Source organism: Moraxella bovis, from assembly GCF_002014975.1.
GTDB lineage: Bacteria > Pseudomonadota > Gammaproteobacteria > Pseudomonadales > Moraxellaceae > Moraxella > Moraxella bovis.
In genome coordinates this window covers 1-57,332 of the sequence record NZ_MUXV01000033.1, presented here as the reverse complement: position 1 = coordinate 57,332, position 57,332 = coordinate 1, and the positions used below count along the sequence as shown (strand labels likewise).

The 57,332-nt window shown below is 41.3% G+C and carries 61 protein-coding genes, 1 tRNA gene and 2 pseudogenes; 33 read left to right on the top strand and 31 right to left on the bottom strand.

All coding sequences use genetic code 11. From position 1 onward, the window contains the following. Positions 1–195: 195 nt before the first annotated feature. Together yihA and rsmI are read left to right on the top strand one after the other, a co-directional pair. Positions 196–900, top strand: a complete 705-nt coding sequence (yihA, locus tag B0182_RS08615; RefSeq protein ID WP_078274544.1) for a ribosome biogenesis GTP-binding protein YihA/YsxC — start codon at positions 196–198, stop codon at positions 898–900. An 81-nt stretch (positions 901–981) separates the two neighbouring features. Next, positions 982–1,812 (top strand): 16S rRNA (cytidine(1402)-2'-O)-methyltransferase, encoded by an 831-nt coding sequence (gene rsmI / locus B0182_RS08610; RefSeq protein WP_078274538.1) that lies wholly within the window; start codon positions 982–984, stop codon positions 1,810–1,812. 189 nt (positions 1,813–2,001) lie between these two features. Here the strand turns inward: rsmI and B0182_RS08605 are convergent, their stop codons facing one another. Then, on the bottom strand, positions 2,002–3,246 hold the full coding sequence (locus B0182_RS08605) for a DUF711 family protein (protein WP_112741746.1): 1,245 nt from the start codon (positions 3,244–3,246) through the stop codon (positions 2,002–2,004). Positions 3,247–3,391: 145 nt separating this feature from the next. Here B0182_RS08605 and B0182_RS08600 point away from each other — a divergent pair, with 145 nt between their 5' ends. Together B0182_RS08600 and B0182_RS08595 are read left to right on the top strand one after the other, a co-directional pair. After that, positions 3,392–3,838 (top strand): GatB/YqeY domain-containing protein, encoded by a 447-nt coding sequence (locus tag B0182_RS08600; protein ID WP_078274537.1) that lies wholly within the window; start codon positions 3,392–3,394, stop codon positions 3,836–3,838. Next, entirely contained in the window at positions 3,835–4,863 is a 1,029-nt protein-coding gene (locus tag B0182_RS08595) for a threonine aldolase family protein (RefSeq protein WP_078274536.1), read from the top strand. The genes B0182_RS08600 and B0182_RS08595 overlap by 4 nt, the downstream gene beginning before the upstream one ends. 126 nt (positions 4,864–4,989) lie before the next feature. On the opposite strand, the gene B0182_RS08590 is transcribed toward B0182_RS08595, so the two are convergent. Together B0182_RS08590 and B0182_RS08585 are read right to left on the bottom strand one after the other, a co-directional pair. Then, on the bottom strand, positions 4,990–6,555 hold the full coding sequence (locus B0182_RS08590) for a M48 family metalloprotease (protein ID WP_078274535.1): 1,566 nt from the start codon (positions 6,553–6,555) through the stop codon (positions 4,990–4,992). A gap of 72 nt (positions 6,556–6,627) precedes the next feature. Beyond that, positions 6,628–7,098 carry a hypothetical protein gene (locus tag B0182_RS08585; RefSeq protein ID WP_078274534.1) on the bottom strand — a complete coding sequence of 157 codons (471 nt, stop codon included), beginning with the start codon at positions 7,096–7,098 and terminating at the stop codon, positions 6,628–6,630. A gap of 166 nt (positions 7,099–7,264) precedes the next feature. Here B0182_RS08585 and B0182_RS08580 point away from each other — a divergent pair, with 166 nt between their 5' ends. After that, positions 7,265–8,767 (top strand): YihY family inner membrane protein, encoded by a 1,503-nt coding sequence (locus tag B0182_RS08580; RefSeq protein WP_078274533.1) that lies wholly within the window; start codon positions 7,265–7,267, stop codon positions 8,765–8,767. A 22-nt stretch (positions 8,768–8,789) separates the two neighbouring features. On the opposite strand, the gene B0182_RS08575 is transcribed toward B0182_RS08580, so the two are convergent. From B0182_RS08575 to trhP, 8 genes are read right to left on the bottom strand one after another with little or no spacing between them, the layout of a single operon-like run. After that, positions 8,790–9,047: a YfhL family 4Fe-4S dicluster ferredoxin gene (locus tag B0182_RS08575; RefSeq protein ID WP_078274532.1), complete on the bottom strand. Its 258-nt coding sequence runs from the start codon at positions 9,045–9,047 to the stop codon at positions 8,790–8,792. Next, positions 9,047–9,367, bottom strand: coding sequence for a DUF4298 domain-containing protein (locus B0182_RS08570; RefSeq protein ID WP_158079666.1), 321 nt, complete (start codon positions 9,365–9,367; stop codon positions 9,047–9,049). Before B0182_RS08570 ends, B0182_RS08575 begins: the two co-directional genes overlap by 1 nt. A gap of 57 nt (positions 9,368–9,424) precedes the next feature. Further along, the gene (locus B0182_RS08565) at positions 9,425–9,829 is read right to left on the bottom strand and encodes an FKBP-type peptidyl-prolyl cis-trans isomerase (RefSeq protein ID WP_078274530.1); all 405 of its coding nucleotides are present in this window, start codon (positions 9,827–9,829) and stop codon (positions 9,425–9,427) included. A 16-nt stretch (positions 9,830–9,845) separates the two neighbouring features. Next, on the bottom strand, positions 9,846–10,274 hold the full coding sequence (locus B0182_RS08560) for a type II toxin-antitoxin system VapC family toxin (RefSeq protein ID WP_078274529.1): 429 nt from the start codon (positions 10,272–10,274) through the stop codon (positions 9,846–9,848). A gap of 9 nt (positions 10,275–10,283) precedes the next feature. After that, the gene (locus B0182_RS08555; protein WP_078274528.1) at positions 10,284–10,592 is read right to left on the bottom strand and encodes a hypothetical protein; all 309 of its coding nucleotides are present in this window, start codon (positions 10,590–10,592) and stop codon (positions 10,284–10,286) included. A gap of 21 nt (positions 10,593–10,613) precedes the next feature. Beyond that, complete coding sequence (locus B0182_RS08550; RefSeq protein ID WP_078274527.1) at positions 10,614–11,144, bottom strand: hypothetical protein; 531 nt, start codon at positions 11,142–11,144, stop codon at positions 10,614–10,616. Then, positions 11,144–12,526 (bottom strand): AAA family ATPase, encoded by a 1,383-nt coding sequence (locus tag B0182_RS08545; protein ID WP_078274526.1) that lies wholly within the window; start codon positions 12,524–12,526, stop codon positions 11,144–11,146. The genes B0182_RS08550 and B0182_RS08545 overlap by 1 nt, the downstream gene beginning before the upstream one ends. A gap of 36 nt (positions 12,527–12,562) precedes the next feature. Continuing rightward, positions 12,563–13,993, bottom strand: a complete 1,431-nt coding sequence (gene trhP / locus B0182_RS08540) for a prephenate-dependent tRNA uridine(34) hydroxylase TrhP (RefSeq protein ID WP_078274525.1) — start codon at positions 13,991–13,993, stop codon at positions 12,563–12,565. Positions 13,994–14,325: 332 nt separating this feature from the next. Here trhP and B0182_RS08530 point away from each other — a divergent pair, with 332 nt between their 5' ends. Continuing rightward, positions 14,326–15,324, top strand: coding sequence for a homoserine kinase (locus tag B0182_RS08530; protein WP_078274523.1), 999 nt, complete (start codon positions 14,326–14,328; stop codon positions 15,322–15,324). A 49-nt stretch (positions 15,325–15,373) separates the two neighbouring features. Here B0182_RS08530 and B0182_RS15200 read toward each other — a convergent pair whose 3' ends face one another. From B0182_RS15200 to B0182_RS08520, 3 genes are all read right to left on the bottom strand, one after another. Then, a complete protein-coding gene (locus B0182_RS15200) occupies positions 15,374–15,505 on the bottom strand; it encodes a hypothetical protein (protein ID WP_264676517.1) in 132 nt (43 codons plus the stop codon). Between the two features lie 149 nt (positions 15,506–15,654). Beyond that, positions 15,655–16,734 carry a zinc-dependent alcohol dehydrogenase family protein gene (locus B0182_RS08525; protein WP_078274522.1) on the bottom strand — a complete coding sequence of 360 codons (1,080 nt, stop codon included), beginning with the start codon at positions 16,732–16,734 and terminating at the stop codon, positions 15,655–15,657. Between the two features lie 441 nt (positions 16,735–17,175). Next, entirely contained in the window at positions 17,176–17,823 is a 648-nt protein-coding gene (locus B0182_RS08520; RefSeq protein ID WP_078274521.1) for a UPF0149 family protein, read from the bottom strand. 147 nt (positions 17,824–17,970) lie between these two features. Here B0182_RS08520 and B0182_RS08515 point away from each other — a divergent pair, with 147 nt between their 5' ends. Together B0182_RS08515 and B0182_RS14615 are read left to right on the top strand one after the other, a co-directional pair. Beyond that, positions 17,971–18,336, top strand: coding sequence for a hypothetical protein (locus B0182_RS08515; RefSeq protein ID WP_078274520.1), 366 nt, complete (start codon positions 17,971–17,973; stop codon positions 18,334–18,336). Between the two features lie 20 nt (positions 18,337–18,356). Further along, positions 18,357–18,986 carry a cell division protein ZapA gene (locus tag B0182_RS14615; protein WP_078274519.1) on the top strand — a complete coding sequence of 210 codons (630 nt, stop codon included), beginning with the start codon at positions 18,357–18,359 and terminating at the stop codon, positions 18,984–18,986. Between the two features lie 100 nt (positions 18,987–19,086). Here the strand turns inward: B0182_RS14615 and B0182_RS08505 are convergent, their stop codons facing one another. Continuing rightward, positions 19,087–19,791 carry a YggS family pyridoxal phosphate-dependent enzyme gene (locus B0182_RS08505; protein ID WP_078274518.1) on the bottom strand — a complete coding sequence of 235 codons (705 nt, stop codon included), beginning with the start codon at positions 19,789–19,791 and terminating at the stop codon, positions 19,087–19,089. 152 nt (positions 19,792–19,943) lie between these two features. Between B0182_RS08505 and B0182_RS08500 the strand changes: the two genes are divergently transcribed. Together B0182_RS08500 and B0182_RS08495 are read left to right on the top strand one after the other, a co-directional pair. Next, positions 19,944–20,990 (top strand): type IV pilus twitching motility protein PilT, encoded by a 1,047-nt coding sequence (locus B0182_RS08500; protein WP_078274517.1) that lies wholly within the window; start codon positions 19,944–19,946, stop codon positions 20,988–20,990. Positions 20,991–20,999: 9 nt separating this feature from the next. Next, entirely contained in the window at positions 21,000–22,124 is a 1,125-nt protein-coding gene (locus tag B0182_RS08495; RefSeq protein WP_078274516.1) for a PilT/PilU family type 4a pilus ATPase, read from the top strand. A gap of 49 nt (positions 22,125–22,173) precedes the next feature. Here the strand turns inward: B0182_RS08495 and fur are convergent, their stop codons facing one another. From fur to B0182_RS08475, 4 genes are all read right to left on the bottom strand, one after another. Then, positions 22,174–22,620 (bottom strand): ferric iron uptake transcriptional regulator, encoded by a 447-nt coding sequence (fur, locus tag B0182_RS08490; RefSeq protein WP_029102984.1) that lies wholly within the window; start codon positions 22,618–22,620, stop codon positions 22,174–22,176. A gap of 207 nt (positions 22,621–22,827) precedes the next feature. After that, positions 22,828–23,715: a class II glutamine amidotransferase gene (locus B0182_RS08485; RefSeq protein WP_078274515.1), complete on the bottom strand. Its 888-nt coding sequence runs from the start codon at positions 23,713–23,715 to the stop codon at positions 22,828–22,830. A 1-nt stretch (position 23,716) separates the two neighbouring features. Further along, a complete protein-coding gene (locus B0182_RS08480) occupies positions 23,717–24,121 on the bottom strand; it encodes a hypothetical protein (protein WP_078274514.1) in 405 nt (134 codons plus the stop codon). A gap of 75 nt (positions 24,122–24,196) precedes the next feature. After that, entirely contained in the window at positions 24,197–24,475 is a 279-nt protein-coding gene (locus B0182_RS08475) for a hypothetical protein (protein ID WP_158079665.1), read from the bottom strand. A 325-nt stretch (positions 24,476–24,800) separates the two neighbouring features. On the opposite strand from B0182_RS08475, the pseudogene B0182_RS08470 reads away from it, so the two are divergent. From B0182_RS08470 to B0182_RS08405, 14 genes and pseudogenes are all read left to right on the top strand, one after another. Beyond that, positions 24,801–24,938, top strand: a pseudogene (locus tag B0182_RS08470) (helix-turn-helix domain-containing protein); the annotation flags it as partial. Between the two features lie 842 nt (positions 24,939–25,780). Further along, positions 25,781–26,176 carry a hypothetical protein gene (locus B0182_RS15195; RefSeq protein ID WP_078274511.1) on the top strand — a complete coding sequence of 132 codons (396 nt, stop codon included), beginning with the start codon at positions 25,781–25,783 and terminating at the stop codon, positions 26,174–26,176. Between the two features lie 78 nt (positions 26,177–26,254). After that, the gene (locus tag B0182_RS08460; RefSeq protein WP_078274510.1) at positions 26,255–26,533 is read left to right on the top strand and encodes a hypothetical protein; all 279 of its coding nucleotides are present in this window, start codon (positions 26,255–26,257) and stop codon (positions 26,531–26,533) included. Between the two features lie 315 nt (positions 26,534–26,848). Beyond that, positions 26,849–27,133 (top strand): sel1 repeat family protein, encoded by a 285-nt coding sequence (locus B0182_RS08455; RefSeq protein WP_078274509.1) that lies wholly within the window; start codon positions 26,849–26,851, stop codon positions 27,131–27,133. 450 nt (positions 27,134–27,583) lie between these two features. Further along, positions 27,584–27,976 (top strand): hypothetical protein, encoded by a 393-nt coding sequence (locus B0182_RS08450; RefSeq protein WP_078274508.1) that lies wholly within the window; start codon positions 27,584–27,586, stop codon positions 27,974–27,976. Positions 27,977–28,025: 49 nt separating this feature from the next. Beyond that, positions 28,026–28,427, top strand: a complete 402-nt coding sequence (locus tag B0182_RS08445; protein WP_078274507.1) for a hypothetical protein — start codon at positions 28,026–28,028, stop codon at positions 28,425–28,427. A 66-nt stretch (positions 28,428–28,493) separates the two neighbouring features. After that, positions 28,494–28,811, top strand: coding sequence for a hypothetical protein (locus B0182_RS08440; RefSeq protein ID WP_078274506.1), 318 nt, complete (start codon positions 28,494–28,496; stop codon positions 28,809–28,811). Between the two features lie 79 nt (positions 28,812–28,890). Further along, positions 28,891–30,456, top strand: coding sequence for a calcium-binding protein (locus B0182_RS08435; RefSeq protein WP_078274505.1), 1,566 nt, complete (start codon positions 28,891–28,893; stop codon positions 30,454–30,456). After that, positions 30,429–30,572, top strand: coding sequence for a hypothetical protein (locus tag B0182_RS15325; RefSeq protein WP_158079667.1), 144 nt, complete (start codon positions 30,429–30,431; stop codon positions 30,570–30,572). The genes B0182_RS08435 and B0182_RS15325 overlap by 28 nt, the downstream gene beginning before the upstream one ends. A 265-nt stretch (positions 30,573–30,837) precedes the next feature. Beyond that, positions 30,838–31,485: a hypothetical protein gene (locus B0182_RS08425; RefSeq protein WP_078274503.1), complete on the top strand. Its 648-nt coding sequence runs from the start codon at positions 30,838–30,840 to the stop codon at positions 31,483–31,485. Between the two features lie 391 nt (positions 31,486–31,876). Next, complete coding sequence (locus B0182_RS15190) at positions 31,877–32,011, top strand: hypothetical protein (protein ID WP_264675998.1); 135 nt, start codon at positions 31,877–31,879, stop codon at positions 32,009–32,011. Positions 32,012–32,425: 414 nt separating this feature from the next. Beyond that, positions 32,426–32,710, top strand: coding sequence for an SEL1-like repeat protein (locus B0182_RS08415; protein ID WP_078274501.1), 285 nt, complete (start codon positions 32,426–32,428; stop codon positions 32,708–32,710). Continuing rightward, positions 32,694–33,092, top strand: coding sequence for a hypothetical protein (locus B0182_RS08410; RefSeq protein WP_078274500.1), 399 nt, complete (start codon positions 32,694–32,696; stop codon positions 33,090–33,092). Before B0182_RS08415 ends, B0182_RS08410 begins: the two co-directional genes overlap by 17 nt. Before the next feature lie 120 nt (positions 33,093–33,212). Next, positions 33,213–36,833: a putative Ig domain-containing protein gene (locus B0182_RS08405; protein ID WP_158079664.1), complete on the top strand. Its 3,621-nt coding sequence runs from the start codon at positions 33,213–33,215 to the stop codon at positions 36,831–36,833. 275 nt (positions 36,834–37,108) lie between these two features. On the opposite strand, the gene miaB is transcribed toward B0182_RS08405, so the two are convergent. Then, a complete protein-coding gene (gene miaB / locus B0182_RS08400) occupies positions 37,109–38,611 on the bottom strand; it encodes a tRNA (N6-isopentenyl adenosine(37)-C2)-methylthiotransferase MiaB (protein WP_078274498.1) in 1,503 nt (500 codons plus the stop codon). A 298-nt stretch (positions 38,612–38,909) separates the two neighbouring features. On the opposite strand from miaB, the gene pstS reads away from it, so the two are divergent. The 9 genes from pstS (at position 38,910) to B0182_RS08355 (ending at position 48,156) form a co-directional block, all read left to right on the top strand. After that, positions 38,910–40,049, top strand: a complete 1,140-nt coding sequence (pstS, locus tag B0182_RS08395; RefSeq protein WP_078274497.1) for a phosphate ABC transporter substrate-binding protein PstS — start codon at positions 38,910–38,912, stop codon at positions 40,047–40,049. Positions 40,050–40,308: 259 nt separating this feature from the next. Continuing rightward, positions 40,309–41,280, top strand: a complete 972-nt coding sequence (pstC, locus tag B0182_RS08390; protein WP_078274496.1) for a phosphate ABC transporter permease subunit PstC — start codon at positions 40,309–40,311, stop codon at positions 41,278–41,280. A 188-nt stretch (positions 41,281–41,468) separates the two neighbouring features. Beyond that, positions 41,469–42,386: a phosphate ABC transporter permease PstA gene (gene pstA, locus B0182_RS08385; RefSeq protein ID WP_410173924.1), complete on the top strand. Its 918-nt coding sequence runs from the start codon at positions 41,469–41,471 to the stop codon at positions 42,384–42,386. A gap of 138 nt (positions 42,387–42,524) precedes the next feature. Beyond that, positions 42,525–43,400 carry a phosphate ABC transporter ATP-binding protein PstB gene (pstB, locus tag B0182_RS08380; RefSeq protein ID WP_078274495.1) on the top strand — a complete coding sequence of 292 codons (876 nt, stop codon included), beginning with the start codon at positions 42,525–42,527 and terminating at the stop codon, positions 43,398–43,400. Between the two features lie 124 nt (positions 43,401–43,524). Next, complete coding sequence (gene phoU / locus B0182_RS08375; RefSeq protein WP_078274494.1) at positions 43,525–44,196, top strand: phosphate signaling complex protein PhoU; 672 nt, start codon at positions 43,525–43,527, stop codon at positions 44,194–44,196. A gap of 109 nt (positions 44,197–44,305) precedes the next feature. Further along, the gene (gene phoB / locus B0182_RS08370; RefSeq protein ID WP_078274493.1) at positions 44,306–44,986 is read left to right on the top strand and encodes a phosphate regulon transcriptional regulator PhoB; all 681 of its coding nucleotides are present in this window, start codon (positions 44,306–44,308) and stop codon (positions 44,984–44,986) included. A gap of 54 nt (positions 44,987–45,040) precedes the next feature. Next, positions 45,041–46,267 carry an ATP-binding protein gene (locus B0182_RS08365; RefSeq protein ID WP_244893667.1) on the top strand — a complete coding sequence of 409 codons (1,227 nt, stop codon included), beginning with the start codon at positions 45,041–45,043 and terminating at the stop codon, positions 46,265–46,267. Positions 46,268–46,436: 169 nt separating this feature from the next. Then, entirely contained in the window at positions 46,437–47,924 is a 1,488-nt protein-coding gene (locus B0182_RS08360) for a Ppx/GppA phosphatase family protein (RefSeq protein WP_078274492.1), read from the top strand. Between the two features lie 156 nt (positions 47,925–48,080). Further along, a tRNA-Gly gene (locus tag B0182_RS08355) sits at positions 48,081–48,156 on the top strand. 260 nt (positions 48,157–48,416) lie between these two features. Here B0182_RS08355 and B0182_RS08350 read toward each other — a convergent pair. The 11 genes and pseudogenes from B0182_RS08350 to B0182_RS08290 form a co-directional block, all read right to left on the bottom strand. Next, positions 48,417–48,878, bottom strand: a complete 462-nt coding sequence (locus B0182_RS08350; protein WP_078274491.1) for a hypothetical protein — start codon at positions 48,876–48,878, stop codon at positions 48,417–48,419. A 111-nt stretch (positions 48,879–48,989) separates the two neighbouring features. Then, positions 48,990–49,664, bottom strand: a pseudogene (locus B0182_RS15410) (polymorphic toxin type 44 domain-containing protein). A 157-nt stretch (positions 49,665–49,821) separates the two neighbouring features. Next, the gene (locus B0182_RS08335) at positions 49,822–50,250 is read right to left on the bottom strand and encodes a hypothetical protein (RefSeq protein ID WP_078274488.1); all 429 of its coding nucleotides are present in this window, start codon (positions 50,248–50,250) and stop codon (positions 49,822–49,824) included. 23 nt (positions 50,251–50,273) lie between these two features. Beyond that, entirely contained in the window at positions 50,274–50,702 is a 429-nt protein-coding gene (locus B0182_RS08330; RefSeq protein ID WP_078274487.1) for a hypothetical protein, read from the bottom strand. A gap of 442 nt (positions 50,703–51,144) precedes the next feature. Continuing rightward, positions 51,145–51,936 (bottom strand): hypothetical protein, encoded by a 792-nt coding sequence (locus B0182_RS08320; protein ID WP_078274485.1) that lies wholly within the window; start codon positions 51,934–51,936, stop codon positions 51,145–51,147. Beyond that, complete coding sequence (locus B0182_RS08315) at positions 51,936–52,574, bottom strand: hypothetical protein (protein ID WP_078274484.1); 639 nt, start codon at positions 52,572–52,574, stop codon at positions 51,936–51,938. Before B0182_RS08315 ends, B0182_RS08320 begins: the two co-directional genes overlap by 1 nt. Positions 52,575–52,598: 24 nt before the next feature. Beyond that, complete coding sequence (locus B0182_RS08310; protein WP_078274483.1) at positions 52,599–53,240, bottom strand: hypothetical protein; 642 nt, start codon at positions 53,238–53,240, stop codon at positions 52,599–52,601. An 8-nt stretch (positions 53,241–53,248) separates the two neighbouring features. Continuing rightward, positions 53,249–54,223, bottom strand: a complete 975-nt coding sequence (gene tssG / locus B0182_RS08305; protein WP_078274482.1) for a type VI secretion system baseplate subunit TssG — start codon at positions 54,221–54,223, stop codon at positions 53,249–53,251. Between the two features lie 2 nt (positions 54,224–54,225). Next, complete coding sequence (gene tssF, locus B0182_RS08300) at positions 54,226–56,055, bottom strand: type VI secretion system baseplate subunit TssF (protein WP_078274481.1); 1,830 nt, start codon at positions 56,053–56,055, stop codon at positions 54,226–54,228. Between the two features lie 16 nt (positions 56,056–56,071). After that, positions 56,072–56,527, bottom strand: a complete 456-nt coding sequence (locus B0182_RS08295) for a type VI secretion system baseplate subunit TssE (protein WP_078274480.1) — start codon at positions 56,525–56,527, stop codon at positions 56,072–56,074. A gap of 3 nt (positions 56,528–56,530) precedes the next feature. After that, positions 56,531–57,292, bottom strand: coding sequence for a type VI secretion system accessory protein TagJ (locus B0182_RS08290; RefSeq protein WP_078274479.1), 762 nt, complete (start codon positions 57,290–57,292; stop codon positions 56,531–56,533). Positions 57,293–57,332 lie beyond the last annotated feature (40 nt).

The following is a 57,332-nucleotide window of genomic DNA, read 5'->3' as shown; positions in this document are numbered from 1 at the left end:
TTTGGGATAAATGTGAGAATGGTTGTTTCTCTTTATGCTTTTATTATGCAAGTATTATGCAAGTTTTTTGCCAAGTTGCAAGAGATATTTGGTAACTATGCCGAATGCGACTTATTTACCCTTTGGGTTTTTTATCGCTATTTTATGGCTTTCATGATACACTATTTTATCATTTTAGCAGTTATATTTGACATCATGACCACCACCGACTACCAAAAAATCATCCGCCAAACCGCCTTTTCGCTCTCCGCCCCCACCCTAAAACTCTGCCCGCCTGATACAGGCTTTGAAGTGGCGTTTGCAGGGCGGTCTAATGCAGGCAAGTCGTCCGCCATTAACACCATCACCCACCAAAAACAGCTCGCTCGTTCGTCCAAAACCCCAGGGCGAACGCAGATGATTAACTTTTTTAATGTCGGCTCGCCTGATAGTCGTATCGTGGATTTGCCGGGCTATGGTTACGCCCAAGTGCCAGAAGGGATGAAAATCAAATGGCAAAAAGAGCTTGAAAATTATTTGGTAAACCGTCAAAGTCTGACGGGGCTAATTCTACTGACCGACATTCGCCACCCGTTGAAGTATTTTGATGAGCAAATGCTCCATTGGGCAAAGGACGGCGACTTGCCCGTTCATGTGTTACTCACCAAAGCGGATAAATTAAAACGTGGGGCTCAAAAAACCGCTCTACTACAAACCAAAAAACAACTGCAAGCCTTAGACTTGCCATTTTCCATTCAGCTGTTTTCGGCATTAAATAAAGAAGGGCTTGATGAGTTGGCGGACGTATTGGGCAATTGGCTACATTTGGGCGAAACCTTAAATTTAGAAAATGCGGATTTTGATAATGAAAATTTGGCAAATGATAAATTGGATAATACAGAATTAAATAATGATAATTAAAAATTTGTGAATTATTGTAGGGGGAAATCACATTCGCCCAAATAAAATTAACACTCATTATTTAAATTAAAAAGGCAAAAAATGACAGGCATTTTATATATCGTTGCCACCCCTATTGGCAATCTAAACGACATGACGGCAAGGGCGATTGACACCCTAAAATCCGTGAACGTGATCGCCTGCGAAGACACTCGCACAAGTTCCAAATTATTAAGTTTTTTTAACATATCCACGCCCACCACCGCCTATCATGAGCATAATGCCGACACACAGACGGCACGGCTGATAGAGCGATTGCAAAGCGGTCAATCGGTTGCTCTTATCTCGGACGCTGGCACACCGCTTATCTCTGACCCTGGTTATCGACTGGTGAAGGCGTGCCATGATGAGAGCATCACCGTTGTGCCGATTGTCGGGGCGTGTGCGGTCATCGGGGCGTTGTCTGTGGCGGGTTTGCCGTCTGATAAGTTTAGTTTTGTGGGGTTTTTGCCCGCCAAACAACATGGGCGGATAGAGACTTTAAAGGCGTATCAAGCTCATACTGAGACGCTTATTTTTTATGAAGCACCGCACCGCATTACAGATTGCCTATCCGACATGGCGGACGTGTTTGGCGGTGAGCGAGAAGCCACGTTGTGCCGTGAAATTAGCAAAACCTTTGAGACGATAAAAAAATTACCGCTGGCTGATTTATTAGAATTTGTAAAAAATGACTCCAACCAACAACGTGGCGAGATTGTGCTGGTCGTGGCAGGTAATACCCAAAAAGAACAAAAGGCGGATTATGATGACTGGCTACTTGCCATTGCCAAAGAATTACCACCAAAAAAAGCAAGTGCAATCGTGGCGGATGTATTAGGCATTAAAAAAAGTGAGGTTTATGACAGATTACTCATATTAACACAAAAATAATTGGCTCTGGTTCAAAAAGTATGATACAAAGAAAACCGTTCGTGGTAAGCTTGGGAAGCCTAACGGTTTTCCTACCCGCAGGCAGGCTCAGGGCGAACGGAAAACCTAGTTTGGCATACTTTTTGGACTACTACCAAATAATTAAGACAAAATAAAACCCAATAAAAGTGATTTTTATTGGGTTTTAAATTAAGGCAATGCCATCACCGCACAATTACACAAATCATCACTATCAAATGTTGTCATTTGTCCTTGTGTGAGATTGGGCACGGGAAATAAACGCACCGTCAAAGGTTTATTGAGACGATATGCCATTGTGCCTGTATCACGCATGATATGTACGATTGTATCAAATGGCGTATTACCTTCAATTGGCACAGTATCAAGTCCAATACCACAAACGCTACTAAATGTCAGCAATCCATGAATATCAAAATCACCCCTTTGTGTGCCAATCGCCAATCCTGTATCCTCGGTAACAGCAAGCATAAGTCCGCTAAATCCCACCTGTGTAACCGCAATACTTTTAAATACTTTAGTTAATAATGCTGAAATCTCAACCGTACCAGATGCCCCAAAAAATGGCACGCCCAATAATTCATAAAGTTTTGTCATTGATGAGCAATTTTTTGATGGGGCAGCAGAAGTGTCAATGCCAATAAAACGATAATTATCCGTTAATGTGGTGTTATTGACAATGTCGTTGATTGGTAAAATATGTTGACTTAGGGCTTGGTGCATGGTTTGATATGCCAATTGCATAAAATCAGCGTGGCTTAATTGTGATTTTTCGTGTTGAATGTCATTTAAGGCAGAAACTAATAAATCAGGCGTTTCAAGTCCCACTACTAACACATTGCCTAATTCGTTACGATGATAACTGGCAGGAAAATAAGGAATGAAAGAATTGCAATTAAAATTGACAGTAAAATTAAAATTACCTTGTCCATTTGGGGTAATGTTGGCGATGTGGTTAATGGCGTGAACGCTGTTCCTGATTTTTTCATTGTCCAAAAACCCATGCTCATCAATATCAATATTCACACAAGCATTGCATAAATCGCCATAATCTTTAATCAGCTCTGGTAATAAAGCGATTTCTTTGGCGGTTTTAGCCTCACCGATGGCAAATCTTAGGCGTAAAGGATTGTCTTGATTGAGTTTATTTAAAATATTTGTCAAATCAGACAAATCTTGTTTGGCAAAATCAAAATTATCCGTATTGATGTATTCACCAAATGGGTTTGTAACCAAACGAAGGGATTGTACAATATAGCCATGCTCCATTAATTGATTGGCGACTTTCTGGCAATTGAATTTGGCGACATTTAAAATATTTTCCCAATCATTTTTATCATCAGACAAACAAATAAAAGCGGTAACCGTACGAACTTTACATAAACTTTTATCATAGATTTTTGACAACATACTCATCATTTTCTCCTAAATGATATGATAAATTTTGGGGTTTTTGATTATATAATATGAATATTTGTTTTGCAAGTTGCCAAATCATGATTAATTTTATCGCAAATCTAACCCAAATTTGCTAAAATATACCATTTAACAGGAGACACTCATGACCCTAAAAACTACCTTAACCGACACCATCAAAACCGCCATGAAAGCTAAAAACATGGAGCAAGTCAAGGTTTTGCGTAACGTGCAAGCCGTCATCAAACAAGTAGAGATTGATGGACAAACCGAGCTTGACGACAAAGATGTATTGGCGATTTTACAAAAACAAATCAAACAGCGTCAAGAGTCTTTGGGTATTTATACCGCCAATGGGCGTGATGATTTGGCACAAAAAGAGCAGTTTGAGATTGACGTCATCTCTGCCTTTTTGCCCGAGCAGTTGTCCGATGACAAGCTCATCGCCATCATCAATGAGACCATTGGCGAGCTTGGCGCGTCTGGCATGAAAGACATGGGGCGTGTGATGAACACTGTCAAAGACAAGACCGCAGGGCAAGCTGACCCTGCTGTCATCTCAGTACTTGTCAAAAAGGCATTGACCGCATGAGTACGAACGCCCAACATAATTTTGCTTTTGCCTCCGACAACTATTCAGGCGTACATCCTGCCATCATGGACGCACTTATTAGTGCCAATAACGGACATGACAAGGCATACGGTTACGATAGCCACAGCCAAGCTCTGGCAGAGCATATCAAACAAACCTTTGGCGAGCAGGCAGTTGGCTATCCTGTTTTTAACGGCACAGGGGCGAATGTTTTGGGATTGTCGGCGATATTACCACGATTTGGTGCGGTTATCTGCACCAATCACGCCCACATCAACAATGATGAAAGTATCGCTCCGCAGTATGTTGCAGGGATTAAGCTGTTGGTGATTGATAGTGATGATGGCAAGCTAGATCCCCAAAAAATCCGCCACTTTATTCGCCCATCCGAGCACCACCCACAGGCTCGTGCGGTCTATATTAGTCAAACCACTGAGCTTGGCACTTGTTATAGTCTTGATGAGCTTGCCAATATCCGCCAAGCTTGTGATGAGTTTGGGCTGTATCTCTACATTGACGGGGCAAGGCTGTCAAATGCGGCTGCCCACTTGGGTTGTCGTTTGGTGGACATTGCCCAGTTTGCTGATGTACTCTCGCTCGGTGGTACCAAAAATGGCATGATGATGGGCGAATGTTTGGTGTTTTTAAATCCCAAACTGGACAAGGATATTTTGCACTTACGCAAATCTAGCATGCAACTGGCATCAAAAATGCGGTTCATCTCAGCTCAATTTGTGGCGTGGTTTGAACAAGAACTGTGGCTGTCGCTTGCTAAACATAGTAACGACATGGCAAGCTATTTATACAGCCAAATCAAAGACTTAGACGGCGTTGTCATCACCCAAAAAGTCCAGAGCAATGCTGTATTTGCCATATTGCCACCCGATGTGGTTACAAAACTACACGATGACTTTCATTTTTATGATTGGAATGATGAAACGGGGGAGATACGTCTGATGATGAGTTTTGACACCACCAAAGAGCAAGTGGATGAGCTTGTGGAGAAGATTAAGGCGTATTTATAAGGTTAATTTATCTATCAAAAAGCATTGCTATATTGGCAATGCTTTTTTATCACCTTTAATAAATCATACTCTTTTATCAGTCCTTATTTTTAAAAACATCAATCATAACCCAAATTACAACGCAAATCAAGGCTTATAGTCCTTAGCCTGTATCATCATTACCTTGCTTTGCTCCAACATGGGTAGTAGATTTGGGTGGTAGGCTTTGGCGACTTTGGTGGCTTGGGCGTTGGATTGCAAGGCTCCGTCATATTTACCACCCCACAGCTCTACCTGCGAGCGGGCGTGTAGGGCGTGTATGGTGGCGATGTTTTTGTCCATGCGTGATTTTTCGTAGGCGTGCTGTATCCCTTGCCACGCCTGCCTATCGTGGGGTGTACGCTCGGTCAAGGGGTTTAGCAGTGCCAATGCTTTGGCAGTCTCGCCTGTACTGACATATGCGTCCGCCAAATGTAGGCGTAAATCTCGGCGTTCGGGGTATATCGCTTGGCAAGATGACAGCACCGACACGGCTTGGGCGTGGTCGTTCATCTTGGTGAGTGCATGGGCGTGGGTTAGGCAGACAAGTGGGTCAGACGGGTCAAAAGAAGCGTTGGTAAATAGGCGTAGGGCTTCATCAGTGCGTGCGTTGTCCGCCAGATACATGATAAGAGTAAGCCTTGCCCCGTCACTGCGTTTGGCGTGAATGGTCAGCTCATCCAGACCTGACTGTTTGGTCAGATAGCGAAGTCGCCATGTCAGCTTGTCAAAGAGGCGGGCTTGCTGTTCACGGGCGACCATACTTGGTACAGGATAGCCTTTGGCACGGCTTATCGATTCGCTCAGGCGTTCGGCAGTAAAGGGGTGCGACTGGATAAAGCTCGGTACAAAGGCGTTTTTGTAGGTGGTTAGAGAGAGCTGTTTATATAGGCGTTCAAAAAAGCGGGGCATGGCGGCAGCGTCATAGCCTGCCTGCACCAAAATCTGCTGACCCATTCTGTCCGCTTCTCGCTCATGCTCACGACTGTGATTGGCTGCCGTCTCTGCGGTGGCGGTTTGTGAACCTATCATGGCAGCTGCTGCCATGTCGCCACTGACCGAGCTTGCGGCTAGGGCTGCCAGTAGTCCGCCGATTTGTAGGGCGATGAGTTTTTTGTTGTTGTCTTGGCTGTGTTCGTAGTGGCGTTGGGATAAATGGGCGATTTCGTGAGCGATGACGCTTGCCACTTCATCAAGCTCGCCTGCCGATAGTATCGTGCCTGTGTTCATGCCGATGACGCCCCCTGGTACGGCAAAGGCGTTGATACTGCTGTCATTGATGATGGGCGTGGCGATGAGCGACTGGGTGCGAACTATGGCGTTCATTTGGGCAGTCATGTCATTGATGACTTGATTTGTCCATGGGTCGTCAATGAGTGGCATGGAGCTGTTGATTTGGCGTAATGACCACAGGGCGATTTGGCGATTGATGTACTGCTCGTTAAAGCGAGTGCCAGTAACGATGTTCGGAGCTAGGGGCTGTGAGCGTGGTCTGTCATGCCCTGACGTGCCAAACTGCCCCATGCTGGTGCCATGATACCCCAACTGCTCGGCGTGCCTATCATAGATGAGCGATGTGCGAGTGCTGCTCTCGGGCGGTGTGTCATGGGCAAAGGCGGTTGGGATAAGTGATAAGCCGATGAGTAGGGGTAGGTATTTTTTATAAGTTATCATGATTTTGCCTGATTATTTTCAACTATTTTCAACTATTTTCAACTATTTTCAACTATTTTCAACTATTTTCAACTATTTTCTTATTTTGTTTTTGTGCATGGGCGGTAGGCGTCTTAACAGGATAAACAATAAGACATTGATGATAAGCAGTAATAACGTCTCAAAGCCAAACCCCACGCTGATATACATGGGCGAATGCTCAAAGACATGAATAAACCAATATACGCCCACAAAGCCCAAATAAATAAGCATGACCAAACTTGCTACAATCAGCCCATAAGGGGCGTCCGCCCGCTTGATGGTGGGGGTGAGTAGTAGGGCGGGGATGAGTTTGGCAAATTGCCATATCACGCCAAACACCATGCCAGTCCCCACGCCCCCATTCATGCCCAGATTGGCACGACCTGTACTACCAAACGCTAGGCTGGCAAGCACAGGATAAATGATAAGGCAATACAACAGCCACACCACCCATGCTCGGCGAAGGGTGGACTGTATGGGAATAATGGGCTTGGGTGCTTTGTCTGATGTGGGCTTTGTCATGATAATGATGGCGTGATAAATTATCCTATTATACCCAAAATTTAGCCAAAGTTATCATTGATGTTTTTTTAAAAAATTACACAAACATAAAGCAATTTTGTGGTAATATTTGTTAAACTACGTTAAATTTTAATATTGATTTATACCGAAAACCACCCCAAAGCTCATGATTCAACTTCTTAACAAACTGCCGTTTGCCCATCATTCTTGGTTTATGTATATTCGCCTGCTGGTGCGTCACTTTTTGGATGATAACTGCACCCAAAAAGCTGCCAGCTTGACTTATACCACGCTGTTGTCGCTTGTGCCGATTCTGACGGTGATACTCGTGGTTTTTTCAAGCGTGCCTGCCTTAGAGGAAGTGCGTGGGCAGGTACAGCAAGCCATTTATAGCAATCTTATACCGTCATCGGGGGCGGCGATTTCTCAGCACATGGACAACTTTGCCGAAAAATCCAGCAATCTAGGGATTGTCGGGGTGGCGGGTGTTTTTGTGACGACCATCATGACGCTCATCACCATTGAGACGGCGTTTAACCAAATTTGGCGAGTCTCAGAACGCACAGGGGGCATGGCAAGCATTGTCCGTTATTGGACGATGATTACGGTCGCCCCCATCATTTTGGGCGTGGCATTTGGTGCGTCCAGTACCATCTCGGGGCTATCGTTTTTAAATCAGCAAGTGGCAGGCTATGGCATTGATTGGGGGATATGGGCAAAAATCATCTCATTCTTGTTCACGGTCGGTGGCTTTATCGCCATGTACTGGTTCATCCCCAAGGTTAAAGTTCCCCTAAAAAATGCCGCCATTGCAGGCGTGGTCGTGGCGATACTCTTTGAGACCTTAAAGACGGTCTTTGGGACAGTCATGACCAACTTCACCAGTTATGAAGCCATCTATGGGGCGTTCGCTGCCATTCCTGTGTTTTTGATGTGGCTGTATCTGTCGTGGAACTTGATATTGCTCGGGGTGGAGATGAGCTACACGCTTACCATCTTTGACAGCAAAGAAGTGGCGGTACGTCATCCACTGCTTAGCCTGCTTGACATGCTTAATTTGATTTATAAAAAATATCAAGTGGGCGAGACAGCAAGCGAAGCTGAACTGCGGGGCGTGCTGGGACGTAAAGAGACGCCAAAATGGAATCTGTACATCGATGAGTTGGCGACCAACGAACTCATCACTCGCACTGAAAATGATGAATACACCCTACGCACGGACTTGAACACCGTGAGCTTGTGGCAGTTTTATAAAATCATGCCTTATCCTCTGCCCATCAAAGATGAGATGAGTGCCTTAAATAAAGCGGAATATGACCCATGGTGCGTGGAGCTGTATCGTAACTTGGAGCGGATTGAGGGTATTGCCAAAGATGAGCTGGACATGAGTTTGGTAGAGCTGTTTAAGACCGCCCCGCTACGAGCCAAAGAGTCTGTGGTGCGGATGACTGCCCAAAATGCCGACCACAACAGCGACACAGACGGCTTTAATGCTGATGCCAAAACAGTGGTGGATGAGCATGGCAATAGTGTGGTCGTGCCAATGGGGGAGGCGAGTTTTACCGAGAGCAACATCACCAAAGCGGTCAGACTTGCCAAAAAAGGCTGGCATTGGTATGGTCGGGGCAAAAAAGCGGTTAAGGACGCCAAAAAGGGCATGGAGAGCTAAAACGGTAAAGGTAAAATGGGGGTCACCTCCCCCAAATCCGTTTATATTTTGCCATCAAATCGTCAGGCGATTCAGGGCGGTCGGGGTCTTTGATGATACAGTCAATCGGGCAAACTTTATCGCAAGTTGGCTCATCATAAAAACCCACGCACTCGGTGCATAGGTCGGGGTTGATGACATAGGTTTTTTGTCCTTTTTGGTCGTAGCTGATTGCATCGTTGGGGCATTCTGGCTCGCAAATGTCGCAGTTGATGCACTCGGCGGTGATTTTTAGTGCCATTATTCGCCAGCTTTGTCCAAGTGTTTCACGGCAAATCGCATAAAATCCCACAGCGTGCTGTCATGGTCGGCAATGGCATTCCAAATCGCATCTTCGCTCATCACGCTGTACTCACCATCGGTCGTCAAATCCACTGCCAAGCCGTTTTCAATCTGCTCAAAAAACTCACGATACTCGCCATCAAAATAAAAATGCTCCAATTTGCCCATCAGATCGGCACTTTTTGCCAAATCTTGTTTGGCACTTTGTAGGCGTTCGTGGACGGCAAGCCATTCTTTATAAATGGCTTGGATTTCGTTAATGCGGGTTTGAGTGGTCATAGCTGTTCCTTTTAAAAAATAATAGGCATTATCGCACATAATGTTTATGTACTAAAATTAAGGATTGATACGCAAAAGCTCAATGCGGTATTTGGCGGCTTGCCTACCGCTTTTGCCTTCTTCTTGGTAGCCTAAATGAGCGGGAATGTCAAATTCATAAGTTGCACCCACGGGCATTAAAAGCAGGCTTTCTTGCAATCCTACAAACATTTCGCTGACGTGCAAAATCACAGGCACGCCGTTTAATGTGCCTTCTAAGACTTCACCTTTGGCATTGTAGGAAGTAAAACGAATTTCTACCTCATCGTGCAAGGCGGGTTTTTTGCCATGACCATCTTGGATGATGCGATAGGTGAGTCCCGATGTGGTGCTGTGGGTGGGTGTGTGAGTAAAGGCGGTAGCGGTCAAAGGACTTTGGGCTAGAATGGCACACAGTATCAAAGCAGGGTATTTGATGTTCATAAGGTCTCCTAAGTGGTTATGCTAGAAATTCAAAAGGATTGATTAACTTAACGGGCATACCATCAAAATCTTTAACATTGCGAGTGGCAATGGTTAAATTATGGACGATGGCGGTTGAAGCGATATAAGCGTCATTGGTACTTTTGGGGCTTGGAACATTTAAACTGGCATAAATTTGAGCCACTTGTTCATCAACTGGCAAAATTCTATTGGCAAATTTTGCTAAAACCCAGTTATTTAGCCAATCTTCCAAAACATCTGCTTGCACAAAATCGTGATTATGGCGTTTTAGTAAAACCCCAAGTTTTAATTCCCCAATCACAATCGCACTTAAATAGACTTTTGAAAAATCCAAAGTGTTTGCCCAAGCCACTACATTAGCGTTGGCTTTATTTTGTTCTATTTTTCTGATTTCGGAAATCACATTGGCATCAAGTAAAATCATTATGCTTTCTCAATCATCAAATAAAGTTTCCAATTCGCTAAAATCTGGTGGTAAATCTTTAAATTCAGGAATATCAAAATCCATATCACCAATCGCCTTATATTCCATACACACATCATATAAGGTTTTTGGTTTTGTTGGTTTTTTTGGCGATAAATCAGACAATAATTCTTGTAGTTGCACAAAAGTAGAATAATCTAATTCTAAGGCAACTTTTATAATGTCATCATCAGTTTTATTTTTAACAAAAACACTATTGTCCTGCAAAGCGGTATATAACCGCCCTGCATTGATGTTGATGTTGGGATTTAAATTCATTTTAACGCCTTATTTAAAAAATTATTGAAAAAACAACTCGTACAAATCACGAGTTCCTAACGTCTCATAATCTGGCGAACATTCTGGATTCATACGATTTAATCTATTTCTGCCTTGTTCTACTTTGTTTTTAGCAAATAAAAAATATTTTTTTGTATAAATTTTTATATTTAAAGTATTTTTTACACAAATAGTAGAATAATATACTTTATTGTTTAAATCATCTCTTGTAATGTTGTTGAATTTCAAGAAATTATACCGCATCTCAACCAAAACAAATGCCTTATTGTTACCATCAGAAACTACAAATCCCATATCCATAGAGTTCTTGATATTTTTATCAGTTCGTTTTTGAGATAGCTCCCTTTCCAATGCGTCCAAATCCAAAGCGAGCCATTCATCACTAAATATGGGTGTATCATCATCAATATAGGCTTCTTTGCCACTATCGTCATCTTTACAAATTAACTCGTGAATGGATTTTATAATATAAAAATTTCCAGAAAAGTTATCTTGCAAATCATAATATGGGTAATCTTGACAATATTTCATCAATCCTCTCCATATTTTGCCAATTTGTCTAAAGAGATATTAAATGATGAAAAAATATCATCTATTTCACCCTTTAAATCTTGGTAGATAAACTGACCATTTTTGCCATCATCAGCTTTGGCTAAATAAAAATTTACACGCTCGCCGATACCTTCTTTGTTCGGAATGTAGCGTAAGGCTTGCACCATATCAGGGCTGTGGGTTGCCACAAATACTTTTGCTCCAATGTATTTATGAATTAAGGTCAATAAATGCCCAAACTCAATTACCCATTGTGGGTGTAAATGAGCTTCTGGTTCATCCAAAATCAACAAAGTTTTATCATTGATAGATTTATTTTTTAATAATAAATCCAATACTGCAAAGGCTTTTATACCTGTAGCACTATCACTTAAATCAATTTCTGCCCCTGTTGGTGTAATAAAGGTAAAACTGCTATTTAATTCATTAAACTTAATCTCTGCTTGCCCTGTCAAAATCTCACTTTTAATCAAAGTGTCAATTTCTTTTGTATTGACCTTATCGTTGTAGTATTCAGGGCGTTTTTTAAGTTTTTCATTGACATCATTCCAATGTTCGGTACCAGAGTTTTGAAAAAACATTGGCGTATCAATATAAATCACATTATCTATCCAATAAGGTTCTGATAAAAATTCGTAATCAGTTTTAAATATCGGTAGTTCATTTTCTGATATTTCTAGTAAGGTTGGCGGATATTTAGTGTGAAAAATATCCATTATTTGGGAATCTAAGTAAATTCTAGGTTTAGAGATTATATCTTTTTTATAACTATCAAAGATATAATTGGAAAAACCAATCAAAAAATCTAATATATTATATTCGGAGAAATATCCACTTTCGGTTAAATCCAATACATCTCTTTCCAAATCTGGATAATCACTAAGAGCGTCTTTGATTACATCAATAAAGATTTCCCTGTCGTTTTTACTTAATTTTTTTATTGATTGGAATTGTTTTTTTATTTTATTAAGAAATTCGATAATTTCTTGACGGTCAATATTTTTTTGATTAAATATTTCCGACCATTGAATCATTGTGGTATGAACTTCTGATATATTTTTTAATTTTATTAGCCTAATATCCATACCCTCATTGGCATCATCATCCGCAAGTTCATAGTGTATAGATTGTATGAAAAATACAATTAGCCTATTAATTATCTGCAAATTGTTTTTTAGATATGAGTCAGCCAAAACCTTAAAATCAGTTGCCCCACGATAAACCCAATACAAAAGTTTGGATAAAGTGCTTTTGCCACAGCCATTCACACCTGCGACAACAGTAATGCCGTCCAATTTAATTTCAGCTTTGCCAATGGCACGAAAATCTTCTACTTTTAATAAAACTTTACTGTTATTCATCGTGGAGTCTCTCTCATTTAAATATTAAAAAATTAATCAAGTAAAAATTGGCTCATCTACCTTTTTCATCACCAACGCAAATTTTAAGATTTCTTTATCCATGTCTTTAAAAGGATTAATGATTTGGCATACCCAACCAGAGCCTAAGGCGGAGCCTATTTCATTGCCTTTTTTATCCCACAGTTTATCAAGGGTATAAATCAAATTGCCTTGTGGGGTCATAATCTCAATTTCATCGCCCCTGCTTAATTTATTTTTGACGGTCAAAGTTAATTTCTCGTCATTAATATCCAAAACTTCCGCCACAAATTGCTGGTGGTCGGTTTTTGATGAGCCGTGTTCATAATTTTGATAATTCGAATGAATGTGCCGCCTTAAAAACCCTTCGGTATAGCCACGATTGGCAAGACCGTCCAAAGCGGTAATCAAACTTACATCAAATGGCTTGCCGTCATAAGCATCATCAATGGCACGGCGATACACTTGGGTGGTGCGTGCCACATAATAATGCGATTTGGTACGCCCTTCAATTTTGAGTGAATACACCCCCATGTTTACCAAATCAGGCACCAATTCCACTGCACGCAAATCTTTGGAATTCATAATATAAGTGCCGTGCTCGTCTTCGTACATCGCCATAAGCTCGCCTTTACGACCTTGTTCTTCAATGAGTACAACCTCATCGGACGGCTTTTCTACATAATCATCACCCATGACGACATCGCCATTTAGATTGACGTTTTTGATCTCGCCTTGACTGGGGATAAATACTTCTGGACTGGCAGGGACAATATCGCCTGTTTCGTTTTCTGTGGCTTTATAAGTATTATAACTCCATCGGCAGGCATTCGTGCAAGTGCCTTGATTGGCATCTCGTTTATTGATATAGCCTGATAACAAACAACGCCCAGAATACGCCATACACAATGCACCGTGCACAAAGACTTCAATCTCCATATCAGGCACTTCTTTGATAATCTCGTTAATTTCTTTTAAGGACAGCTCACGGCTGACAATGACACGAGACACGCCCATTTGTTTCCAAAATTTTACCGTTGCCCAGTTGACGGCATTGGCTTGCACCGATAGATGAATGTCTTGGTGCGGAAAATGCTCACGCACCATCATAATCATGCCAGCGTCCGACATAATTAAGGCATCGGGTTTCATTTCAATGACGGGGCGAATGTCTTCAATAAAGGTTTTTAATTTGGCGTTGTGGGCTTGAATATTGACCACCACATAAAACTTTTTGCCAAGCGAATGGGCGTAGGCAATGCCCTTGGCAAGGTTTTCTTCATCAAAATCATTATTACGCACTCGTAGAGAATAACGGGCTTGCCCTGCATACACCGCATCCGCCCCATAAGCAAAGGCGTATTGCATATTTTTAAAAGTGCCAGCAGGGCAGAGAAGTTCGGCTTGTTTTTGGCTTGGCTTTGTTGTGTTTAGCGTATCGGTTGTCATGGTTTGGCTCGTTTTGGCTAAATTTGTTAAACTTGTTATTATATCAAAATTCGCCCTTCAAATTCATACTAAATTTGTAAGATTAATTTGGTGAAGTTGAGACTGGCTTTTGTGAAATCAATAATAACTTCTTGCGATACTAGGCTTTGCTTTCGTCCCGAGCCATGCTTGCGGGTCGGAAAACCATTATAGGCAGGTACAGCTCACCATGAACGGTTTTCTTTAATTTTAAGTTTACAATAAGTCCAATGCTTAAAAAGTCAAAAAGTAGTCGTAAATTTTTGCAAAAAGTTTTAAAATAAAGTTTTTTATTTGACAAAAAAGGCCAACCCATGTCCGTCTATACCCACCTATCTGATGATGAATTTTTTGCGTTTTGTGGTTTGTTTGGCGTAAAATTTAAAAAAGCCATTCCAATCACCCAAGGCATCAAAAATTCCAACTGGTTTATCCAAACCGACAGCGACGTGGGCGATGAGTTTAGCTATGTATTTACCCTATTTGAAGAGCGTGTGCCTGCTGATATTATCAAAATGGCAACCGTCATGCACGCCCTAAAAGACAAATTACCAATCGCTCCACCGCTTGTCAAGCTCACCGCCAAAGGCGATGACATCGGCACCGACTGCGTCATGCGATACGAAAACAAAGCAATCCTAGTTGTGCCAAAACTCTCAGGTTCACACCCAAAAACCACCGATGAGCCAATGTGCTTTGAGATGGGCAAAGCACTTGCCACCTTGCACAATACCCTACAAACCTTAGAGCCTGCCGAAAACTATGGCGTGCCACTGTACGACTGGACAAGGGTCAAAGAGCGTGAAACCGCCTATATGCCGACCGATGAAGCTCGCCTGATGAACGACATTTGGGAGGCTTACGCCAATCTGCCCGCCGATTTGCCTAAGGGTCTGTGCCATTTGGATATGTTTACTGACAATACTTTATGGGATTTTTCGGGCGATACGGCTACACTTACGGGACTTCTTGACTTTACCGAAGTGTCGGTGGAGCATTATTTGATGGACATTGCCATTACCATTAATGATTTTTGTACCACTTGGGGCGATGCAAGAGACGGCGAGAGCGTGAATTTTAACACCGACAAAATGAGTGCCTTTATAGACGGCTATGAAAGCGTTCGCCCCTTGACGGACAACGAAAAAACCGCCCTGCCTGTCATGCTTGCCTATTCAGCCACGATTTTTTGGCTACTACGCCTAAACGTGATTTATTATAACCGTGAGCAAGGACGGACGGGCGATGACATTATGGTCAAAAATCCTGATTTGATGAAACGGTTGGCGAGTTTTCATTGGAGACGAGTGTAATGTCAGCAAAACCCAAAATATGGATCGACACGCTTTACTTAAATAACATTTACTCAAACAGCGTGGGCTTGTCATAAATAACGATGAATGTCTGCAAGTCTGGGGTATTATCGCCTAAGCGGTTGTATTTATTCGCCAAGTACAAAACAGTCAAAAGGGTTAGTAAGCTGGTTGCTGGCACTCGTTTTATGCTATTTTGGATGTAAAAATCTCAACCGTTGGGTTTGGCACAAAAGCCCAACTTGCAGGCTAACATCAACTAAAGTCTTAACCCATCCATCAAAAAACCACAAACTTTAAAGCTTGTGGTTTTTTGATGCAAGATACTAATCAATATTCAATAATCACTTTCATTGCCTTAGTCTCACTGGCGTGTTTGAACACATCGTAGGCTTTTTCGATGTCGCTAAACTTAAAGTGGTGCGTGGCAAGCTTTTCCATTGGCAATTTACTGCACTCGCACGCTTTAAGTAGCATGCCTGTGGTGTTGGCGTTGACTAGCCCTGTGGTGATTTTTAGGTTTTTAATCCAAAGTTTGTTTAGCTCAAAGCTCACAGGCTGACCGTGTACGCCCACATTGGCGATGTTACCGCCTTCTTTAACGATTTTTTGGCAAATATCCCAAGTCGCTGGATAACCAACGGCTTCCATCGCACAGTCCACGCCACGACCACCAGTGATTTCAAGCACACGGGCAACTGCATCTTCTTTATTTGGGTTGATGGTGTGGGTCGCACCCATTTCTTTTGCCATGGCTAGGCGGTTTTCATCCATGTCAATCACGATGATGGTAGATGGTGAGTACAGCTGACCTGTCAAAAGACAGCCCATACCCACAGGACCCGCCCCTACGATGGCAATGCTGTCGCCTGGTTTGACATCGCCGTATTGTACGCCGATTTCGTGGCCTGTTGGCAGTGCGTCAGACAAGAATACCGCCACATCGGTGTTTAGGTTGTCAGGCAAAATGTATAGCGAGTTGTCAGCAAATGGCGTACGCACATATTCAGCTTGCGTGCCGTCAATCATATAACCCATAATCCAACCGCCATTTTGTTGGCAATGAGAGTACAGCTGTTTTTGGCAGTTTTCGCACGAACCGCAACGGCTAATGCACGATACAATGACACGGTCGCCTTTTTTGAAGTTTTTGACGGCAGAACCGACTTCTTCAACGATACCAATGCCTTCGTGTCCTAGGATTCGCCCGTTCCACTCGCCCGTTTTTTCACGAGCAGTGGCTTCGATTTCTGGGTTTTTGCCTTTCCAAATGCCAAGGTCAGTACCACAGATGGTGGTTTTGGTCATTTTGATGATGGCATCGGTTGGGTCAATGATGGTAGGCTTTGGACGGTCTTCAAAACGAATGTCGTTTTCGCCATAGTAGGTCATTGCTTTCATGGTGGTCATGATATACTCCTGATGAACAAATGAGTGGGCTTTTATTTAATATAACAGAAAATAACGCCGATTGCTAATAAAATTTTAATGACAAATTTCCAAATTAATCCCAATAAAAAATTGATTAGCATTGATTGGCGAATTAATTGATATGTTATAATATTTTATTTTAAAAGTAGAATTAAATTTTTATAAATAAATAATTGATTTTTAATAAAAATTTTTTTATTTAAATTTTTATTTTTTGATAAGATATTTTTATGATGAATTATTTATATGATAATTATTAAGACAATAAAAAAGGGTATTACTACCCTTCTAAAAGCATTTATCAAATTTTTGCAAAGCCAATCTTTTTATCATGCTAAATTATCACAAAACAATACAAAACTGTTATTTTTTAGCAAACTCGCCTTGAATGATTTTTGCGTTAAAAATTTAAGAGAAATATCATTGCTTTTTATCCATCGCATTAAACACAGGGGGCAGCTCCTTTTGGGCTTCGTGTTCTTTTTGGATTTCGCTGGCGGTAAGACGGTCGGGGGATAAGCCTTTGATGATGGACAAATCCGTCACGTTTTTGCGTTTGCGGTTAGATAGGCTCACTGGCACCATACGGGCAAATTCAAATAAGTACAAATACTCTTCTTCATCGCCATCAAACTCATCTTCTTCATCAGGGCGGATACTGGCGATTTTGGCAAGGTCAGCCACCTGCTCACGCTCATCCGCCGTCAGAGCCACTTCTGCCACGCCAAGTCCTGTGATAAAGCCTTCCGCCCAGTCTTTTAGTGCCAAAAACCGCTCAGACAGCTCATGCTCATCATCAGGCACCAGTGGCTCATAGCCATAGGCGTCATCTTTGTCTTTTAGGGCAAAACTCACGTCTTCGCCATACTCCGCCAACAGCTCCAACGCCCTCTCATCGGGCAGGGCAAAGCTAAGCTCGGTCAATATCGCCGACCATCCTGCCACGTCCGTGGGATGACAGGCGGTCATCAAAGCACTCATGAGACCATGTAGCTCGCTGATAGAGACATCTGTCCATGTGCTAAATGCTTCTGTCCAGTCATTAAATCCCGATAAATCGTCACTCATAAGGCTCTCGCTGTTGGTTAAATTGCCCTATAAATGCCGTCATTTTGGCAAAAGTCAAGGGCGTTTTGTGTTTTTAAAATCTCATGCTACAATAACACACCAATCATCGCTAACAATCGCTTATCGCCCATTATCCTAGGAACACCCATGCTAACCCAATTACAACTCTTAGAGCAGACCATCACCGAGCTAAAAGCGCGCTATAACATCACCGCCACCGAACTTGCCAATCTCAAACACAAATTGGCACATGATGACAGCCCCCGTCAAATCAGCCAGTTACAGCTTGAAATCAGCCAAAGCAAAGATGAAAATAGCGCCTTGCACGCCCGTATCAAAGAGTTACTGTCCGCCCAAGATGAGCTGGACAAACGCCTAGATGAGCTAAGTCAAGACAACGAACGCCTAGCCAAACAAAACAAGGATCTTGCCGAGAAAAACGCCCTTGCCATCAGCCGTGCCGAAGTCATCCAAACATGGCTTAGCAAAATTGACAACCAAAATCACCAATAAAAATCAACAAGGACACACTCATGAACATTCATTCTGCCATCAAATTCGGTGCCAAAAATAACATCAAAGTCAGCCCATCGCATGAGACATTTGCCCCAAGCGAGCCGAGCAAGACCGCCGAGCAAAAAACACAACAAAACCCAAACCTAAATTCAAGCCAAAGTTCAAACCCAAGTTTAAGCTCAAACCAAAATCCAAGCCAAAACCAAAACAACCAAAACACAGAAAATCCAGCCTTTGCCAAATCTACCACGTCCACGCCTGCTCTAAAAGCAAGCGACAGCACGCTTGACAATATTGGCAACACCACACCCAAAGCCCTGACCAAACCTGCCGATAAGGCGGATAAGCCGAGCTTTAAGGCGGTTGATTTGAGCATTGCAGGGTCGTCGCACCGCATTACCTGCCCTGTCGATGAAGTGGCACAGTTGGAGCAAGCAGGAGCATACATCAATGACAAAATCCGTGAGCTTCGCCGTGCCGTCAAAGGAAAAAACCCCAGTAACGAAGAGCTGTTGGTACTGACTTGCTTGGAGCTGTACGACCAATGCCAAACCCTAAAAAACGACCGCAAAAATCAACTGCTAGACAGCGAACGTGCCAAAGCCCTGATTGAGAAAATTACCAAAGACGCCCGTTCGGTGTTGTAAAATCCTTATAAAGTGATATTAAAAAATGGCGTGTTAAAACGCCATTTTATTTTTTATAAATTTAAAAACCTTTTAAAGACTTTTTAAATAACCTTTTAAATCAACCATAATCCCGCTCGCCAAATATCGCCGTCCCCACTCGCAGCATGGTTGAGCCGTGGGCGACCGCCTGCTCCATGTCGCCACTCATGCCCATGGATAGCGTATCAAAGTCGGGCAGGTTAAAACGCCCTTTGATGTCATCGAATATCGCTTTGGTACGGACAAATGCGTCCGTACCGTCTTTGCTTGGGATAATCATCAGCCCACGCAAGGTCAGCTTTGGCAAGCCCATCACGGTTTGTACCAACCCATCCAACTCATCAATGCGACAGCCTGATTTACTCGCTTCATCGTCGATGTTGATTTGGATAAGCACGTTTAGGGGCGGGTGGTCATCTGGACGTTGGTCGTTTAGCCGTTCGGCGATGATGGCTCGCTCCACCGTCTGCACCCAGTCAAAATGCATCGCGATGTCACGGGTCTTGTTCCGCTGAATATGCCCGATGTAGTGCCATGTTATCGGCAGATGTGCCAGTTCGCTCATTTTTATCAAGGCTTCTTGTAAGTAATTTTCACCAAATTGGCTTTGTCCTGCCTGATACAGCGTGGCAATGTCTGATGATGGCTTGGTTTTTGAGACGGCAAGTAGCACCGCTTTGGGGTTGGCTTGGTAGGTGTCATTGATGGCGTCTAAGCGTTCTTTGACTGCCGTATGCCGTTCGATGAGTGCGTTGGATGATGGATGGTGGGGAGCTTGTGTCATGGTTTTTCCTTAAATCTTTGTATTTTAGCAGAAAATCCCCACAAATGGCATAAACTGATTGTAATATCTGACGGGACGTGCTTTAATGGCAACGCAAAATATTGTATAATAAGCCCATAATTTATCTGGTTTATTCATTTTAAGGCAATCCCATGTCAGCTCCTAGTATTGAAGACCTACTGCGTTTTGTGGTAAAAAATAAAGCGTCCGACTTGCACTTATCGGCAGGACTACCGCCCATGATTCGTGTGGACGGTGAAGTGGTGCGTATCAACACCCCCGAGATGGATCACTCTACTGTGCATAAGCTCATTTATGACATCATGAATGATAAACAACGTGCCGACTACGAAGAGTTTTTAGAAACTGACTTCTCGTTTGAAATCCCAGGTCTGGCTCGTTTTCGTGTGAACGCCTTTAACCAAAACCGTGGTGCTGGTGCGGTATTTCGTACCATTCCATCCAAGGTTCTGACCATGGAAGATTTGGGCATGGGTCCTGTCTTTAAAAAGGTCTCCGACTTTAAACGTGGTGTGGTACTGGTTACAGGTCCGACAGGTTCGGGTAAATCGACCACGCTCGCTGCGATGATTAACTACATTAATGAGACCCGTAAAGAGCATATCCTAACCATCGAAGACCCCATCGAGTTTGTCCACGAGTCCAAAAAATCGCTCGTCAACCAACGTGAAGTACACCGTGATACCCTAGGCTTTGATGCTGCCTTGCGTTCGGCACTGCGTGAAGACCCTGACATCATTTTGGTCGGTGAGATGCGTGACTTAGAGACCATCCGTCTTGCCCTAACCGCTGCCGAGACAGGGCACTTGGTGTTTGGGACACTCCACACCAACTCTGCTGCCAAGACCATTGACCGTGTGATTGACGTATTCCCTGCCGCCGAAAAAGACATGATTCGTGCGATGTTATCCGAGTCCTTGCAGGCGGTTATCTCGCAAGCCCTACTCAAAAAAGTCGGGGGCGGTCGTGTGGCAGCTCACGAGATTATGCTTGGTACGCCTGCCATTCGTAACCTTATCCGTGAAAACAAAATCGCCCAAATGTACTCTGCCATCCAAACAGGGGCAGGCGAAGGCATGATTACCCTTGACCAGACCCTAAAGAACTTGGTCGCATCTCGCACCATTACCAAAGAGACGGCACGTGTCTATGCCAAACAGCCAGAAGCGTTCTTATAAGGAAGCAACATGGATTTTGATAAACTACTACAAGTGATGATTGCCAAAAACGGCTCTGACCTTTTTATCACCGAAGGCGTTCCCCCATCACTCAAAGTCAATGGCACCATTTTGCCCATGACCAGAACGCCACTAACCGCCGAGCAGACCATGGCACTGGTAACCAGCATCATGACCGAAGCTCAGAAAAAAGAGTTTCATGAGACCAACGAGTGCCAATTTGCCATCTCTGACAAAGCCGAAGCAGCTCGTTTTCGTGTGTCGGCGATGATTCAGCGCAACAAGGCAGCGATGGTACTGCGTAAGATTGAGACACAAATCCCCACCACCGAAGATTTGAACCTACCACCCATCCTAAAAGAGCTTGCCATGAAAAAGCGTGGCATTATCCTACTTGTGGGTGCGACAGGTACGGGTAAATCCACCACGCTGGCTGCCATGATTGGCCATCGTAACGAGAACTCTCGTGGTCATATCATCACTATCGAAGACCCGATTGAATACGTTCATCAGCACAAAGGCTGTATCGTCACTCAGCGTGAGGTGGGTATTGACACGCTCTCGTTTGAAGAAGGTCTAAAAAACACTCTACGTCAAGCCCCTGATGTCATCCTTATCGGTGAGATTCGTAACCGTGAAGTCATGAGCTATGCCATCCAGTACGCTGAGACGGGTCACTTGGTGTTTGCCACGCTCCACGCCAACAACGCCAACCAAGCCATCGACCGTATCATTCACTTCTTTGAAGCGGACAGACACGGACAGTTATTCATGGACTTGTCACTTAACTTGCGTGCCATCATCGCCCAACAGCTTATCCCAACCCCTGATGGCAAAGGTCGCCGTGCCGCCATTGAGATTTTATTGGGTACACAGCTCATCGCTGACTACATTCGCAAGGGCGAGATTCACGAGATTAAACCTGTGATGAAACGCTCTCGTGACATCGGTATGCAGACCTTTGACCAAGCGTTGTTCGACCTGTATGAATCAGGACAAATCACCTATCAAGACGCACTCAAACACGCTGATAGCCCGAACGACCTACGTCTACAAATCAAACTCGAAAGCAAAAATGCTGTGGTCGAAGAAGAGTCTGCCAAACTCTCTATTGACATGGGCGATTATAATTGACACACCCACAAAAAAGACTGGCATGACCAGTCTTTTTATAACGCTTGATTTAGCTTTTGTTAGCAGGGTCAAGGGTCTTTTGACACTCTTCGTTGTCGCACACGCCATGCAAGACCAACGAATGCCCTGACAGCTTGAAATTATACTTCTCGGCGATTTTCTCTTGCTCATCTTCGATGATGGCATTATGAAACTCTTCAATCTTGCCACAAACATCACACACCAAATGGTCGTGGTGTTCTTCTTGGGCAATCTCAAACACCGATAGGTTATTTTCAAAATTATGACGTTCAATGATACCTGCCTGCTCAAACTGAGTCAGCACACGGTACACCGTCGCCAAACCAACATCTTCACCTTGCTCGGCAAGTGCCTTATACACGTCTTCGGCACTCATGTGGTGGTGTTCTGCGTTCTCTAATAGCTCTAAAATCTTCATGCGGGGCAAGGTTACTTTTAGACCTGCCTTGCGTAAATCTTTGTTGGTAAAAGCCATGTTCATCACCTTTTAAATCGTGGACTTGGTCGCTGATTATTGATTTTGTCAATCATCACAGCTCTTTTGATTATCATTTGATAATCAGTTACAAGATAGGTGTACTTTAACACACTTTTGATAAAATTTCATCCATCAATTGAGGATTTATAGACAAAATGCCTGATTTTTGGGATTGGTTTTTTAATACCATCTAAAATACCAAAACTAAACACTTGCCCCCACACTTCTTGCCAAGGCAATGCCGTCTTCGATAGACAGATAGGTTTTTTTGCTGGGTGTATCCTTAAATACCACGTCGCCATCCTTAAATACCACACATTCGTCCACGGCAATCTGTTGCCATTTTTCGTTGTTGGTGAGCGGTATGGTAACGATGACGGTAACTTTGTCTTTGGCGGTGGTCAAATCGCCAAAATTGACACTCATCTCGCCGTCTGACAAATTAGCCTCGCCAAAAGGGGCTTTGCGAGTCAGATAAAAAAGCAGACTGCCTGCGTAGGCAAATTGCCAATTACCATTAGAAATCAAGCAGTTAAAAAGCCCATTGGCGGACAGATAACGGCATTGTGCGGTCAAAAAGGCAAATAACGCCTCATCGGACGGACGGGACTTAAAGGTGGCTTTTAGACGGTTTAGCAGGTAACAAAACGCAAGCTCGCTGTCGGTCGTGCCTACGGGCGTATAATGCTCGGCATTGCCGTTGGTGTGTAGGCGTTCGGTGCGACTGATAAAGCTCGCTGTCATCTGCCCGTTGTGGGCAAATACCCACTGCTCACCCCACACTTCACGCACAAAGGGGTGTAGGTTGGATAGGTTGCTTTTTTCTCCTGTGGTCGCCCGTCTGATGTGGGCGATGACGTTCATGGCTTTTATGGGGTAATGGTTTATCAAATCCGCCACGGGCGATAGGTAGCTTGGCTTGTTGTCGTGAAATTGGCGAAGCCCGATGTTGCCCGATTCGCTTTTTTCAAAAAACGCAATGCCAAAACCGTCCTCATGGTGGTCGGTCAAGCCCCCACGCTGGCGAAAGCCTGTAAAGCTAAATCCGATGTCGGTGGGGGTGTTGCAGTTCATTCCAAGTAGTTGGCACATATTAGTTGGCTCGTTGTAATAATTTGGGTTGGACATAGGTTTTGTGATGCCAGTCGGTCATTTGCTCGGCTGTCATTTTGACCCAATGCTCGGTGTTAGTGATTTTGTCTTTTTCAAAATCTTTTAAAAGATTTAGGGTGTCTTTGAGTGTTTGCTTTGTCAATAAATAAAAAGCGTTATTTGGCATATTTAATACAACATCATAATTGTCAGGCATATCATTTTTATCAATGGCTAATGATGATTGATTGATATAATCAATGCGTTTTAGGGCAAATAAATAATCCCCCAAATGCTCTAATTTTGCGATGTCGTTTTGATGATAAATAGGGATTTCATTAACCCTTAGATTGTATAATAATTCGCATGTTTGGGTTTGTAAAAGTTTGCCTGTTTGTTTATCCAAAATAAATCGTCTGTTGCGTTTATCAGTTGCGATAATATGTTTATCAGTGGTGTATTGAATGCAAGTGATATTAAACTAAACATCGGCTTCTAAATGCGGGTCTAGCACTTTGTCATTTTCCAATAACTTAGTATGCCAAAGTATTTGCTTATTTTCAATTGGCTTTGGGTATATTGTGTTTGTTTGATTGTGCGTGGAGTAAGATGCTTCCACAAAATTGCCATGACTTCTATAACGAATGTTGTTTTCATCAATGGCAGGGCAATTGGCAATTTTAGCCATGCTTGACTGGGGTGTTGCCCATAAGCGTGAAAATAATACCAAGACGGATAAGTGTTTAGTAGATTTCATCAAATATAATTTCCATACAGCTGGTTGAATGATGATTTATCAATCAATAAATTTACCAAAACTGCATTTAATATTGGCTTGGGTATGATGGTTTTCAAATAGTTGGTATATGGTTTTCTCTTTTTGTAATCTTGCCTGACAAATTATGCAAGTTTGCACTATGGTGAAGGTTAATACACCCCCAGACCCTACCTAATTCTTTGAACAAAGGTAACCTGAGATCTTCTTTTGCAGTTTTTGAGCCTTAAACATACAGTCCAATCACAACCAATGAAAAGATGTTCATCATTACTGATAATATTGTTACCACACAAATAAAAAAGTAACCATGAACACCTACAAACATCTTAGCATAAATGAACGAGAAAAGATAATGTTAATGCTTGCACAAGGCATAAAGCCCAGTAAAATCGCAAGCATGTTAGGACGTTCTTGCTCAACAATTTCAAGAGAACAGTTAAAAAATTGGAGATGTCAAATTGGTTCATCGTAAGCCACACCATAAGAACAAGACATGCTAAGAATCTGATGAAAAGCATGGTAAAATCAAAATATTATTGCCTTTTTTGACGTTTTGGTGCATTGCAACTTGGCGACCTAGATGGTACTTGGGATATTATTTGGTTTATCATTTGGTTGCTTTTTGCTTTTCTAGTATTACTGCTGCGGCTATTTGAAGCAGGTTGTGCGTAGCGACAATCTAATGGTTGGTTTGGAAGATTGATTGGTTGGGCATTTGGTTTGTTTCACTTGCTTTTTGCATTTTTAACTTTTGCTATTGGCGTGGTGATTATTTTATGGATTTTGTATAACAAGCCTCTTTCCAAGCTAAGCATAAGTCCTTATAAATACTAGGGTTAAAGTTTTTAAAAATTGACAAAAATGTGGGTTTGAAAAGAAGACCGTAGGTTGGATTGAGGCACGAAACCTAACAATTTCAAGATTTAAACCGTTTGGTTTCACTATCATTCAACCCAACCTACGAGCTCTAATACAGCTGTTCAAAGCATTGTATTAAGGCATCGTTTTATTGAAAATTTCTTTGGCACATTAACGATAGCTGAGCAAAATAATGGGTGTGTTAAGACCAGTATGATTCTAGACCTATTCTCTGATGGTTCTGCAATGTTTTCGAAGATTGTTAGTTTACTGAGACTGAGCCCGTTAGGTGTAGCACTTAATGTCTTTGCAACCAGCCTTGCGACAATTAGTAATGCAATGAACGAACTCGAATTAGAGAGCTAGACGCATGTAGATAGAATTCTTGATATAGTTGCAAATGCCATCGTAAACATTAAAGACAAAATGATGGAGGCAGTTTCTGTAATATTTGATGAACTCATTCCCGAAGATTACAAATTCTGGTCGGACGACACCCTTGATCTTATCGGTACAGATGGCGATGATAATTTTTCTTCATTTTCTGTTTATCTGCATGATCACCCTCGTGTTATCTTTGCGGGTGGTGGTAATGACATCCTATACGGCGATGACAATCACGACATGCTACATGGCGGAACTGGTAATGATACATTCTTTGGCGATGAAGGCAACGACACTCTAATCGACACCGAAGGCTACGACACCTACCACATCAAAGACCACGACACCATCTTTGATGCTGACGGCAAAGGCAAAATCTTATTTGATGATAAGCAATTACCCAAGATCTTTAATACCAGCCAATATTTATATGCAATATAAAGATATTTCATATAAATATTGATTGAATAATGAGTAAATATCTGTACAATATCAATTATTAACAACTAATTTTTCTTTATGAGCTATCCAATATTTGACGGTAATGAACTTACCAAAAAACAACTCATTGCAGGCTATTTGATGGCAGGCATTCCTTTGTTCTTTGGATTTTATATGGCAGTTTGGGGTTTTGGTCAGATTGCAGACAAAAAAGCAAAGAATCCTGATAATTTGATAAGAGGGTGTATGTATTATGATGGTACCAGTAAAACAAAATCTGGTGGAGAGTATCATCATTTAATTATTGATGGAATAGCAAGCGATACATTTAAGGCATATACCAATGCTTTTGACTGACATATTAACAATATAGGCTTTAAGCATATAGGAGAATTTGATGATTATATAAAAAAATCCATCTCAATGTCATCTAGTTAGCACATCAAACTAGATTTTATATTGTTTAAAAAAGTTTTTGTCTATGACTACCATAGAGCCCGTAGGTTGAGATACGAAACCCAACATTTTCAATTCAAATTCCAAAATATCAGACATCGCCATCGCTTTTTATTTAGCCCACCAACCATCATATTTTTGTAAACACACTAAAAAATACCTGTAAACAACCATTGCTGGTGCTACAATCGCTAAAATTTATAAAAAAATCCCATTATGTCTGACAATCTCAAACACTATAAATCTCTATTAGAACAAATTTCCACCAACCCAACCATTATTACACAGCTAGAAATGATGGCAGAAAATGGTGATGGTGAGCTGACCTATATTTTAGGCTGGTGCTATTTTAAAGGTGAATACCTACCCAAAGATTTTGCTAAAAGTCTATACTGGCTAGAAAAAGCCAAAATACTCGGCGATGACAGAGCTGAAGAGCTGATGGTGTATTGTCGGTTTTTGCAGATAGCGGAGTGGTCGAGAGATGACAGAAGAAATTAAAGAACAAACCACCAAAAAACAAAAAATTTCAGCAAGTGAAATGTTCGGTTGTGTTTTGGCTGTTTTGAGTATATATTTTCTGATATACTTTTTTTAGCAAAACCCATCGCAATACTCAAATCCTTTAATTCAGACAATATATTAGAGGGTTGTCTGTATTATGAGGGTATTGGTAATAAAAATAATACCATATATTCTATTGATGGCGGAGCAATGGAAAGTTATTTTATGTATGTTAAGAGCTTTCCCTATGCTAAAAAGAACACAAGCTTTAGGCAAAGAAATCATTGCTACAAAGTTCAGTATATTGTAGTAGATTTCGGTCCATTTACAGATTTTCCTCTTTTAAATCGTTATTTTATTTATGACTACATCGGCGAATAAGGAGCCAATATGAGTAATCAAATTCAAGATTTATTTTATTTTTGTATAAGAGGAGATTGACGACCAATGGAGCAAGATTCCAATAAGAAATATGACCTAACATTAGCAGAAAAGGTAGTTGCCTATTTTTTTATTGCTTTATCTGCATATTTTGCAATATATCTTTTTGCCGCAAAACCCATCGCAATACTCAAATCCTTTAATTCAGACAATATATTAGAAGGGTGTTTGTATTATGAGGGTATTGGTGCTAAATTTATGGTTAAGGGTCATATTGATGGTAAATCAGATATGATATACAATATGACTATCAAAAGATTCCCTTATGCCAAAAAAAGCTTTAGTTTTAACCAAAGAAATCACTGCTACAAAGTTCGATATATTGTAATAGATTTCGGTCCATTTACAGATTTTCCCCTTTTAAATCAATATTTTATTTATGACTACATCGGCGAATAAGGAGCCAATATGAGTAATCAAATTCAAGATTTTTATAGGATGGAGGAATATGACAGAAGAAATTGAAGAAAAAACCACCAAAAAACAAAAAATCTCAGCAAGTGAAATGTTCGGTTGTGTTTTGGCTGTTTTGAGTATATATTTTCTGGTATGCTTTTTTTTAGCAAAGCCCATTGCCATTATCAAATCTTTTGATTCAGATAATATACTGGAAGGGTGTTTGTATTATAAGGGTATTGGAAACAAAAACTCAAAAATATTTTCTATTAACGGCAGTAGGAATGAGTTATATTCTATGTACGTTAAGAGTTTTCCCTATGCTAAAAAGAACACAAGCTTTAGGCAAAGAAATCATTGCTACAAAGTTCAGTATATTGTAGTGGATTTTAGTCCTTTTATGGACATTCCATATTTTAATCGTTATTTTATTTATGACTACATCGGCGAATAAGGAGCCAATATGAGTACTCAAGTTCAAGATTTTATTGTTAGTTGTTGCAGATAGTAAAGGCAAAAAATGAATGAAGAGCAAAAACCACCACCCCATAGAAATGAGATATTGTTTCAATATCTTATGTTGTTTTTTTGTATTTGTCTTGGCTTTGTGACTCTAATGGGAAAACCGATCGCCATATACAAATCAAAAAATCCTGATAATATTTTGCAAGGGTGTTTGTATTATACAGGGGCAAATTTCAAAGGTACGCTTATGGGGCGTATCAATAATGAAAAACAGAGTCCATTGAGTGATATGCACATTGATTCTTTTCCGCAAAACAAAAAAAAGTACCATACCGTGAGTTTTACTGCTACAATGTTAAATATATTATTGTAGATTTTAATATTTTTACTAATCACAGTTTTTTTAAACGATACTACATATATGATTATGTAGATTATTAATGAGGTGTAATATGAGCAATCAAATCCGAACTAGCCTAAATAACCAAAAAGGCACTGCCGTAACAGGCAATCAGCTACTAACTGCAACCAACGGTATGAACAATCTATGGAGTGCCTTAAATAACTACAATACTGGAGATGAGGCTGAGGCTATACGGTCTGTATTTTTGGCGGTTTTTAGCATTACCGAAAATTTCCGTACCGTCATTGAAAATAGCAAATCTCCAACCCTTAAAAAATATGGTGGCGTCATCTCTCATCTAGCAGAAACTGTCATACTTGGCGATAGACTAATTGAAAACCTAAATAAATATTGGGATTATCGTGATTTTAATGAAGTAGAAGATTCTGACAAAAATGGTGCTAAGTACAACAACGGTATGATTCCAGTTGCCAATATTTTAGATGTTAAATCTGACATTCTTGCTTTATCCAAAAAGGTGCTAGATATTATTGATGTTCTTGATAGCGTAACAGGAAAACTTGTTACACCTTATTCTATTGCCTTAGATGTTGTAGCTGTATTAATTACTGCGGTCAGTAATAGCATTGGAACTCGTGTTACAAATCATGAAAAGCTTATGCAATTAGACCAACAGTATAGTCATTTGACAGTTAATGAGAAGAAAGCCTTGCAGCAAAAATGGCTTGATGAAAATCATTCAATTCACAAAGATGAGTTTTCTTTTGGCGAGGTCTTTGGTGAAGCGTTTTTAACCACTCTAACCAGTTGGGGCACTCTAACTGCTGTCTTTGAACAGGTGTTGGGTAATATCGTCCCTGATGGTCTCAACCCATTTGAAACCCCTAACGATATAGATTTGATAGGAACAGCAGATAATGATGTCATTGATGCGGACAGTTGGTTTGATGATGCCTATCGTATTTATGGACATAGTGGTAATGATACCTTGATTGGTGGCGATCATAATGATAAGATTTTGGGCGGAACTGGCAATGATATTATTAATGGCAAAGAGGGAGATGATAAACTAGATGGTGCCGAAGGCTACGACACCTACCACATCAAAGACCGTGATACCATCTATGACAAAGATGGTAAAGGCAAAATCCTATTTGATGGCAAGCAACTCCCCAAAGACTTTATTCTAAAAGACGGCACATCGGGCATATGGGAAGCCAAAGACAATCAAGGAAATGTACTCTATACCGCCATCAAAGGTGCCAATGATTTATTAATTACTTCTACCAATTCTCCTGCTGACAGCGTTACCATCAAAGACTTCTTTAATATCGCCATCGCCAATGGCACGACATACACCGCATTGTCTATTAATTTAGGCCACAGTCAAGAAGACATTGATAAAAATCGCACCTACACCATCAAAGCCATTGATGGTTTTCTATCGCATATAGGTACAGGTGCTTTTCCTGCTCAGTACTTAGACATCTATGGTTCAAACAAGACTGACACCATCTTTGGCACAGGCAGAAAATACCTAAACATCGATGCAGGCGATGGGCATGACCTGATATTCGGTGGCGATATGGCGGATGTTATCAGAGGTGGGGCGGATAATGATGTTATATCAGGTCGCCCATCTATTATGAACTAAGAGACCCAACCGACCCAGAAATACCCAAAGAAGACCATGATCTGCTTATCGGCGGAGAGGGTAACGACCTGATTGCAGGCGGTATTGGCGATGACATTATTTTGGGTGGATCATGAGTATAAGTCAAATGGTAAAACACCGATACATACCGACTCAAATAATCCCAACAACACCCATAACAACAAAAAAGGCGATCGGGCATTGGGCGGACGAGGTGATGATGTGATATTGGGGGATGGGTATATAAGGTTTTGGCAACAGTCAAAGACTATTTTTAAATTGAGTTAAAGAAACAAAAATCTGATAAATTCTCTAACAATATATTGACAATGTATTTTTGCTATGTTAGATTAAAAAAATGTTTAAACATATGTACCAAAAATGCCCCACTCTCACGACACCATCCAAGATTGGCTTGTTTCTAATCGTCTTTATGAAGACAATCTGTTTTATTATGCTCTTATCATCTGTTTTTGGTTCTTTATCGGATTTGCTTTTCTTGGCTTTGAGCTAGAAGGATTTAGCTTACAGCAAAATTTGTTCTTTAACTTCATCTATTATCTTATCATCTGTGCTTGTATGGCACTTTGTCCTGTTTGGTTTAAGCTATTTTTTGGGAAAACACATACTGCCAAACGAGAGCAAGAATTACACGCCCATCTTGATGAACTAGATGATGAGGACAGACAAGAAGTCATAGACTACCTAACCCAAACAGGAGGTCTTGCCATGCGACCTATCCAAAGGTGGGCATTGGTGTTTTTGGGGTCATACTTTTTATTTGAAGTATTCTTTATTTCGGCATGGGTGAAGGAGATGGCACTGGTGTGGCAACCTGATTGGGTGATGGGGATTGTGGAATGGGTGAGGGGGAATACCAATTTACCACCATTGAATGTGGATAGGAAGTTGTTTGACTTAGATATTGGGTTATCAAGCGACAAGATTTTGCATACAATGTATGAATCGGAAACCGAATTTTTGGATTCTGAATTTGGCAAATCAGCCCTTTTATTTCATTTTTTTTAGATTTATTAATGTTCCATTAATTTTTATATCGATACACATGTTATTATATAGATCAATTGGTTGGAGTGGCATAAATCGGTTTAAGGTAAAAGAAGAATACCGAAATTTATGCGATTTGTTAAAATCTTATTTATGGGTTTCGTTTTTGGCGTTTTTTTGTGTTCTAATGATTGTTGGCACTATTTTGCTAATTCAAAGCTTGGAAATTTCTGCTAGAATGTCCATGAATATAGTGATATGGATTGATAGCTTTTATTTGAATTTTTGTTTTGTGTTTGCTGTCATTAGTGTCCTTATACTTATTTCATGGCTTAAAATGAGTAAAAAACTTATTTTAAATATTATTAATTTTATCAAACAGTTCTTTCAACCAACCTAACGAGGTATTTTTATGAGTAATTTAACTGGTCTAGCAGATGCTTTCTTTATTGAAGAAGCAAGAAAAATTCTTGAAAAACATTCATTTGGTTCTGTAACCGACAAAGAGGGCTATGAAAAAGTTTGGGAAGCCCGTAGGTTGGGTTGAGTTTACGAAACCCAACATTTTAAGTTCAAGTCCTGAATTTGTTGGGTTTCACTATCGTTCAACCCAGCCTACGAGCTGTTTTTGATTTGAATATTGTTTATTTATTCTTTATGATATTTGTAATGTTGTTTATTGGTTGGGTTTATATGATTATAGACTTAGGTTTGTCTTTTATTAACTTTATCAAGAGGTTTTTCCTATGAGTAGTAATGGTCAAAATTTTGAGTTTTCAGCCCGTAGGTTGGGTTGAGGTACGAAACCCAACATTTTCAATTCAAATTCCAAAATATCAGACATTGCCATCGCTTTTTATTTAACCCACCAACCATCATATTTTTGTAAACACACTAAAAAATACTTGTAAACAACCATTGCTGGCGCTACAATCGCTAAAATTTATAAAAAAATCCCATTATGTCTGATAATCTTAAGCATTACAAATCTCTATTAGAACAAGTTTCCACCAACCCCACCATTATTACACAGCTAGAAATGATGGCAGAAAATGATGATGGTGAGCTGACCTATATTTTGGGTTGGTGCTATTTTAAAGGTGAATACTTACCCAAAGACCTTACCAAAAGTATGTACTGGCTAGAAAAAGCCAAAACGCTCGGTGATGACAGAGCAGAAGAGCTGATGGTGTATTGTCGGTTTTTGCAGATAGCGGAGTGGTCGAGAGATGACAGAAAAAATTGAAGAAGCCAAAGAAGTTGGTATCAAAGATAAAATTTTTACTTGTTTTGCTTATCTATTGATATTATACAGCTTATTTTTTGTTTTTGGACTAAAGCCCTATGTTGTTTTTAAGGCAAAAAATCCTGATAACTTAATACAGGGTTGTTTATATTTTTATGGTTATAGTAGTAATTTTCAGCCCATCGGAGGGATTAGTGTAGATGGATTTACCGCAGGTGCTCGGACTGTCTCTATCAAAGAATTTCCCGCAAACAAGAAGTACCACTTGATACTTCAAAGAAACCCCGAACGTGACACAACACAGTGTCATAGAGTAACTTATGTTAAGGTCTTTGTTGGCTATACAACTTTTCATTTTCCTTATGATTTTATTGATTATTAACCAAACGAGGTAAAGACTATGTCAAAAACCGTTAAAGATTCATTGAATGAATCAGCCGTTCCAACATCAACTCTTTCGTTGATGAAAAATGTAAACCATATCAATAATTTATGGTCTATTATGAATAACACAACTTCCAGTACTGGCGACGGTGTTGAAGCTGGAAGATCTGTGATTTTGGTAGCATTGGATATCATTAGTGACTTTTCAAAAAATACAAAACTTGAAGCGGTTGCAGATGTATCACAAGCACTAATCATTGGACATAGATTGGTAAAAAATCTTGATATTTATTGGGATTATAGAGATTTTAATGAGGTGGTTGACACGAACGGAAACAAGGCTTTTTACAACAAAGGTCTTATTCCAAAAAATGTTATTGCCGATGTGATGGCGGATGTTGTTACACTATCAAAAACCATTGGTGAAGTGGTTGCTGATATTAGAAAAATAGCAGGAAAACTTGTTACACCAGCTTCTCTTGCGATGGATGTGGTATCCACATTATTTACGGTTATAAGCAATACAATAGCCTCCACAATCACAGCTCATGAAAAGCTTGGTCTAAATGCTGAGGTATATCTTAATTTAACAAAAGAACAAAAAGAAGCATTACAGCAACAGTGGGCAGATGATGAAAGATTTTCCATTCACAAAGATGAGTTTTCTTTTGGTGAATTATTTGGTAAGGCATTTTTAACCGCTCTAACCAGTTGGAGTACCCTAACCGCTGTCTTTGAACAGGTATTGGGTAATATCGTCCCTGACGGTCTCAACCCATTTGAAACCCCTAATGATATAGATTTATTAGGATCAGCAGATAATGATGTCATTGATGCTGACAGTTGGTTTGATGATGCTTATCGTATTTATGGCAATGCAGGTAACGATACCTTAATTGGTGGCGACCATAATGATAAGATTTTGGGCGGAACTGGCAATGATATTATTAATGGCAAAGAGGGAGATGATAAACTAGATGGTGCCGAAGGCTTTGACACCTACCACATCAAAGACCACGACACCCTCTTTGATTCTGACGGCAAAGGACGCATTCTCTTCAACAACCAACAACTCCCCAAAGACTTTATTCTAAAAGACGGCACATCAGGCATATGGGAAGCCAAAGACAATCAAGGAAATGTACTCTATACCGCCATCAAAGGTGCCAATGATTTATTAATTACTTCTACCAATTCTCCTGCTGACAGCGTTACCATCAAAGACTTCTTTACCACCGCCACCATCACAGGCGACAACCACAATGTTTATTCCGCCCTTTCTCTTGTCTTAGCAGACAGTAAAGAAGATGCTGACACACATGGTGTCTATACCATCAAGACCAATGACACATTGCATTCAACTGTTCATATCAATGGCTTTATTTCTAATAACATCGCTGTGATGGGTTCTGATAAAGTGGACTTTATCAATGCACTGGGGGCTGACAAACGCCTTGATATAGACACACAAGGGGGTAATGATGTGATTTATGGCGGCGATGGTCATGATATCTTAAAAGGGGGTGATGGCAATGATGTGATTTATGGCTCTGCAGTCTTTTATGATTTTGAACCCAAAGACAGTCAAAGGCTACCTAAGCCAAAACAAGACAAAGAGGGTAATTTAATTGGGGTGGATAAAGATATTATTATTGGTGGCATGGGAAGAGATTTGATTGCAGCAGGGATTGGGGATGATGTGATTTGGGTGGACAATGAACAAGCAGAGTCTAATAACACCCATAACAATGACAAAGGAGACTGGGCATTAGGCGGACAAGGAAGTGATGTGATTTATGGGGGAGCAAATAAAGACTTTTTACAAGGTGGGGCGGATAATGATTATGTGTATGGCGGTGGTGGCGATGATGTGATATTGGGGGATGGGCATATAAGGTTTGGCATAAAAAATCAAGTGCTACGCAGTGATAATCAGATTTTAAGCATAGAGCATACCTACGACCAAGTCAATCACAAAGAAAACACTCTAAAACAAAAAACCGCAAATTTACAAGACTACAAAACCTTTGAATGGAACATTCAAGTAGAGACTGACAAAATGGATTATCTCTTAACCAAACAAAAAGACATTGCTTTGGCAAATAATTACCATCTTTTAGACGAATCATACAAACACAATGCCAATGACTTTTTGTACGGCGGCAAGGGAGACGACCTTATCATCGGTCAATATGGCAATGATTATCTAGATGGTGGTGAGGGTGATGACATCCTATGGGGTGATGATAACAGAGATGAGAATATTGAAGGGAATGACACGCTAAAAGGCGGTGCAGGACGAGATAGGCTAATTGGTGGCAAAGGCAATGATGCGTATGTGTTTGACCTAAAAGACCTAGCCAAAAGCGGGGCGGATGACAAAACCATCATTGACAGTGATAATAGTGGCATCATCAAAATCAATCATTATGATCTAACAGGCACACAGTTTTTTAAATCCGCCAATGCCAGCAACCTCTACCAAAGCAATGATGGCAAATTTGACTTGATAAGATACGATAACGGCAACTACAGCCTATTAAGCAAAGACTTCAACGCCTCCATTGCCATCGAAAACACCCCCACCACAAAAGATGGCGACAATGACATCTTGCTAGGCATGATACTAAAAGAAACCAAAAACACCGCTCCCATCGTTCATAATCCCGTCTCTGACCAGATGGTGTTGGCAGAGCGAGACATCGCACTCGGTCTTGGCGAGGTATTCTTCGATGCCGATGGTGATGAGCTGACGTATAGTATCCAAGGGGCGGATGGACTGCATTTTGACCCTGCTACGAAGATGCTAACAGGCAAAGCACCTGATAAAGGGGTATTTAACATCACATTGACCGCCACCGACCCCAAGGGCGAGCATGCCAATACCAGCTTCACATTAAGAGTAAATGAACGGCCAACGCTCGTCTCTGCCTTGACTCTACCGCTTGTGCTAAGCCAAGATGATGCCATGATGCAGATAGGTCTAGATAAGCTGTTTGTTGATAACGATGGTGATGCGTTAAGTTATTCGCTATCGGCAAATTCTTTGAGCGGTATCTACATTGACAACAATCATCTCATCATAGACCCTGCAACCACAGAGATTGGCATGCATGACATTATCATAACAGCGACAGACAGCTTCGGTCAGAGTGTCAGTACCAATACCAGCTTTACCATCAAAGGCAGTGAGCCCATCGTGATGCCAGAGCCTGCTCTGCCCATCACGCCAACGCCCGACCCCATCACTGTTGGTAAGCGATATGTGGGCAAGCTCGGTGCTGATGATATTGTGGGTGATGATAAAGCCAATACCATGAATGGTCTGACAGGAGATGATGTCCTAAGTGGCGGTCGTGGTAATGACACGCTCATCGGTGGATTTGGTCATGATACCTTAATTGGCGGACTCGATAACGACCTGCTTATCGGTGGCTATGGCAATGATACTTATCTGTATCACAAAGGCGATGGTCTGGACACGATTCGTGATGTTGGTGGGTTGGATATCTTAAAGATTTCGGGGCTGACGCTGTCTGATTTGGGCTTTGCCAAACAGGGCAATCATCTGTTTATCGATGTCAAGCAAAATGATGATGGCATTATTATTGAAGATTATTTCAAATCAGGCAGTATTATACCAAGCCAAAAATCACCCCCCAACATAGAGCGTATCTACATCAATGATAAGTTTGTCGGGCATGATGAGATTATCAAGATGGCGGATGTGATTATTTAAGGTTTAAGGCTAAGAATGTTAAAAAAGAGTGTTTAATAACACTCTTTTTTCTAGTCTGCTGATGGCGGATTGTGCTGATTGGGGTGTGCCTGCCTTTGGTATTTGCATGAAAGATGAGATTTAGCCATTTTCATGCAAAATTGGTTAAAATTGTCAAATTTTCATCTTATCTTATAAAAATGTCATCAATGGCAGGCACGCCCTAATACGCCTAAAAACTTAACATGATGTATTTGTCATAAATACACCAATCTTAGTATCTTATCTATTGTCCATTATCCTAATACCGCCATCATTTCACCTTCTACCAAATGCATACTAATCGCCTTATCAATGCGGACATTGACAAATTTACCCAGTAGCTCATCACCGCCACGAAAAATCACCGAACGGGTGTTGTCGGCTGTGCCGTGCAAATAGCCATCTTTGCGGTTGGCACGTTCTTCGACCAGCACTCGCACGGTCTGTCCGACCATCGCTCGGGTCTTGGCAAAGGTGGAATCCTTGATGACTTCCTGAAAAGTCGCCAATCGCTCTTTTTTGGTCTCAAAGCTGACATTGTCAGGCAAATCAGAGGCAGGCGTACCAGGGCGTTTTGAGTAGATAAAGCTGTATGAGTGGTCAAAATCTAGCTCTTTGGCAAGATTTAGCGTGTCGGCAAAGTCTTCATCGGTCTCATTAGGAAAGCCGATGATAAAGTCGCTGGATAAATGCAAATCAGGTCGAATGGCTTTTAGTTTGTTGATTTGATTGATATAAATGTCAATGGTGTGATTGCGTTTCATCGCTTGCAAAATGGCGTTAGAGCCAGATTGGACAGGCAAGTGTAAATGCGAGACGAGTTTGGGGATATGCCGATAAGCGTCAATGATGTCATCGGTGAACTCTAAGGGGTGGCTTGTGGTGTAGCGAATGCGTTCAATGCCGTCAATGTGGGCGACATAGTGCAAAAGTTCACTAAATCGGCAAATCGTGCCGTCATCTTTCTCGCCCCGATAGCCATTGACGTTTTGCCCTAATAGGTTAATTTCACGCACGCCTTGTTCGGCAAGTGCGTCAATCTCGGCAAGCACGTCATCGAGCGGACGAGACAGCTCTTCGCCACGAGTATAAGGCACGACACAAAACGAGCAGTATTTTGAACAGCCTTCCATGATAGAGACAAATGCCTTGTAGCCTTCGACCTTTGGCTCGGGCAAAAAGTCAAATTTCTCAATGCTAGGAAATGACACATCAACCACGCCAATGCGAGTTTTGCCGTTTTTGGCGGTGTTGGTATATTCTCCGTTCAACGCTTTGGCACGCGCGGTCTTGGCGGTCAGTTCATCATACATCTGGGGTAGGCGGTGCAAGGTCTGAGGGCCAAAAACCATGTCCACATAGGGGGCACGTTTTTGGATATTATCGCCTTCTTGACTGGCGACACAGCCCCCCACGCCGATGACCAAATGGGGATTTTTATCTTTGAGTTTACGCCAGCGACCCAGCTCGGAGAATACCTTTTCTTGGGCTTTTTCACGGATAGAGCAGGTGTTCATGATAAGCACATCGGCTTCATTGATGTCATCGGTAACGATCATGCCATGAGAGTCGCCCAACACATCACCCATTTTTTGGCTGTCGTATTCGTTCATCTGACAGCCTTGGGTGGCGATAAAGACTTTTTTGGGGGCGGTTGGGTCTTTGGGTAATTGTTCTAAGTGAGACAAATCCAACTGCGATAGCGTGGGGGCGCGGGGTTTGGTGTCGGTTTTGGGATTAAAAGTAGCAACGGTCATGGTTTTCTCCAAGGGTTTGCCAAAGGGGGGATAAAGGGACTATTATAGCACATGGCAGTGGTATTTTGGAAAAATATGGCTTGCTCATTTGGCGGTTTATTCTTTTTTAAACTGTCAAAATGTTAAACTGTCAAATTGCTAATTTTACCCGTCCCATGCCCATCCCTTTTTACCCTGTCATAAAACTGTCATCAAACATTCACTAAGCTGTCATACAAACACGGCAAAATACGCACAGCGATTGTAAATTGCCATCTGCAAGCAGTCGCACCAATTTTCCCATTACATCGGAGTTTGTATGTCAGTTCAGTTATCTTTTACTCACAAACTGCTTGCTCTAAGCGTGGCAGGCGTATTTGCCCTAACAGGGTGCAATCAAAATACCCCCGCCGATGGCAAACCTGCCGAAACTGCCCTCGCTACCACCGCCCCCGCCCCAAGCACAGGCGAATTTGCTGAGCTAAAAATCACAGGGGTAGGGGCATCATTCCCACAGCCCATCTATGCCAAGTGGTCGGCTGATTTTAACTCTGCCACAGGCGGACAAGTCAATTACCAATCCATCGGCTCATCAGGCGGTATCAAGCAAATCAAAGAAAAAACCGTGGACTTTGGGGCATCGGACGCACCGCTTACCGTGGACGAGCTAAACGCTGACGCGCTGATTCAGTTCCCAACCGTGATTGGCGGTGTTGTGCCTGTCATCAATGTCGATGGCGTGAGTGCAGGGCAATTAAAGCTAGATGGCGACACGCTTGCCAAGATTTATCTGGGCAAAATCACCAAATGGAACGACCCTGCCATCACTGCCCTAAACGAAGGCGTAACCTTGCCTGACGCCAACATTACCACCGTGTTCCGCTCGGACGGCTCAGGCACGACCTTCAACTTCACCGACTATCTCACCAAAGTATCGCCCGACTGGGCAAGTGCAGTTGGCGTGGACAAAGCGGTCAAGTGGCCAACGTCCGCCACAGGTATGGGTGGTAAGGGCAATGACGGCGTGGCAAGCTACGTGGGGCGTGTCAAAAACTCCATCGGCTATGTGGAATACGCCTTTGCCAAACAAAACAACATGGCTCACGTCTCCTTAAAAAACGCCAAAGGCGAATTTGTCCAGCCATCGGCAGACAGCTTTGCAGCGGCAGGGGACATTGACTGGTCGGCAGAAGCAGGCTTTAACAAAGTGCTGACCAATTCGGACACGGCAGGGGCATGGCCGATTGCGGCGGCGACCTTTATCATCATCCACAAAAATCCCCAAAACCCCGAACAAGTCAAAGGCGTGCTTGAATTCTTTAATTGGGCGTATGCCAATGGCGATGACTCTGCCAAAGCCTTGGATTATGTGCCATTTAGCGACACGGCAGTCGGTCTATTTAAGGCAAGCTGGGCGGAAATCAGAGGGGCGGACGGTCAGCCGTTGTTTAATAAATAATGTGGATAAAAAATAAGGGCGGATATTTTCGCCCTTATGCCAAATTAAATTAGGTTAATTAAAAATATATAAATCGCAATTTAAAATAATTTGGAACTCATAATGTTTTAAATGATTAAAAACAAGTTAATATAACACAGGGCGAATGTGATTGCCTCTACAATTTTACAAAGTGATGTTAATAAAAATAGCCAATTTCCTAAATTATTTTGCATTACCATTTAAATAAATTTTAATTTAAAAATCAAAAAGGTCAATCATGACAACACACACCGCCCGTGCCGACAGCCTAAAAGGTCAATTAAACAAACAAAAAAAGCTAGACGCCATCTTTGTGCTTGCCACCAAATTTTTTGCCCTGCTTGTATTGTTGTCATTGGGTGGGATTTTGGCGTCTTTGGTGATTGGGGCGATTCCGAGTATGCAAGCCTTTGGACTAGGCTTTTATAGCAGTAGCGAATGGAATCCTGTGTCGGGCGAGTATGGGGCGTTGGCTCCGATTTATGGCACGCTTGTTACGTCATTTATCGCCATTTTGATTGCCGTGCCAGTGAGTTTTGGCATTGCGGTGTTTTTGACCGAGCTATGCCCAAAAATGCTCAAAAAACCCCTAAGCATCGCCATCGAGCTGTTGGCAGGCGTGCCGTCTATCATCTATGGGATGTGGGGCTTGTTTGTGTTTGCTCCGTGGTTTGGCGATAAGGTTCAGCCGTGGCTCATTCATCATTTGGGCGGATTGCCTGTGGTCGGCACGCTGTTTAATGGGGCTCCCATGGGCGTTGGGCTGTTTACCGCAAGCCTTGTCCTTGCCATCATGATTATTCCCTTTATCGCCGCCACCATGCGAGACGTGTTCGCTGTCGTACCTGACCTGCTAAAAGAATCCGCCTATGGCGTGGGGGCAACCACGTGGGAAGTTATGACCAAAATCGTTCTGCCCTACACCAAAGCAGGCGTGGTTGGCGGTGTGATTTTGGGGCTTGGGCGTGCGTTGGGCGAGACAATGGCGGTAACGTTTCTTATCGGCAACACCTTTAACATCACGCCCAGTATGTTTGCATCGGGGGTGTCCATCACGTCCGCCCTTGCCAATGAATTTGCCGAAGCGTCCAGCGAACTTCATTTATCATCGCTACTGCATTTAGGCTTAATCTTATTTGTCATCACCTTTATTGTTTTGTCAATTTCCAAAATTATGCTGATGAAAATTGATAAAAAGGCAGGGAAATAAGGTGATAAGATTAAAGGTAAGTTTTTAATTTTAAATAAATGTATTTTAAATAAAGTTGTAGGGGTGTGTTGCACACGCCCATTGCTAAGACTAATATGGTTGGGCGTGCAGAGTCAGCCTCTGCGGTGGTATATTTTGAAGTTAAACAAGGATACACCACCAACCCCAAAGGTTAAAAGAAGGTTATCATGGCCACACTCACGCACGAAAAGCCAACTGCCCCAACGCCCAAATTCCATGAGCGGATGAATGGCACGTTGTACCAAAAACGCAAATTCAAAAACGCCCTTGGCATCGGCTTTACCATGTCAGCGATGGTGTTTGGGCTGTTTTGGCTTGTTTGGATTTTGATTACGCTGTTTTCTCGTGGGGCGACAGGCTTTATGGAATTGCCCATTTTTACCGCCAACACCCCGCCCCCTGCCACCGTGGGCGGTCTCAAAAACGCCATTGTTGGATCGGCAATGCTTGTCTTTTCGGGGCTGTTTATCGGCACGCCTGTGGGACTCATGGCAGGGATTTATTTGGCGGAGTTTGCCGATAATGATGGCAAATTTGGGCGGACGCTTGGCGGTGTTACTCGTTTTTTAAATGACATTTTGCTGTCCGCTCCGAGTATCGTCATCAGTCTGTTTGTCTATGCTCTGATGGTTTCGGGCGGTCGGGGTTTTTCGGGTTGGGCAGGGGCGACCGCTTTGGCTCTTATCGTCATTCCTGTGGTCGTGCGTACCACCGAGAATATGCTCGCCCTTGTGCCAAATGCCCTACGAGAATCCGCCTACGCCCTAGGCACGCCCAAATATAAGCTCGTGGGACACGTTACCCTAAAATCCGCCAAAGCAGGCGTGATTACAGGCGTACTGCTTGCCTTTGCCCGTATCACAGGCGAGACCGCTCCGCTCTTATTTACCGCTTTGAATAACTTGTATTTTAGTATGGACATGAGTCAGACGATTGCCAATTTGCCAAATACGATTTATCAATTTTCTATGAATCCTGATATTACTTGGAATAAATTGGCGTGGTCGGCGGCACTCTTGATTACCCTTGCTGTCTTATCATTAAATGTCTTGGCAAGATTTATTGGCGGTAAGAAATATAAATAAGCGATTAAATAGGCATTGCAAAATTAAATGTATTTTGTCATTAAATAAATAAGGGCAAATATAATTTGCTCTTGTAAAATATAGCAAATGTTAGGTTGTTTTTTTAAAATTTTTTAATTGCCAATTAGGAAAAATCCCATGTCAGTATTATTAGAAAAACCCACCCAAACCCACACTTCATTTACCAATCATCAGGCAGATTTTATGACCCTAAACACCCCCATTGTAGATAACCATATTCGCCAAACCGACAAAGTCATTGTGCCAAAAATGGCGGTGCGTGAATTGGACTTTTATTATGGCGATTTTAAAGCCCTAAAAGGCATCAATTTAGACATTGCCGACAAAAAAGTAACGGCTTTCATTGGTCCCTCAGGCTGTGGCAAATCCACCTTGCTTCGCACGTTTAATAGAATGTATGATTTGTATCAAGGCATGAGAGCAGACGGGCAGATTATCCTAGATGGCGAGAATATTTTGGACAAATCGGTGGACGTAAACTTGCTCCGTGCCAGAGTGGGCATGGTGTTCCAAAAGCCCACGCCTTTTCCGATGTCCATTTATGACAATGTCGCCTTTGGGGTGAAACTCTACGAGAAGCTCTCAAAATCGGAGATGGACGACAGGGTAGAGTGGGCATTAAAAAAGTCCGCCCTATGGAATGAAGTCAAGGACAAGCTAAAAGCGTCAGGGCTGTCCTTATCAGGCGGACAACAGCAACGCCTATGTATCGCCCGTGCCGTGGCAACTCGCCCCGAAGTCCTGCTACTTGATGAGCCAACGTCTGCCCTTGACCCGATTAGCACAGGGGCGATTGAAGATTTGATTGATGATTTAAAAGAAGATTATACCATTGCCATTGTTACGCACAATATGCAACAAGCGGCACGCTGTTCTGATTATACCGCTTATATGTATTTGGGCGATATGATTGAAATGGGTGAGACCAAAGAGATATTTACCAATCCCAAACAAAAAGCCACCGAAGATTATATTACAGGGCGGTATGGTTGATTTGTTTTTATTTAAATACTGATTATAAAAATTTAACTTTAAAAAATGATTTTTGTTAAATGATTTTTTTAAAAAAAATACAATTAACAATGCCGATAATTTTTAATTAAAATTTGGAAAAATAATGGAAAAACACACTTCAAAATCCTACGACCACGAATTAACCTTTGCCAAAGAGTTGCTCCTAACGATGGGTAATTTGGCAATCAGTAATGTCGGTAAAGCCATCAAAGCCTTATCCGATGGCGACAAAGAGCTGGCACGGACGGTCATCGAGTCGGATAAGACAATCAATGACTATGAAAGACAGCTTGATGATAAGGTGGTAAAACTTGTTGCCATGCGTCAGCCCACGGCGGTGGATTTGCGGTATATCATGAGCATGAGTAAGGCGGTGATTGACCTTGAACGGATTGGCGATGAAGCGGTAAAAATCGCTCGCATTGCCCTATATGACACGCCCATTCATGCCAACATCCACACCCTTGCCGACAATGTGCGTATGATGACGCTGGACGCTCTAGAAGCCTTTAATAATCACGATAGCCGTTTTGCTTTTGATGTCATGCAGATGGACGAGCTTGTCGATAGCGAGTATGGCGAGCTTTTAGCAGGGTTGCAGGACAAAGATGAGATAAAGTCGTCCGAGATTATGCACACGCTGTGGGTGTTACGAGCATTGGAGCGGGTGGGCGACCATGCCCGTAATGTGGCGGAGCTTGTCATCTATACCAGTAGCGGTACGGACATTCGCCATAGTGAGATGAGTGTGGTGCGTGATGTTGTGGGGGAGTAGGGTGGTTGCAAATAGTTACCCACTTTTGTGATGTTTTGTGTTATTGTTATAGTATTGTTACTTTTTGGCAATGCCCTGTATGGGCTGCTGTGTAAATTAAGGATAACCCATGCCTACCATTTTAATCGTTGAAGACGAACCTGCCATTAACGAGCTGATTGCCACGACGTTACAGATGGCGGATTTTGAGACGGTGTCGGCGTATGATGTCAAGACAGCTCATCGTCAGATTGTGGACGCTTGCCCTGATTTGATGATATTGGATTGGATGTTGCCCCAAGGCACATCGGGGGTGGATTTTTGTCGCTTGCTCAAAAAAGACAGCAGTACCGATGACATTCCCATCATCATGCTGACCGCCAAAGGCGAAGAAGACAACAAAGTACTGGGGCTAGACGCTGGGGCGGATGATTACATGACCAAGCCATTTAGCACCAAAGAGCTGGTTAGCCGTGTCAAAGCGGTGTTACGCCGTAGTATGCCAACCGATAAAGTGCTAAGCGTGGGCGAGCTGTGCCTTGATGACAAAAGTCAGCGTGTCTCGGTCGCTGAGTCGCCTGTGGTGGTCAGTAGCACTGAGTATAAGCTGTTAAAATTTTTCATGACCCATCCTGAGCGAGTGTACAGTCGCAGTCAGATATTAGACCATGTGTGGGGTGGTAATGTGTACATTGATGAGCGTACCATTGACGTGCATATCCGCCGTTTGCGTAAAGTGCTTGCCCCGCATGGCGTGGATGGGCTGATTCAGACAGTGCGTGGGACGGGTTATCGGTTTTCTAATCAATGATTAATAAAAATATTTGAAAATTCAAAATGATATAACAAAAGCAAGGCAAGTTTCATGTTGGACGATAAAGGGCTTGATAAGAAAGGGCTTGATAAGACAGACACGACGGCAGATGTTGTCGGTCAGTCATCGGCTGTCAATGCAAAGGCTGTCAATGCAAAGTTGGGTACAGCCTCTGATTTATCCGATGATTTTTATCAGATATTAGAATCGTCCGATGACATGCTGATGATATTAGACGAGCATGAACAGATAGTGTGGCATAACTCATCGGCACTGTTTATCTTGACCGCTTATGTGGATAAGCCCATCATCGGTGCTAAGGTGTCATCGCTGATTTTAAATCATGAATTTTTGGAAAAATTCCCTGATATTTTTCACGCCATTTATCAATCTGTCAAACTGACCAATATCGCCAAACCTGCCGAGCCTACCGCCAAATCCGCCAAACAAGCCTTTGAGTTTTTTGGGCAGATTTACTGTGGCGAAATTTATAAGGTTACGCTCGCAAGGATTAATAACGCCCATAACCACGTGCTTTTGACCGTCGCCAATCACACCTACATTCATCATCTAGAACAAATGCGAACCGACTTCGTGGGCAACGTGTCGCACGAAATTCGAACGCCTTTGACGGTGCTGATGGGTTATATTGAGACATTCTCAAGCGCCTCAAGCCTAGAACCCAAATGGCAACGGGGCTTTGCCTTGATGAGTGAGCAAGCACGGCGAATGAATAACTTAGTCAATGACCTGCTCATGTTGTCACGACTAGAACATGACGACAGCGAGCAACAAGTGACGGTGGACATGCCCCGACTGCTCATGCAGGTCTTTGATGATGCCCGTGCGACCAACAAAGAGTTCGGGCATTTGTTAGACATACACTTAGACACCGAACGTCATGTGTTAGGCATTGAGAAATATTTATACAGTGCCATTTTAAATCTCGTCATCAACGCCATGAAATACACGCCCACAGACAGCACCGAGACAGGCAGGCAGGGCGAGATTAGCATTTTGTGGGAAGAGACATTAGATGGTGGACTGCTGAGTATTGCCGATAATGGCATTGGCATTGAAGAGACGCATTTGGCACGCCTGACCGAGCGGTTTTATCGGGTGGATAGTGGGCGTTCTCGTGCCACGGGTGGGACGGGGCTTGGGCTTGCCATTGTCAAGCATGTTCTGCACAAACATGGGGCGAGCTTGCATATTGATTCGGTGCTGGGTCAAGGCTCTACCTTTAAAATCCTATTTCCCAAAGAGCGGTTGGTTTGATGATTTTAAAAATTGGGCGTGATAATGATTTTGGGGTTTTTAAAAATATGTTAAAAATGGGCGTACAGATATTGATAACACCAAATTTTAAAATCCTTCTAAACCTTTTAAAATCAATCTGACAATTTTATCACTTTTATCCACTTAGCCACACAGCCAAAGGACAGTTATGTCAAGTATCATCGATGATGAACTCTTATGTGCCATTGATTTGGGGTCAAACAGCTTTCACATGGCAATCGCCTATGTCAAAGATGGCGAGCTAAAAAAAATTGCGTCCATGTCCGAAAAAGTCCAATTGGGGGCAGGGCTAGATGAGCAAGGTCATCTAAGTGCCGACGCCCAAGAGCGTGGTCTGGCCTGCTTGTCTCGCTTTATGGGTCGCTTAGATAACGTGGCAGGCGAGCGTTTGCGTGTGGTTGCGACCAATACCCTAAGACAGGCGACCAACAGCGATGAGTTTATTGCCAAGGCAAATCAGATTTTGCCTTGCCCGATTGAAGTCATCTCAGGGCGTGAAGAAGCTCGCCTTATCTATCTGGGCGTGGCGAACACAAACCCTAGTGATGAGCTTCGGTTTGTCATTGACATCGGCGGTGGTTCAACTGAGCTTATCATCGGACAGGGCGGGCAGTCGCTCCTGACCGAGTCGGCACAGATGGGGGCGGTGAGCTTTACGCAGAAGTTTTTTAAAGATGGTGTGATAAATGATGAAGCCTTTGGGTATGCCATGCGTTCTGCCAAAAAAGAGATGGCTCAGCACATCAAGCGTTATCAGAAAATGGGTTTTGAGCGAGTGATTGGTTCATCAGGGACGATTAAGGCGGTGCTTGGGGCGTTGACGGGGCTTGGGCTTATCAAGCATGGGCTGATTACCAAAGGGGCGGTATTGGCTCTAAAACAGCATTTGATGGATGCTCGGCATATTGAGCATATTGATTTACAAGGGGTTAAGGCTCACCGTAAGGCGATTTTCCCTGCTGGTGTGGCGATACTTCTGGCAGTGATGGAAGCCTTTGGGGTCAAGGCGATGAGCTACTCTGATGGGGCTCTTCGGGAAGGGGTTATGTATGACATGCTCTCACGTTTTGACAGTAATGACGCCCGTGATGGTGGGGTGATGAAGCTCATTGATAAGTTTAATGTGGACAAAAAACAAGCCAAACGGGTCGCCAAGACCGCCCGTCTGCTTTTTGATGTCGCCCAAGAGCCACTGGGGTTAAACCAAAACGACCATGACCTGCTCAGACGCTCGTCACTGTTGCATGAGATTGGCATGAGTATCGGGCATAGTAGTTATCATCGCCACAGTGCGTATATCTTGGAGTTTGGCGAGATAGCAGGTTTTTCGCAGATGGAGCAGACCAGACTGGCAGGCATGGTGCGTTACCATCGCCGAAAAATCACCGCAAACGACCATAAGGCGTTGATGAGTATCAGCACCGACAGAATGACCAAGCTGGCACTGCTACTGCGTTTGGCGGTGGCGATTAACCACACTCGCACCGACATCCAAAAATCCGACATCAAATTCACCCTGCACAGTCCGACACACTGGGTACTGGACATGCAAAAAGAGAGGCTATTCACGGGGCTTGTTGATGAGATTGATAACTTTCTGTCGTGGGGCGTGACTTTGGATGTGCTAAGTCGTTGATTTGTTTTTAAAAATTTATAACGGCTAAAATTTTTTGAATTTTTTTTAAAAATTTTTAAAAAAGTGCTTGACGTCTGCCAAAAATCCTATATAATACGCACCCATACAGCAAACGCTGACACGCGGGAAACGCACCCATACAGCAAACGCTGACACGCGGGAATAGCTCAGTTGGTAGAGCACAACCTTGCCAAGGTTGGGGTCGCGAGTTCGAATCTCGTTTCCCGCTCCAAATTTTAAAAAGTCCAAATCGAAAGGTTTGGGCTTTTTTGTTGTTTAAGACTTAAGGAATATAGGGGAGTGAATTTTGATTGAAGATGGTTATTACAGAGTTGCTCAGTTTGTCTATATGAGCTATGGCTGTTTTGTATTAGAGTTCTTGCGAAATTCAAAAATTTTGGCTTTCAAACCTTGATTTTATTTGATTTAGAATTTTGACAAGCTCAATAAAATCGTAATTTCGCAAGAGGTCTATTATACTAAATATCACACCTAAATATCATAAAGATTAAAATTCTCATAGTTATACATCGGCTTTTTACAAAACCGCTTATAGGTTGGTGTTACCACAGTTCTGTCAGAATAAACTTCTATTTTAAAAGAGCAGGAGGGTTTTTGATGATTTTCTATTGGTTTTGTAGAAAAATTTACATGAAAACGTTCATAAATATTATTGTTAGTTAAATCTTTTCCGCCATATCTTGTTTCAATAGAAACGTAAACCTGATTTTGTTCATGGTGATACTTTGGATTTAAGAAAGATTTTGATTTTCCACTCCTTTGTATGTCATAATAATATTTAAAACTTTTATATTCATCCTCATCTTCAAAATCAAAACTATATTCATTTTTATGTTTGTATTGAAAATTTGAGAAAGAAATTTGTTTGCCTGTTTTATTGTGTATTTCAACTGTATCGTAAAAAAATATAGATAATTGTACGTATAAATACATTGTTATGATGCAAAAAATAAAAAAAAGAAGTTTTTTTATATTTCTTTATCAATTTGACTAAATTTAATTTTTTCATTTTTTAATCCTATTTGGATTGCTTGGATTGTTGCACTAATGGATTTGTTTTGAGTTTGGTGGTTGGTTTTGTGGTGTGTTGTCTAAAATATACAATATGTTTTCAGGGGTTAATTTGCCAGCAAATTTACCACGTTTTTTATAAAGCTCAAAGCCAATTTTCATTGCAGTATTGTCATCTAGGGTATCTGCTCTTGGCAATATTCTTTCTTTGAATGCAGATATAATATCACTCCCAGCTTGTTGCACCCAAGATCCTGACAGTAAGGCCTGCTCGGAAAACCCAACACTAAGCCCAACATAGCCATAATGGATATTTGATCATACATCATAGAAATAATCGTAATTCTTATATTTATGGTAATGACTTTCAGAGGGTGTACCTTTTTGAGTTGGTCTATGTACAGTAATTTTGCTATTTTTGTTAAGCCTATCATCCTGTACGAGTTGCCACTTATGATCCCAAGGCTTATTCGTATCAACCATGTCATACCATAATTTAAGCGATATTATGGGGTTTCTTTGGGTTTCTGGGTTACGAATGGGTTGTTCGAATTCAAATGGGTCTTTAATTTTGCCAATTCTCTCATTTGACTTATCAAACTCTCTTTGTAATTCTGCTCCTATCTCTCCGGTATTATGATAACGAATTTTTTGAGCAACCAAGGATTTTACGTTTCTCTTAATCTCACCGACAATGTATTTCGCCATTTCTATCGCTCCATCTTGATTGTGAGGACAGATTGCTGTTTGTTGTGATTGGGATTTTGTACATTGGTGGTGGTTTTGTATTTGCATTCATAAATACGGTTTTTTATTCATGGTGTCAAAAGTTTAACATCACTTGTATGTTAAATAACTTTAGGTATTAATCAGGAACATCACAACCCCCAGATTGTAAATAGTTATCAGAAAAATAATTAAAATACTCACAATAGACAGTTTCATTAATATGGGGGTTAAATGGATAAAATCTAACATCAAAAATAATAAAGTCTCCATTGTATAAAACCACAAGAAAACAAAGAGAAAAAAGTATTATTTTAAATCTTTTTAATAACAACAACTTTACTTTTTTATTTAAAATCAACAATAAATAAACGACAGGAGTTAAAACCATCAGATTTAACAAAAATCCAAGATAATAAAATTCAAAAAAATTCACTATGGACTTGGAGCACCAACTCCAAATAAAAGTGTATATAGATTCTCCAAAAATGACACTAACCCAATAAAAATTGGTAATAATCCAAGCAGCTATAAGAATGGCGTGTGATAAAATTTTAATATTAATCATCAATTCTAAATCCTTATACTTTTTTAATCAGGAACATCACAACCACCAGACTTCATATAATCGTCAAAGAAGTAATTAAAATATTCACAATAGACAGTTTCATCAAGATGGATATTAAATGGATAAAACCTAACATTAAAAATAATAAAATCAAGATTTGATAACATGACACAAAATAAAAACAAAAATAACATTAACTTTTGTTTTTTTAATAAAAATAATTTTACTTTTTTATTTAAAATCAACAATAAATAAATAAAAGGAGTTAAAACCATAAGGTTTAACAAAAATCCAAGATAATAAAAATCAAAAACATTCACTATGGACTTGGAGCACCAACTCCAAATAAAAGTATAAATAGACGAACCATCAAGTACACTCACCCAATAAAAATTGGTAATAATCCAAATGGATATAAGAATGGCGTGTAATAAAATTTTAATATTAATCATCAATTCTAAATCCTTGTATTTCTAATTGGGAACATCACAACCCCCAGATTGTAAATAGTTATCGGAGTAAAAAGCAAAATACTCACAATAGACAGTTTCATTAGGATGGGTATTGAATGGATAAAGTCTAGTATCAAACAGCAAAAAATCAAAAGTATTTAAAAATACCAAAAACAAAGATATAAAAAATATGATTTTAAATCTTTTTAATAACAATAACTTTGCTTTTTTATTTAAAATCAATAGTAAATAAATAAAAGGAGTTAAAACCATCAGATTTAACAAAAATCCAAGATAATAAAATTCAAAAAAATTAGATATTGATTTAGAGCACCAAACCCAAATAAATTCATATACAGAACGAGTATGAAGTACACTAACCCAATAAAAACTGGTAATAATCCAAATGGACATAAGAATGGCGTGTGATAAAATTTTAATATTAATCATCAATTCTAAATCCTATACCAGATGTTTGGGTATTGTCTTTATGAAGAGCCGCTCTAACTTTCCATTTTTTATTTAAATATAAAAACACAGAATCACTACCATCACAAGCAAAGGCATGAATACAGCCCTCACCTTCAAATAAGTCTCTAAATGCATAATAACTCATTTTTGCGGTTTTATCTTCCTCTAAAAATATCACCACATGACCGTTGGACTTAATGCCAAAACCAACTTTGCCTGAATTTTTGGACAAAGTATTTAATTGCCGAAACTTCTTGGAACTTCTTTGTAACAGATATCTTTTATGTTCTGGTTTGGGTTCTCCATATGATACAACATCTTTTAAATCACTTTTGGTATACACATTTTTCTCTCCATAAAGTAGCTTGTTGACAATCAAAGGACATAATCCTCCTACCCCCGTATGATACTGTGTTGTTGGGTCTCCTTCTTTTACTATCCATTGATAATCAAGGGTTTGGGAGATGCTCCAAAGACCAGGTGAGGGCAAACCATAAATACTATCGTCAGCCAAGATAGATAAACCTTCGTTCAAATCTGGACCAATAAAGTCCATACCAAGATTTATCTTGTACCATTGCCCATTAATGCACACATCAAAATCTCCCATCTTTTCTGAAGATGCTCGGTGAACCGTGCTACTAAAAGGGTCAGGTAAATATATGCCATATTGCACAATGGGTGTCATTCTAACCTTTTTTCCTTTTAAAATCACTTTATGTACACCCGTCTCTTTAAAAAATACATAGTCAATTTTGCTCATCAGACAGAATCCTTAAAATTTAATTGAGACTCAGAAATCTTTTGATAAAATTCTGCAAATTCTGACTGTTTCCACTTTAAGGTATGAATATGCTCCAAAACAATCAAATATCTATTTAACCCATTCATAAGTATCACATTGGCATTATCCTGACCAAATCTTGTGACATAGTCTTTCTTTAATTGATTTAGATTCTCAAATTGCTGGGATAACGAATGCGAAGTATCAGCCATACTTCCAACAATCGTTAACTCATTTTCAATCTGATAATCAATACCATCTATAGTTATTGTCTTTGAGCTTGCAATATTCGTTGGTGGTATGTAATAAATTTTATTATCAAGTGACAGCCAAAATTCTTGGATTTTAATGTTGTCAATAAATAATTCCCCGCATTCAGAAAATCCACCCTGTTTTTCAATACAACCCAAAATACCTAAACTGGCTGTTAGTTGGTTTGGTGTCAATTTTACTTTTTCCAGTTCTGATAAATTGGGTTTTAATAAGATGTTTGGTAGTCTAAATGACACTTTTTCTCCACTCATCATCACCTTCTCATTGCTCTTGACTTGGAAGGTTTTTGGGGTGGTGATGAAGATGCCGTGTTCGTTGATGAGTAGTTTAGAGCCTGCTACCATAGATGGTCTCCTTTGGGATTTAACTTAGTAGGTGTTTGGAATGTGTTCAAAATAATAGCCAGTAGATGCACCAAAGTATACATGAAAATCCATACTGCTGTCACCAAGAGCGTGGGTTTTTTTGAAAATAGGTTTAATGAGTCTTAGGTAATGCGATATGCAAGACAACTCATCAACAAACTCCTTGACAGGCTTTATGCTTTTTTGGAGCTGTTGTAATTCTAGGAGTATGTTTGTTGGGTCTGCGTGTTTGGCACTGAGTATGCTTATGCTGTTATCCTCGAATCTCTCTATGCTATCGGTGTGTATGCTATATAGTCTAGGTCCTGTGTCTAGCAGTAATGAGCAGTATATTGTGGTTAGCTGAATTTGCTCCACCAATGCTGGAGGGTTTTTAAAATGTGCCAAATAAACATCACTAACCTTGGCAAGCTGTCGTCTTAACTCATGAAGCTCCTGGTTGCTTGCTATGGTATCAAAGACCATGTCTGACAGTTGGCTAATGCCATTGGCGGTACGGACATTTTGATGGCTGTCCAGTGTTAGTTTAGGCAGTCGCTTGTGAGGATGTGGCTTTATACGACCGTCATCAGTGATGTAGAAACTTGATGTGTCACTGACGACCACGATGCTGTCTTTGGCTTGTATGGCGATGATAAAAGTCATAGTACGCCCTAATCAATATCTATGATGACATGGGGGTTTTCTTTGGGTTGCCCCAGCCAACTGTTACGCCCTAGTGGGTGCGAAGTGTCTAGGCGACTGGGGCGGATGTCGTCTTTATCGACAATGATTTTGATGTCAAATTGATAGCTGTGTTTGGTGTATCGGACGACCCATCTGATGAGTTTATCAAATAGATGCCCTCCTTTTAAAAAGTCCAAATATTTGGCAGTGCTCACAGGCCCGATGATGACTCGAAATTTTTGAGTGGCATCAAAATAATGTGTACCAATCAAAAGTCCTGAACCTAAAGGTTCTAAAAGTTGAGAGGAAAGGGTGGTGGTGTGTGCTTCGGCAGGAATCCATTCGCCAACATTTTCTTCTATCTGTATGGGTGTGTCAAAGTAGCCACTGAGTATCTCGATGAGGTTGTGTGTGGGCATATTTTGATTGAGTAATAAGCTAGAATAGTAAAACTGGCTGTATTTTAACAGTCCCTCCATGCCTTCATCAGCCAAAGGCTGGTTGCCAACAAAGCCAGCGATGTGCTCACTAAATAGAGGGTTGCTCTTGTTATCAAGCATGACCGCAGGTTCTGAGCTAAGCCACGCTTTATAAAATAGGCTGATTAGACGATGATGAAAGATGTCTAAAAAATCATTAAAGGTATGATCTTTTTCGTGTAAATTCTTCTCATAAATCGCCTCGGATAGGTGCAAGGGTAGGGCACCGTTTGTCCCTAGCATGCCAAAGCCTTTTATCTTGACTTTGAGAAATTTACCCTGTGAGATGATTTGGTGTACTTGTCGCTCCTGAAATGATAGTTTGGCAAGCTGTCCAAATCGCACATTGTGCTCTGTTAGTTGCACTTCGTCTCCGATGTTTTTGGTGAGATTGGCATGCAGATGTAAATATCTAAGTAGAGCAAACAGTTGCATGTCATCGGTGTTTAAAGGGATTGCTTGAACTGAGATATCAGATGACATGACTACTCCAAAGAACTCAATGTGGCAATAATTTCACTTTTTTTATTGCGTAATGTTAGTTTGGTAAAATGATTGATGGGTGAATACCCTTTTAGATGACTGAGCAAAACACAGCCCCAAATATAAGGATGGGCATGACTCATGACTGCCTCATCTATGATGATTTCAAAATGTAAGCCATTTAAGGGGATGAGCTTGCGATTGCGTTTGTGGCTTTCGTGAGTTTTGCAGGCTGTAATGCTAATGATTGCATCAATCTGTGCTTTAAAAGATTGATTTTTTGACATTTCATGAATGGTCAGCAGACTGTCTTTGATATGGTTGGTTAGTGATTCTACATTATTCAAATCATCAATGATGAAATTAGAGGCGATTAGATTCATCAGTCGCCACTGGGCGACAGTGTGAGAGGGTGAGTCCAGAGGTTCGGTGAAACGACACTGCCTGACGATTTTGGTGATCTTGAATCGGTCATCGAGCTGCAAATCTTCATCAAGCGTCCAGCTGATGTCTCTGACCAGACTTCGGTTGCTACACCAAGCCTCAACCGATAGTTGATTTAGGTCGTGCTGAGTGATGTGCTGATATTGATTGGTTATGGTAACATAGCATTCATTACCCTTGTAGGAGTTGTTCGTAGAGGCTAGTTGGTTTGAGCGATAGGTGTCAGTATAAAAGCCAACATCTTGGGTGTTCTCCAAGGTGTGATAACCATCAACTTTGTAGATGGGTTCAAAAGATTTTATTTTGGTATTGACTGAATTAAATCCTTCTATGGATTTGATGGAGATGATTTCAAAATCTTTGGCTCTGATTTTGTCCATGACGATGTGTTGTTCGTTGGTATTTTGGTCAATGACAAAACGTGTTTTTTTGATAAAATGATTGCTAATAATCATGCTGTTTAGGTCTAGACAATCATGAGTGAGATATTTTTCAATATTATCAGAAAAGTCACTTAAACCAAACGATAAAGTAAATTCCACCATGTCGTCAGAGGAGGTTTTTTTATGTCGTTTTAGGCAATCTGTTATGATAGCCTGTAAATCGTTTATGGTAAAGAACAAGGTCTTTTCAGGCAGTATGCTATATTCCACCACATCTTTTAAATGGCTGATTTTTCTATCATTGGATATGTCAAGATTAAAATCCATGCCAGTAAGCTTAATTTTGGGGGAGTAGATGTTTTTATGGTCTTTTTGACTGACACTAAGGGAAGTGGCTTTGGTTGATAGGTGATATAATAGCTCTGTGGCGGTATAATGGTCGGTATTTTTGATGTAAAAATGAATACAAGAAAAGTCAATATCCTTAATGGATAGTGTTTTTGGAAAGCTAAAAATGATGTCTAATTTGGCTTTTTGGCATTCTTGGGAGAGGTAATTGTTTTTAAAGGTCTTGATGTAATTGACTTTTTGTATGTGAAAAGGAGTGATTTGTAGCGGATGACAGGTAGAAAAATTGCAGGTAGCTGTATTCTTTTTTTTGGCATGCGTGAATACGGAGCTCTGAGCAGGAATGATAAAGGGGGTGTTCTCATTGGTGTAACAAGAGACGATGGCACAGCTGGGTATGACCTTATTAAAACTTGGTTGGATGACTTGAAAGATGTGTTCTAGAAACTTGGGGTATTGCTCATCGATTTTTAGATTGATGCGAGCAGTTAAGAAGCTCACTGCTTCAATCAATCTTTCAACATAAGGGTCTTCTATCTCTGGTGCTAATAATCCAAGATGTCCAGCCACAGCAGGATGCTCTTTGGCAAATTCTTTACTGGCTTCACGAAAATTTTTTAGTTCTTGATGGTATTTTTCCAAAAAGTTGCGGTTCATGACATGCTCCTAGATATTATGTTGGGTTAAAACTGCCTGTTTCTAAGTCTAGTTTGGTGGTTAAGACAAATCGCTCGGGATGTGGGCTTGAGCGTATTAGCCCTGTGATTTGTATGCTTACTTGATTGTGTAGGATGTCATCGGCGTGCTTTGTTAGGCATTTTACCTCCAAGCTCTCTGGCAGTATCCGACTTTCAAAGGCTCTGATGGATGCGGTGATGTTGCTCTCTACATCAAGCCAGTTAATCTCTGAGGCTCTTTTACCTGATAAGGGGTGTATGCCATAATTCATGACACAGTGATAGGTTTCGTTTTGGCTAAAATAAGCGTGGTTGTCTGTGTAGTAACTTGCGGTATTTAATAAAGAGAGCAAATCCCGAATCACAAACTCTCTTAACTGACTGTGAGAGATGCTAGCACCAGAGGTGTGCTGCATGAGCCTGTCATAGATACTTGCGGTATTGTTTGCCATGAGTTACCCTCTTGTGATGACATCAATATCAAGCAGGGGGATATCCACATCGCCTGATGTCAATGTCTTTTGACCGTTTGCCCATGATAATTTAGACATTTGTTCCCATTGGGTGCGTTTGTTTTGTTTGATGTCTTCTGATACCTCGGTTAAAATAGGATATCTAGCAGGTATAAAGGCTGAGATTTCCTGTTGGTTTTGCAGGGTTATTTTGGCACGTCGCCACAAAATATCTGTTAGTACTTCGTGTCGCCAAAAATGAATGGATTGGATGTTGTTGGTGGGTAGCCAGTAGTAATGAGCATCCACAAATATCTCAAAGACACTAGACAATCTAAAATCACTGTCAATCCATGAATCTTGATAGTTCTGTTCGTCATATGTGGTGATGGTTGCCCAAAAGTCGCACTCATCAATGAGCTGGCCGAAAATATCAATCATATTATCGTTACTGTCATAGAAGGCTTGTAATAACAGGTTCTGATTGCCATGAAAAGCTGTATCGGGGTAAGCAAGTGGTGCTTTGGTGTTTTTAAACACTACGTCTCGCTGTATCTCGCAAAGAATATTTTGTTTAAGTAGGGATTTGACGTGTGGGTCGTTATGAATTTTTAGAAAATTATCGGTGGTGCTCAAGGCTTTTTGCCAATCCGCTTCTAGGCAATAACATTGAATGAGTGCCAGTCTGGCATTTAGGTTCATGGGGTCTTTTTTAAGCTGGCTAATGAGTGTCTCTATATGGTGTGCGATGTGATTAATAATCATAAAACGACCTATACTGATATAAAAACACAACCTAATACTA

Bases quoted from the DNA above. Each gene is read 5' to 3' on its own strand.
- B0182_RS08530 (WP_078274523.1), top strand. From the start codon at position 14,326: ATGTCCGTCTATACCCACCTATCTGATGATGAATTTTTTGCGTTTTGT.
- B0182_RS08415 (WP_078274501.1), top strand. From the start codon at position 32,426: ATGTCTGATAATCTTAAGCATTACAAATCTCTATTAGAACAAGTTTCC.
- B0182_RS08460 (WP_078274510.1), top strand. From the start codon at position 26,255: ATGAGCTATCCAATATTTGACGGTAATGAACTTACCAAAAAACAACTC.
- B0182_RS08500 (WP_078274517.1), top strand. From the start codon at position 19,944: ATGTCAGCTCCTAGTATTGAAGACCTACTGCGTTTTGTGGTAAAAAAT.
- B0182_RS08320 (WP_078274485.1), bottom strand. From the start codon at position 51,936: ATGAGCAAAATTGACTATGTATTTTTTAAAGAGACGGGTGTACATAAA.
- phoU (WP_078274494.1), top strand. From the start codon at position 43,525: ATGGAAAAACACACTTCAAAATCCTACGACCACGAATTAACCTTTGCC.
- phoB (WP_078274493.1), top strand. From the start codon at position 44,306: ATGCCTACCATTTTAATCGTTGAAGACGAACCTGCCATTAACGAGCTG.
- B0182_RS08335 (WP_078274488.1), bottom strand. From the start codon at position 50,250: ATGATTAATATTAAAATTTTATCACACGCCATTCTTATAGCTGCTTGG.
- trhP (WP_078274525.1), bottom strand. From the start codon at position 13,993: ATGACAACCGATACGCTAAACACAACAAAGCCAAGCCAAAAACAAGCC.
- rsmI (WP_078274538.1), top strand. From the start codon at position 982: ATGACAGGCATTTTATATATCGTTGCCACCCCTATTGGCAATCTAAAC.
- pstC (WP_078274496.1), top strand. From the start codon at position 40,309: ATGACAACACACACCGCCCGTGCCGACAGCCTAAAAGGTCAATTAAAC.
- B0182_RS08290 (WP_078274479.1), bottom strand. From the start codon at position 57,292: ATGATTATTAATCACATCGCACACCATATAGAGACACTCATTAGCCAG.
- pstS (WP_078274497.1), top strand. From the start codon at position 38,910: ATGTCAGTTCAGTTATCTTTTACTCACAAACTGCTTGCTCTAAGCGTG.
- B0182_RS08585 (WP_078274534.1), bottom strand. From the start codon at position 7,098: ATGACAAAGCCCACATCAGACAAAGCACCCAAGCCCATTATTCCCATA.
- B0182_RS08365 (WP_244893667.1), top strand. From the start codon at position 45,041: ATGTTGGACGATAAAGGGCTTGATAAGAAAGGGCTTGATAAGACAGAC.
- B0182_RS14615 (WP_078274519.1), top strand. From the start codon at position 18,357: ATGAACATTCATTCTGCCATCAAATTCGGTGCCAAAAATAACATCAAA.
- B0182_RS08520 (WP_078274521.1), bottom strand. From the start codon at position 17,823: ATGAGTGACGATTTATCGGGATTTAATGACTGGACAGAAGCATTTAGC.
- B0182_RS08605 (WP_112741746.1), bottom strand. From the start codon at position 3,246: ATGAGTATGTTGTCAAAAATCTATGATAAAAGTTTATGTAAAGTTCGT.
- B0182_RS08450 (WP_078274508.1), top strand. From the start codon at position 27,584: ATGGAGCAAGATTCCAATAAGAAATATGACCTAACATTAGCAGAAAAG.
- B0182_RS08330 (WP_078274487.1), bottom strand. From the start codon at position 50,702: ATGATTAATATTAAAATTTTATTACACGCCATTCTTATATCCATTTGG.
- B0182_RS08590 (WP_078274535.1), bottom strand. From the start codon at position 6,555: ATGATAACTTATAAAAAATACCTACCCCTACTCATCGGCTTATCACTT.
- B0182_RS08410 (WP_078274500.1), top strand. From the start codon at position 32,694: ATGACAGAAAAAATTGAAGAAGCCAAAGAAGTTGGTATCAAAGATAAA.
- B0182_RS08455 (WP_078274509.1), top strand. From the start codon at position 26,849: ATGTCTGACAATCTCAAACACTATAAATCTCTATTAGAACAAATTTCC.
- B0182_RS08545 (WP_078274526.1), bottom strand. From the start codon at position 12,526: ATGAATAACAGTAAAGTTTTATTAAAAGTAGAAGATTTTCGTGCCATT.
- B0182_RS08515 (WP_078274520.1), top strand. From the start codon at position 17,971: ATGCTAACCCAATTACAACTCTTAGAGCAGACCATCACCGAGCTAAAA.
- fur (WP_029102984.1), bottom strand. From the start codon at position 22,620: ATGGCTTTTACCAACAAAGATTTACGCAAGGCAGGTCTAAAAGTAACC.
- B0182_RS08405 (WP_158079664.1), top strand. From the start codon at position 33,213: ATGAATAACACAACTTCCAGTACTGGCGACGGTGTTGAAGCTGGAAGA.
- B0182_RS08440 (WP_078274506.1), top strand. From the start codon at position 28,494: ATGAATGAAGAGCAAAAACCACCACCCCATAGAAATGAGATATTGTTT.
- B0182_RS08445 (WP_078274507.1), top strand. From the start codon at position 28,026: ATGACAGAAGAAATTGAAGAAAAAACCACCAAAAAACAAAAAATCTCA.
- pstA (WP_410173924.1), top strand. From the start codon at position 41,469: ATGGCCACACTCACGCACGAAAAGCCAACTGCCCCAACGCCCAAATTC.
- B0182_RS08435 (WP_078274505.1), top strand. From the start codon at position 28,891: ATGAGCAATCAAATCCGAACTAGCCTAAATAACCAAAAAGGCACTGCC.
- pstB (WP_078274495.1), top strand. From the start codon at position 42,525: ATGTCAGTATTATTAGAAAAACCCACCCAAACCCACACTTCATTTACC.
- B0182_RS08310 (WP_078274483.1), bottom strand. From the start codon at position 53,240: ATGACTTTTATCATCGCCATACAAGCCAAAGACAGCATCGTGGTCGTC.
- B0182_RS08560 (WP_078274529.1), bottom strand. From the start codon at position 10,274: ATGATTTTACTTGATGCCAATGTGATTTCCGAAATCAGAAAAATAGAA.
- miaB (WP_078274498.1), bottom strand. From the start codon at position 38,611: ATGACCGTTGCTACTTTTAATCCCAAAACCGACACCAAACCCCGCGCC.
- B0182_RS08505 (WP_078274518.1), bottom strand. From the start codon at position 19,791: ATGACACAAGCTCCCCACCATCCATCATCCAACGCACTCATCGAACGG.
- B0182_RS08550 (WP_078274527.1), bottom strand. From the start codon at position 11,144: ATGAAATATTGTCAAGATTACCCATATTATGATTTGCAAGATAACTTT.
- B0182_RS08295 (WP_078274480.1), bottom strand. From the start codon at position 56,527: ATGGCAAACAATACCGCAAGTATCTATGACAGGCTCATGCAGCACACC.
- B0182_RS08525 (WP_078274522.1), bottom strand. From the start codon at position 16,734: ATGACCACCATGAAAGCAATGACCTACTATGGCGAAAACGACATTCGT.
- B0182_RS08580 (WP_078274533.1), top strand. From the start codon at position 7,265: ATGATTCAACTTCTTAACAAACTGCCGTTTGCCCATCATTCTTGGTTT.
- B0182_RS08360 (WP_078274492.1), top strand. From the start codon at position 46,437: ATGTCAAGTATCATCGATGATGAACTCTTATGTGCCATTGATTTGGGG.
- B0182_RS08570 (WP_158079666.1), bottom strand. From the start codon at position 9,367: ATGACCACTCAAACCCGCATTAACGAAATCCAAGCCATTTATAAAGAA.
- B0182_RS08595 (WP_078274536.1), top strand. From the start codon at position 3,835: ATGAGTACGAACGCCCAACATAATTTTGCTTTTGCCTCCGACAACTAT.
- B0182_RS08485 (WP_078274515.1), bottom strand. From the start codon at position 23,715: ATGTGCCAACTACTTGGAATGAACTGCAACACCCCCACCGACATCGGA.
- B0182_RS08315 (WP_078274484.1), bottom strand. From the start codon at position 52,574: ATGGTAGCAGGCTCTAAACTACTCATCAACGAACACGGCATCTTCATC.
- tssF (WP_078274481.1), bottom strand. From the start codon at position 56,055: ATGAACCGCAACTTTTTGGAAAAATACCATCAAGAACTAAAAAATTTT.
- B0182_RS08495 (WP_078274516.1), top strand. From the start codon at position 21,000: ATGGATTTTGATAAACTACTACAAGTGATGATTGCCAAAAACGGCTCT.
- B0182_RS08425 (WP_078274503.1), top strand. From the start codon at position 30,838: ATGCCCCACTCTCACGACACCATCCAAGATTGGCTTGTTTCTAATCGT.
- B0182_RS08600 (WP_078274537.1), top strand. From the start codon at position 3,392: ATGACCCTAAAAACTACCTTAACCGACACCATCAAAACCGCCATGAAA.
- B0182_RS08555 (WP_078274528.1), bottom strand. From the start codon at position 10,592: ATGAATTTAAATCCCAACATCAACATCAATGCAGGGCGGTTATATACC.
- tssG (WP_078274482.1), bottom strand. From the start codon at position 54,223: ATGTCATCTGATATCTCAGTTCAAGCAATCCCTTTAAACACCGATGAC.
- B0182_RS15190 (WP_264675998.1), top strand. From the start codon at position 31,877: ATGAGTAATTTAACTGGTCTAGCAGATGCTTTCTTTATTGAAGAAGCA.
- B0182_RS08565 (WP_078274530.1), bottom strand. From the start codon at position 9,829: ATGAACATCAAATACCCTGCTTTGATACTGTGTGCCATTCTAGCCCAA.
- B0182_RS08350 (WP_078274491.1), bottom strand. From the start codon at position 48,878: ATGTATTTATACGTACAATTATCTATATTTTTTTACGATACAGTTGAA.
- B0182_RS15195 (WP_078274511.1), top strand. From the start codon at position 25,781: ATGGAGGCAGTTTCTGTAATATTTGATGAACTCATTCCCGAAGATTAC.
- B0182_RS08575 (WP_078274532.1), bottom strand. From the start codon at position 9,047: ATGGCACTAAAAATCACCGCCGAGTGCATCAACTGCGACATTTGCGAG.
- yihA (WP_078274544.1), top strand. From the start codon at position 196: ATGACCACCACCGACTACCAAAAAATCATCCGCCAAACCGCCTTTTCG.